This window comes from Aerococcus sp. 150760013-2 (genome assembly GCF_053627715.1).
The window spans coordinates 1-57,671 of sequence record NZ_JBSEYI010000012.1; the positions used below are offsets into that span (position 1 = coordinate 1).

General features: G+C 36.7%; 53 protein-coding genes and 3 pseudogenes (1 of these 56 running past the window's edge). 48 read left to right on the forward strand and 8 right to left on the reverse strand.

The features are described from left to right. Nucleotides 1–581 precede the first annotated feature (581 nt). Entirely contained in the window at nucleotides 582–1,118 is a 537-nt protein-coding gene (locus tag ACUW85_RS07295; RefSeq protein ID WP_182023501.1) for a hypothetical protein, read from the forward strand. 299 nt (nucleotides 1,119–1,417) lie between these two features. Here ACUW85_RS07295 and ACUW85_RS07300 read toward each other — a convergent pair whose 3' ends face one another. Then, a complete protein-coding gene (locus ACUW85_RS07300) occupies nucleotides 1,418–1,624 on the reverse strand; it encodes a hypothetical protein (RefSeq protein ID WP_182023502.1) in 207 nt (68 codons plus the stop codon). Between the two features lie 125 nt (nucleotides 1,625–1,749). Then, on the reverse strand, nucleotides 1,750–2,313 hold the full coding sequence (locus tag ACUW85_RS07305; protein WP_149256612.1) for a TetR/AcrR family transcriptional regulator: 564 nt from the start codon (nucleotides 2,311–2,313) through the stop codon (nucleotides 1,750–1,752). A 166-nt stretch (nucleotides 2,314–2,479) separates the two neighbouring features. Here ACUW85_RS07305 and ACUW85_RS07310 point away from each other — a divergent pair. The 18 genes and pseudogenes from ACUW85_RS07310 to ACUW85_RS07395 all read left to right on the forward strand — a co-directional run. Next, nucleotides 2,480–2,677: pseudogene (locus ACUW85_RS07310) on the forward strand (FAD-dependent oxidoreductase); the annotation flags it as partial. A gap of 96 nt (nucleotides 2,678–2,773) precedes the next feature. After that, entirely contained in the window at nucleotides 2,774–3,889 is a 1,116-nt protein-coding gene (locus tag ACUW85_RS07315) for an ABC transporter permease (RefSeq protein WP_149256611.1), read from the forward strand. A 9-nt stretch (nucleotides 3,890–3,898) separates the two neighbouring features. Beyond that, a complete protein-coding gene (locus ACUW85_RS07320) occupies nucleotides 3,899–4,585 on the forward strand; it encodes an ABC transporter ATP-binding protein (RefSeq protein ID WP_182023503.1) in 687 nt (228 codons plus the stop codon). A 290-nt stretch (nucleotides 4,586–4,875) separates the two neighbouring features. After that, nucleotides 4,876–4,938, forward strand: a pseudogene (locus ACUW85_RS07325) (putative metal homeostasis protein); the annotation flags it as partial. A 265-nt stretch (nucleotides 4,939–5,203) separates the two neighbouring features. Further along, the gene (locus tag ACUW85_RS07330) at nucleotides 5,204–5,710 is read left to right on the forward strand and encodes a methylated-DNA--[protein]-cysteine S-methyltransferase (protein WP_182023504.1); all 507 of its coding nucleotides are present in this window, start codon (nucleotides 5,204–5,206) and stop codon (nucleotides 5,708–5,710) included. Nucleotides 5,711–6,613: 903 nt separating this feature from the next. Beyond that, nucleotides 6,614–7,723 carry a DegT/DnrJ/EryC1/StrS family aminotransferase gene (locus ACUW85_RS07335; protein ID WP_182023505.1) on the forward strand — a complete coding sequence of 370 codons (1,110 nt, stop codon included), beginning with the start codon at nucleotides 6,614–6,616 and terminating at the stop codon, nucleotides 7,721–7,723. Nucleotides 7,724–7,725: 2 nt separating this feature from the next. Then, nucleotides 7,726–8,328, forward strand: coding sequence for a sugar transferase (locus ACUW85_RS07340; protein WP_182023506.1), 603 nt, complete (start codon nucleotides 7,726–7,728; stop codon nucleotides 8,326–8,328). Next, nucleotides 8,328–9,788: a pyridoxal-phosphate dependent enzyme gene (locus ACUW85_RS07345; protein WP_182023507.1), complete on the forward strand. Its 1,461-nt coding sequence runs from the start codon at nucleotides 8,328–8,330 to the stop codon at nucleotides 9,786–9,788. Before ACUW85_RS07340 ends, ACUW85_RS07345 begins: the two co-directional genes overlap by 1 nt. Before the next feature lie 9 nt (nucleotides 9,789–9,797). Further along, complete coding sequence (locus tag ACUW85_RS07350; RefSeq protein ID WP_182023508.1) at nucleotides 9,798–10,766, forward strand: ATP-grasp domain-containing protein; 969 nt, start codon at nucleotides 9,798–9,800, stop codon at nucleotides 10,764–10,766. Beyond that, on the forward strand, nucleotides 10,763–11,929 hold the full coding sequence (locus ACUW85_RS07355; RefSeq protein WP_182023509.1) for a glycosyltransferase: 1,167 nt from the start codon (nucleotides 10,763–10,765) through the stop codon (nucleotides 11,927–11,929). The genes ACUW85_RS07350 and ACUW85_RS07355 overlap by 4 nt, the downstream gene beginning before the upstream one ends. Before the next feature lie 21 nt (nucleotides 11,930–11,950). Next, nucleotides 11,951–13,066 (forward strand): glycosyltransferase, encoded by a 1,116-nt coding sequence (locus ACUW85_RS07360; RefSeq protein WP_182023510.1) that lies wholly within the window; start codon nucleotides 11,951–11,953, stop codon nucleotides 13,064–13,066. Between the two features lie 45 nt (nucleotides 13,067–13,111). Further along, nucleotides 13,112–14,341, forward strand: coding sequence for an O-antigen ligase family protein (locus ACUW85_RS07365; protein WP_182023511.1), 1,230 nt, complete (start codon nucleotides 13,112–13,114; stop codon nucleotides 14,339–14,341). Further along, nucleotides 14,338–15,450 (forward strand): polysaccharide pyruvyl transferase family protein, encoded by a 1,113-nt coding sequence (locus ACUW85_RS07370; RefSeq protein ID WP_182023512.1) that lies wholly within the window; start codon nucleotides 14,338–14,340, stop codon nucleotides 15,448–15,450. Before ACUW85_RS07365 ends, ACUW85_RS07370 begins: the two co-directional genes overlap by 4 nt. Nucleotides 15,451–15,469: 19 nt before the next feature. Next, on the forward strand, nucleotides 15,470–16,882 hold the full coding sequence (locus tag ACUW85_RS07375) for a lipopolysaccharide biosynthesis protein (protein ID WP_182023513.1): 1,413 nt from the start codon (nucleotides 15,470–15,472) through the stop codon (nucleotides 16,880–16,882). A gap of 10 nt (nucleotides 16,883–16,892) precedes the next feature. After that, nucleotides 16,893–17,954, forward strand: a complete 1,062-nt coding sequence (locus ACUW85_RS07380) for a glycosyltransferase family 2 protein (RefSeq protein WP_182023514.1) — start codon at nucleotides 16,893–16,895, stop codon at nucleotides 17,952–17,954. A gap of 263 nt (nucleotides 17,955–18,217) precedes the next feature. Continuing rightward, nucleotides 18,218–18,403 (forward strand): annotated as a pseudogene (locus ACUW85_RS07385) (helix-turn-helix domain-containing protein); the annotation flags it as partial. A gap of 103 nt (nucleotides 18,404–18,506) precedes the next feature. Then, nucleotides 18,507–20,020 (forward strand): IS3 family transposase gene (locus ACUW85_RS07390; protein ID WP_182023516.1). Its coding sequence is split into 2 segments (ribosomal slippage): nucleotides 18,507–19,125 and nucleotides 19,125–20,020, totalling 1,515 coding nucleotides; the frame shifts between segments, so codons are not numbered across the junction. A 398-nt stretch (nucleotides 20,021–20,418) separates the two neighbouring features. Beyond that, the gene (locus ACUW85_RS07395) at nucleotides 20,419–20,607 is read left to right on the forward strand and encodes an IS3 family transposase (RefSeq protein ID WP_220456929.1); all 189 of its coding nucleotides are present in this window, start codon (nucleotides 20,419–20,421) and stop codon (nucleotides 20,605–20,607) included. 153 nt (nucleotides 20,608–20,760) lie between these two features. Here the strand turns inward: ACUW85_RS07395 and ACUW85_RS07400 are convergent, their stop codons facing one another. Then, nucleotides 20,761–20,940: an IS3 family transposase gene (locus ACUW85_RS07400; protein WP_396027405.1), complete on the reverse strand. Its 180-nt coding sequence runs from the start codon at nucleotides 20,938–20,940 to the stop codon at nucleotides 20,761–20,763. 12 nt (nucleotides 20,941–20,952) lie between these two features. Continuing rightward, nucleotides 20,953–21,258: a DDE-type integrase/transposase/recombinase gene (locus ACUW85_RS07405; RefSeq protein WP_259345407.1), complete on the reverse strand. Its 306-nt coding sequence runs from the start codon at nucleotides 21,256–21,258 to the stop codon at nucleotides 20,953–20,955. Nucleotides 21,259–21,318: 60 nt separating this feature from the next. On the opposite strand from ACUW85_RS07405, the gene ACUW85_RS07410 reads away from it, so the two are divergent. From ACUW85_RS07410 to ACUW85_RS07435, 6 genes are all read left to right on the forward strand, one after another. Beyond that, entirely contained in the window at nucleotides 21,319–22,143 is an 825-nt protein-coding gene (locus ACUW85_RS07410) for an ABC transporter permease subunit (RefSeq protein ID WP_182023517.1), read from the forward strand. Nucleotides 22,144–22,157: 14 nt separating this feature from the next. Next, nucleotides 22,158–23,096: a substrate-binding domain-containing protein gene (locus tag ACUW85_RS07415; RefSeq protein WP_182023518.1), complete on the forward strand. Its 939-nt coding sequence runs from the start codon at nucleotides 22,158–22,160 to the stop codon at nucleotides 23,094–23,096. A gap of 215 nt (nucleotides 23,097–23,311) precedes the next feature. Then, complete coding sequence (locus tag ACUW85_RS07420) at nucleotides 23,312–23,455, forward strand: hypothetical protein (RefSeq protein WP_396027404.1); 144 nt, start codon at nucleotides 23,312–23,314, stop codon at nucleotides 23,453–23,455. Nucleotides 23,456–24,076: 621 nt separating this feature from the next. Then, on the forward strand, nucleotides 24,077–24,604 hold the full coding sequence (locus ACUW85_RS07425) for an NAD-dependent epimerase/dehydratase family protein (RefSeq protein ID WP_182023520.1): 528 nt from the start codon (nucleotides 24,077–24,079) through the stop codon (nucleotides 24,602–24,604). A gap of 78 nt (nucleotides 24,605–24,682) precedes the next feature. After that, nucleotides 24,683–25,264, forward strand: a complete 582-nt coding sequence (locus ACUW85_RS07430) for a YdcF family protein (protein WP_182023521.1) — start codon at nucleotides 24,683–24,685, stop codon at nucleotides 25,262–25,264. A 360-nt stretch (nucleotides 25,265–25,624) separates the two neighbouring features. After that, the gene (locus tag ACUW85_RS07435; protein WP_182023552.1) at nucleotides 25,625–26,452 is read left to right on the forward strand and encodes an exodeoxyribonuclease III; all 828 of its coding nucleotides are present in this window, start codon (nucleotides 25,625–25,627) and stop codon (nucleotides 26,450–26,452) included. Nucleotides 26,453–26,536: 84 nt separating this feature from the next. Here ACUW85_RS07435 and ACUW85_RS07440 read toward each other — a convergent pair whose 3' ends face one another. Next, the gene (locus ACUW85_RS07440) at nucleotides 26,537–27,364 is read right to left on the reverse strand and encodes a hypothetical protein (protein WP_182023522.1); all 828 of its coding nucleotides are present in this window, start codon (nucleotides 27,362–27,364) and stop codon (nucleotides 26,537–26,539) included. A 296-nt stretch (nucleotides 27,365–27,660) separates the two neighbouring features. Here ACUW85_RS07440 and ACUW85_RS07445 point away from each other — a divergent pair, with 296 nt between their 5' ends. Next, nucleotides 27,661–28,200 (forward strand): hypothetical protein, encoded by a 540-nt coding sequence (locus ACUW85_RS07445; RefSeq protein ID WP_069286462.1) that lies wholly within the window; start codon nucleotides 27,661–27,663, stop codon nucleotides 28,198–28,200. A gap of 8 nt (nucleotides 28,201–28,208) precedes the next feature. After that, nucleotides 28,209–28,787, forward strand: coding sequence for an N-acetylmuramoyl-L-alanine amidase (locus ACUW85_RS07450; protein WP_182023523.1), 579 nt, complete (start codon nucleotides 28,209–28,211; stop codon nucleotides 28,785–28,787). Nucleotides 28,788–28,918: 131 nt separating this feature from the next. Here the strand turns inward: ACUW85_RS07450 and ACUW85_RS07455 are convergent, their stop codons facing one another. After that, nucleotides 28,919–29,740, reverse strand: coding sequence for a MetQ/NlpA family ABC transporter substrate-binding protein (locus tag ACUW85_RS07455; RefSeq protein WP_259345408.1), 822 nt, complete (start codon nucleotides 29,738–29,740; stop codon nucleotides 28,919–28,921). A gap of 215 nt (nucleotides 29,741–29,955) precedes the next feature. Here ACUW85_RS07455 and ACUW85_RS07460 point away from each other — a divergent pair, with 215 nt between their 5' ends. From ACUW85_RS07460 to ftsY, 8 genes are all read left to right on the forward strand, one after another. Beyond that, nucleotides 29,956–30,963 (forward strand): MsnO8 family LLM class oxidoreductase, encoded by a 1,008-nt coding sequence (locus tag ACUW85_RS07460; protein ID WP_182023525.1) that lies wholly within the window; start codon nucleotides 29,956–29,958, stop codon nucleotides 30,961–30,963. Nucleotides 30,964–31,074: 111 nt separating this feature from the next. Then, complete coding sequence (gene recG, locus ACUW85_RS07465; RefSeq protein WP_182023553.1) at nucleotides 31,075–33,126, forward strand: ATP-dependent DNA helicase RecG; 2,052 nt, start codon at nucleotides 31,075–31,077, stop codon at nucleotides 33,124–33,126. A gap of 169 nt (nucleotides 33,127–33,295) precedes the next feature. Then, nucleotides 33,296–34,318: a phosphate acyltransferase PlsX gene (plsX, locus tag ACUW85_RS07470; RefSeq protein ID WP_182023526.1), complete on the forward strand. Its 1,023-nt coding sequence runs from the start codon at nucleotides 33,296–33,298 to the stop codon at nucleotides 34,316–34,318. A gap of 102 nt (nucleotides 34,319–34,420) precedes the next feature. Continuing rightward, nucleotides 34,421–34,660, forward strand: a complete 240-nt coding sequence (locus tag ACUW85_RS07475) for an acyl carrier protein (protein ID WP_004262367.1) — start codon at nucleotides 34,421–34,423, stop codon at nucleotides 34,658–34,660. A gap of 80 nt (nucleotides 34,661–34,740) precedes the next feature. Continuing rightward, nucleotides 34,741–35,436, forward strand: a complete 696-nt coding sequence (gene rnc / locus ACUW85_RS07480; RefSeq protein WP_182023527.1) for a ribonuclease III — start codon at nucleotides 34,741–34,743, stop codon at nucleotides 35,434–35,436. A gap of 20 nt (nucleotides 35,437–35,456) precedes the next feature. After that, on the forward strand, nucleotides 35,457–39,032 hold the full coding sequence (gene smc, locus ACUW85_RS07485) for a chromosome segregation protein SMC (RefSeq protein WP_182023528.1): 3,576 nt from the start codon (nucleotides 35,457–35,459) through the stop codon (nucleotides 39,030–39,032). 84 nt (nucleotides 39,033–39,116) lie between these two features. After that, nucleotides 39,117–39,938 (forward strand): Cof-type HAD-IIB family hydrolase, encoded by an 822-nt coding sequence (locus tag ACUW85_RS07490; RefSeq protein WP_182023529.1) that lies wholly within the window; start codon nucleotides 39,117–39,119, stop codon nucleotides 39,936–39,938. A gap of 465 nt (nucleotides 39,939–40,403) precedes the next feature. Continuing rightward, a complete protein-coding gene (gene ftsY, locus ACUW85_RS07495) occupies nucleotides 40,404–41,429 on the forward strand; it encodes a signal recognition particle-docking protein FtsY (protein ID WP_154837541.1) in 1,026 nt (341 codons plus the stop codon). A 263-nt stretch (nucleotides 41,430–41,692) separates the two neighbouring features. Here the strand turns inward: ftsY and ACUW85_RS07500 are convergent, their stop codons facing one another. Next, a complete protein-coding gene (locus tag ACUW85_RS07500) occupies nucleotides 41,693–42,178 on the reverse strand; it encodes an LURP-one-related/scramblase family protein (protein ID WP_182023530.1) in 486 nt (161 codons plus the stop codon). 336 nt (nucleotides 42,179–42,514) lie between these two features. Here ACUW85_RS07500 and serC point away from each other — a divergent pair, with 336 nt between their 5' ends. The 11 genes from serC (at nucleotide 42,515) to ACUW85_RS07555 (ending at nucleotide 54,101) form a co-directional block, all read left to right on the forward strand. Continuing rightward, entirely contained in the window at nucleotides 42,515–43,597 is a 1,083-nt protein-coding gene (gene serC / locus ACUW85_RS07505) for a 3-phosphoserine/phosphohydroxythreonine transaminase (RefSeq protein WP_182023531.1), read from the forward strand. Nucleotides 43,598–43,702: 105 nt separating this feature from the next. Next, nucleotides 43,703–44,923 (forward strand): 3-phosphoglycerate dehydrogenase family protein, encoded by a 1,221-nt coding sequence (locus ACUW85_RS07510; RefSeq protein WP_048729474.1) that lies wholly within the window; start codon nucleotides 43,703–43,705, stop codon nucleotides 44,921–44,923. Nucleotides 44,924–45,055: 132 nt separating this feature from the next. Further along, the gene (locus tag ACUW85_RS07515) at nucleotides 45,056–45,940 is read left to right on the forward strand and encodes an ROK family protein (RefSeq protein WP_182023532.1); all 885 of its coding nucleotides are present in this window, start codon (nucleotides 45,056–45,058) and stop codon (nucleotides 45,938–45,940) included. A 268-nt stretch (nucleotides 45,941–46,208) separates the two neighbouring features. Beyond that, nucleotides 46,209–48,992, forward strand: a complete 2,784-nt coding sequence (locus ACUW85_RS07520; RefSeq protein WP_182023533.1) for a cation-translocating P-type ATPase — start codon at nucleotides 46,209–46,211, stop codon at nucleotides 48,990–48,992. 213 nt (nucleotides 48,993–49,205) lie between these two features. Next, entirely contained in the window at nucleotides 49,206–49,568 is a 363-nt protein-coding gene (locus ACUW85_RS07525; protein WP_048729479.1) for a putative DNA-binding protein, read from the forward strand. 60 nt (nucleotides 49,569–49,628) lie between these two features. Next, entirely contained in the window at nucleotides 49,629–51,083 is a 1,455-nt protein-coding gene (gene ffh, locus ACUW85_RS07530) for a signal recognition particle protein (RefSeq protein ID WP_149358084.1), read from the forward strand. Nucleotides 51,084–51,233: 150 nt separating this feature from the next. After that, entirely contained in the window at nucleotides 51,234–51,521 is a 288-nt protein-coding gene (gene rpsP, locus ACUW85_RS07535; RefSeq protein ID WP_149256257.1) for a 30S ribosomal protein S16, read from the forward strand. A gap of 20 nt (nucleotides 51,522–51,541) precedes the next feature. After that, nucleotides 51,542–51,787, forward strand: a complete 246-nt coding sequence (locus tag ACUW85_RS07540) for a KH domain-containing protein (protein ID WP_182023554.1) — start codon at nucleotides 51,542–51,544, stop codon at nucleotides 51,785–51,787. Nucleotides 51,788–52,233: 446 nt separating this feature from the next. Beyond that, complete coding sequence (rimM, locus tag ACUW85_RS07545; protein WP_182023534.1) at nucleotides 52,234–52,809, forward strand: ribosome maturation factor RimM; 576 nt, start codon at nucleotides 52,234–52,236, stop codon at nucleotides 52,807–52,809. Further along, nucleotides 52,809–53,546, forward strand: a complete 738-nt coding sequence (gene trmD / locus ACUW85_RS07550) for a tRNA (guanosine(37)-N1)-methyltransferase TrmD (protein ID WP_048729487.1) — start codon at nucleotides 52,809–52,811, stop codon at nucleotides 53,544–53,546. Before rimM ends, trmD begins: the two co-directional genes overlap by 1 nt. A gap of 117 nt (nucleotides 53,547–53,663) precedes the next feature. Next, nucleotides 53,664–54,101, forward strand: coding sequence for a DUF2188 domain-containing protein (locus ACUW85_RS07555; RefSeq protein WP_182023535.1), 438 nt, complete (start codon nucleotides 53,664–53,666; stop codon nucleotides 54,099–54,101). A gap of 69 nt (nucleotides 54,102–54,170) precedes the next feature. Here the strand turns inward: ACUW85_RS07555 and ACUW85_RS07560 are convergent, their stop codons facing one another. Beyond that, complete coding sequence (locus ACUW85_RS07560; protein WP_182023536.1) at nucleotides 54,171–55,679, reverse strand: pyruvate kinase; 1,509 nt, start codon at nucleotides 55,677–55,679, stop codon at nucleotides 54,171–54,173. A gap of 347 nt (nucleotides 55,680–56,026) precedes the next feature. On the opposite strand from ACUW85_RS07560, the gene rplS reads away from it, so the two are divergent. After that, entirely contained in the window at nucleotides 56,027–56,383 is a 357-nt protein-coding gene (rplS, locus tag ACUW85_RS07565) for a 50S ribosomal protein L19 (RefSeq protein WP_004262406.1), read from the forward strand. Nucleotides 56,384–56,494: 111 nt separating this feature from the next. Then, nucleotides 56,495–57,671, forward strand: partial view of a ClC family H(+)/Cl(-) exchange transporter gene (locus ACUW85_RS07570; protein ID WP_182023537.1) — the 5' portion only. 92 nt of this gene lie beyond the right edge of the window; the window shows 1,177 of its 1,269 coding nt (coding positions 1–1,177); its start codon is at nucleotides 56,495–56,497; its stop codon lies beyond the right edge, outside the window.

The following is a 57,671-nucleotide window of genomic DNA, read 5'->3' on the forward strand; positions in this document are numbered from 1 at the left end:
TTGAAATAAGGATATCATGTCCTTCTTTTTGCGTACACAAAAATAGTGCCGATGAGACTCAATTGAATCTCACCAACACTATTTATTATAGAACCATAAAAGAGAGGGTAAAGATTTGAAATCAAAATCTTTACCCTCTTTTTTATGAGACAGTCTAAGCAAGGCTACTAATGGGCTATTGCAGGGCTATATGTAGGCTCTGTGATAAGTAGACATGTAGATATGCAAATTGGATTTTTAAAAAATTAATTTTGGATAAAGATAATGCTGGTAGTTTTGATGATTTTTTTGCATGAGCGAAGCGAATGCTTAATTTTCGATAGAAAATTTCACATATAAAATGCCCCCTGACGTTTAAGTCTAAGGGGGCTTTTTCGCACACCCTATCGTCTCTTTACGGGACGCATAGGGTATAAGTACGCCCTTGGATATATAAATAAAAGCTAGCTCAAAATTTAGATAGCTTTTTTCTTTCATATGGTCTATTTATTTTTCTTTCGAAGCCGTATCGTCGATGTAATTAACGAATATATTGTATTATGGTAGAGTTAAAAGATTACTTATTTCAAAAGGAGAATTGGATGATAAATATTATACAAGCAGTTGGTTCAATCGGGACATTCATCATGGCAATGTTATATCTCATTTCGGTAATGATACAAATCAAACAAATTAAAATGTCTTTTATCCCATACTTGGCTTTCGATCAAATTCTTATGGAACAAGAAGGAAAAAGTTTAAAATTAAGAAATCTAACTGAAGCTGATTCTGACTATGTAAATACTGCTTTTAAACTACAAAATTTAGGCAGGGGAACTGCTAAATATATAGATATAAAAGTCTATTTAAATGAAAACGAAGTTATACAAGAAAAACACCTTAATGTTTTACCTATTGATAAATATTATTTAATACCCATTGGTAAAAAAGTGCTTGAAGAATTTCAAAATACAGCTAAAAACAATGGTTATGAAACCACTATGCATATTAATATAAGCTACTATAATCAACTCTCCAAAAAGCAAATTAAAATTATGTACCGAGTAAATATTGAAGAATTCGCTAATTTGGATGATAAAAATTTATATGAACTGACATTTGATCCTATTGATGCTTAAATATGTAAATTTTGATGCGTAAAATTGATATTTGTTCATACATGTTTAATATATTATAAGATTCCCAATAAGCTCATATTTGCATTCTAAGACGGTTTAAATATATTTGCGTATACTTCTTTTATGTGTTTTATCATTTCGTCGGCAAATGCGGTAAAATTTGCGAAATAAAATATCTCAAGGGCGAACGTAGGGAGTGCATGCAAGGTCTTATACAGGCATATAGAGGCTTATACACAATAAAAAGAGCCCAGCAGTATAATCTGCTAAGCTCCATAGTGTAGTTATTATTGTTGATGCTACAGGTCCTGCTCCTGCTTTTCTTTGTCTTTAGCAGAACGCCCTGCATTGAACTCCTTAACTGCTCCTATGATCAAGCATACTACGACATAGGCTAAGAATATATACCATGTACCCATAAAGAACGGTTTAAAATAAAACCATAGCATGAAAGAAACAATAACAAATGTAAACACACTTAGAGCGGTTGTAATGATTGATAACATTAAAATGACCTCCTTGTATGCACCACTGCCCAACTACCTATTGAACTAATCTAAAACCTCTCAGAACAATCTCTTTTTTTGACCCGGTAGTCGGGAGGTTTTCTCGGAAGAAACAACTTATTCTATTAGATAATCCCGTGCAGAAATAAATCAATCATTTCCTCTAAAGCAATCGTTTTGCTGATTGTGTGTTTAGAAGAAATATAAGGGGCCAGTGTAACAAAGAAATATGTAGCAATTTTTTCTCCAGTGAGCTGATGTTTTAATTGCTTTTCGTAATCATCAAATAATAAAATGAATGGCCGTTTATAACTTTCTTGAAAGATTTGGTATAGGATGCGTCTACTTTCAATGGAAATGTCTGCTTGCATATCTTGCATCATAGTATAGATATCCATGTCTTGGTTATCTTGTAGATAATAAGACATTTGTAATAGTTTACCAGTTAGATCAAGTTGGTCATTTTCAACAATCGCCAATAGGTCAGTGTATACTTCCCCACCTATTTCATCTAAAACCCCAAGATAAAGACTTTCCTTGTTTTTAAAATGATAATATAAGTTTGGTTGTGTAATCCCAACTTCTTTCGCAATCATTCTAGTAGAGGTAGCCTTATAACCACTTGACATAAACATATTTCGTGCAACTTCAATAATACGACTTCTGCTTGAAGAATCTTTTAAGGACATGATGAGATGAACTCCTCTCTATTTAATATTATAGCTTGATTCCACAAAAAAGCCATGCATAAATCTCCTATACTTGATAAGTCATACCGTAAGTGGTAATCTGTTGTTAATAAAACTTATCAACTGATAAAATAATAAAATGGATCTATAAAAGGGGACCAATAACATGACAGCTAAAGAAAGAATCGCAATCATTGGGGCAGGGATAGGTGGTTTATCTGCAGCTATCCGCTTGCAGCATGCAGGGTACCAAGTTGAAATCTTTGAGAAAGAATCGTTACCGGGCGGTAAGATGAACCAGATGGCAGTAGATGGCTATACCTTTGATGTAGGTCCAACGATTGTCATGTGGCCAGAAGCATATTATGGACACTAGTCATCACATCTGACTTACATTAGTAATTGAATTTTTGACGATGAATAATTAGATTCAACAGATAGAGAGAGGAAGCAAGTAAGAATGTTTTTAGCCATTAAAGAAATATTATATGCAAAGAAAAAGTATAGTTTGGTTGTTGGGGTCATGTTTTTGATTGCTTTTTTGGTTTTTTTCTTAATTAGTTTGGCTTATGGCCTAGCGATGGAGAATCGAATGGGGATTGACCAGTGGCAGGCTGACCAAATCATCTTGACAGAAGAAGCAGATGGGACAATAAGTCGTTCTAATATTAATGAAGAAGATTATGATACCATTGATGCTGATAATAAGGCTTCATTACTACAGATGCCAACCAATATGAATTCAGATAATATCGAAAGCGATGAACAACTATCTATTTTCCTATTTGGTATTAATTTTGATGACTTTATTGCACCTGAAGTGACTGAAGGCCGTCAGGTGAACGCTGATAATGAAGCTTTAATTGATGATAGTCTAACTGAACAATATGGCCTAGGAATAGGGGCTACTGTAACAATTGAAGGACAAGCGTTTGAAGTTGTGGGATTAACGACAAATACGAAATACAGTATCGCGCCGATGGTTCATATCACACAAAATGCTTTTAGAAACATCCAAAATGCTTCATTGAATACATCGAATAAATCAGATAATAGCCAAATGCCTGAAGGTGAATTAGGGCAAGAAGCGGATAATCAAATGATTAATGCTATTATCGTACGCGGTGAAGCAACAGACCTACCAGACGATTTGGCAGTATGGTCAACGGCAGATTTTATCAATAATTTACCAGGATATAGCGCCCAGTTACTCACATTTATTTTCATGATTGGCTTTTTAATTTTAATTGCAGCAGTTGTGATTGGTATTTTTATTTACGTACTCACTATTCAAAAAATTGACGTATTCGGCGTGATGAAAGCTCAAGGTATTTCAACAGGCACAATTGGTCGTTCTGTGGTTGTGCAAACCTTTATCCTTACATTAATAGGTCTAGTATTAGGCGTTGCGGTGACCATTTTGAGCATTTATTTCCTACCTGCTCAGGTGCCAACCCAAATCAATTGGCCGTTCTTTATAGCAGTTGGCGGTTTGATTTTACTTTGTTCATTAATTGGTGCTTTATTCTCAGTGAAAACAATAGTGAACGTCGATCCAGCAAGAGCAATCGCCTAGGAGGTCATTATGAGTGTATTAACAATTGAAAATGTACAGAAAAAATTTAAAGATGGGGATACAGAAATTATGGCCCTTGAAGAAACGTCATTTACAGCAGAGAAAGGTGAATTTATTGCTATTATCGGGCCATCTGGTTCAGGAAAAAGTACCTTTTTAAGTATTGCTGCCGGCTTACAGGAACCAACACAAGGTAGGGTCATGATTAATGACAAACCCTTTAGTGAAAAGAAAGAAAAAGAGCGGGCGCGCATTCGTTTTGAAGAAGTAGGATTTATCCTACAAGCGTCAAACCTTATTCCATTCCTAAAAGTATCTGATCAATTGAAATTAGTCGATAAACTATCTAAAAAAGAGAAAAGTCCATTAGATTTATTGCAATTACTCGGTATTGAAAAATTAAAAAATAAATTTCCAGAGCAAATCTCTGGGGGTGAAAAGCAGCGTGTAGCAATTGCGCGCGCTCTCTACAATAACCCTTCAATCATCTTTGCTGACGAACCAACAGCCAGCCTAGATTCTAAACGTGCGATGGATGTGGTGGATATCTTGGCCAAAATGACCAAACAAGAAAATAAAACGACCATCATGGTTACTCATGATCTTCGTTTAATAGACCAACGCGATAAAGTCTATGAAATGAATGATGGTGTCTTAACCTTAAGAGAAAATACAGATAGGACTAAGGATGTATAGATGGTTTAAAATGAAAGCTTGATTAGATAGATAAAGGGAAAGACGATAAATCAAGTAGTGGTAAAAGAACATTTTCTAGTCCTTGTTTTCTCTTACCAGGTCATATCTTTAGCTGTCTTATAGTAATCTATTAGAAGAGGAGACAAACATCTTATATTTGCTCTCCTTTTTTAATTTTTTCTTAACCTAGGTGACAGACATATTGGCAGCAAGTAAAATAAATGCATAATCTTAAACCGTAATCATGACGATTTAAGATGGTTGGAATAAAATATCTAGGAGGCAGAAGGATGGCAGAAAAAATGGATCTAGCTAGTGCACGGCGCCGGATGAAAAGTCCCAATCGTAAAACCTGACAACGAGCGCAAAAGGTATTGAAGGCTATAAAGAAATAAAAATGAAAGAGTTGATTGATATCATGTGTCAATTAACTCTTTTGCTTTCTTATTCGGCCGAAGCCATTTCTTGCTTAAATTTTTGATAGTGTATCTATAATGAAATGACAAAATTCATAAACGGTAAAGCCCATCAACCTGCTATATATACCAGTAAAGAATTACTCGCCAACAACTAGGACTCTGTTATAATATAAATCATCATATTTAAAGGAGTTCTCTCATGTTATATAAATACTCTTATCAATCTGAATTAGGCAAGATCACATTATTAGCGAATGATCATGGATTATTAGGCACATGGTTTGAAAAGCAAGCAAATTATGGTGGGAGGTTTGACCTTGATAATGTTCAATCGGTTACACACCATCAATCAACCATTATCGATCAAGCAATTAAATGGTTGGACGCATACTTTAAAAAGCAACCATTTGAAACAGTCGATTTTCAATTAATGCCCCAAGGGACAGCCTTTCAGCAAGATGTCTGGTCGGAGTTACAAAAAATCCCTTTTGGAGAAATGATTACCATAGATCAATTAGTAGAAAGAATAAAAGCCCGTCAAACAAAAGGACAAGGAACAGCTAATGAGATGATTGGAGCTATCAATAGCAATCCCATAGCTATCATAATTCCAAGCCACCGCGTCTTGGTATCAAGCAATCAAGCAGGTGATCAGCTGGCCGCAAATCATTTAGGACAAGTACTTAGAGAATTTGAAAGAAGCTAATCCAATAAAGCATCAAAACCATTAGAGGAATAGGTTTGATGCTTTTTAGTATGGTACCTAAGGAATATTTCGGGAAAATAGATGATATGGTTCGTATATATGACAGTCTGCTCAAATAGTTCAGAATTTGTGATAATATGTTATTATTTGAGTCATGATTGAATTGTTAATTAAAAAGTTACTAACGGTTAATTACGTAAGACATTACATAGAAATCACGCTAGTGAGTCAATACCTTCTAAGACGCTCGCCTATTTCTCGGCTCATTAATATGGACATGAGGTTCAAAAACGTCATATCAGGTCTACCTCCTTATAGTCTCGTCCCTGAACGTTTATTTAAAAACTATGTATTCTAAATTGGAGTTATCTTCATTCATATTATGAGAACTTTAGAAGAATTTAATAATTATCTAGAAAAAATGAAAATTGTGCCTAAAACGTAATGTTTCTTTGCTATAATAATGAAGAATTATCCAAAATAGACTGGAGGATGGGAAATTATACCTCACTTGATGGAACCATTTATGGTCAAATATAACAGCTAAAATGATTTAAGAGCGGTAGAGCTGTCGTTAAGCATCTGTCTAATCGGCGGCCATTTCATTATCAAGGTGGAAGAGTAACAGAAATGATATTGTATGCTCACGTAGTTTTGGTTTATACCCATGTCAGGATTATTATGGGCAAATTCAGAGTCTAAATTTCCCTAACAAGGAAATTTTTTCATATGTACACGATTTAGCCTATATAATCGTTTCTCATATGCGATTAGCATTAGAAACTTTCCTATGTAAATGTAATCGGTATAATATTAGGACGGCAGTAAGTTATAACCCAGTTCAGAAAATATTTAAATATGTTATTAGAAATCAATTGAATTTTTAAAAGGGAGCGAATTAAAATGTCAGAAAGAATTTTACTATCTTCACCACACATGAGCGATGAAGGGTTCGAACGCGAATTTGTTAAAGAGGCATTTGATACAAATTGGATTGCACCATTAGGCCATAATGTAAATGAATTTGAAAATGAACTTTCAAAAATGGTTGGTATTGATAATGCTTTGGCTCTGGATTCTGGTACATCTGCAATTCATTTAGCTTTAAAAGCAGCTGGAGTGGGTGAAGGTGACATCGTATTTTGTCAAACTCTTACTTTCTCTGCGACTGCAAACCCAATCAGATACGAGAAGGCTATCCCAGTTTTTATTGATTCTGAACGCGATACATGGAATATGGATCCTGAACTACTAGAGCTAGCATTTGAAAAATATACACCAAAAGCAGTGGTTGTCGTACATCTTTACGGTGTATCAAGTAAAATTGATCAAATTAAAGAAATTTGTGATAAACATGGTGTTGCATTGATTGAAGATGCAGCTGAAAGTTTAGGAACTATATACAAAGGCCAATGGACAGGAACATTCGGTGACTATGGTATATATTCATTCAATGGTAACAAGATTATCACTACTTCAGGTGGCGGTATGTTAGTTTCAAATAATAAGGAAGGTATCGACAGAGCACGTTACTGGGCAACTCAAGCTAGAGAACAGGCATTACACTACGAACATAAAGATATTGGCTATAACTACCGCTTAAGTAATGTATGTGCTGGAATTGGACGAGGACAACTAAAAGTTTTAGCTGACCGTGTAGACACAAAACGAGCAATTTATAACAAATATGCCGAAGGATTTAAAGATAATGATGCAATTACAATGGTCCCGGATCATGATTATGAGACGTCAAATCATTGGTTAAGTGCATTTACCGTAGATCCACAGGTCATCACACCAATCGAAATTATTGACGCATTAGCAAAAGAGAATATTGAATCAAGACCAGTTTGGAAACCAATGCATATGCAACCTGTTTTTGAGGAATATGATTTCATTGGTGGAAACGTAGCACAATCACTTTATGAAAATGGTGTATGTCTACCATCAGATTCTAAGATGACAAACGAACAGCAGCAACGAGTAATTGAAATTATAAAAGGTGTGTTTTAATCATGATTCAAAAATTTATCAAAAGAGCCTTTGATATTGTGGCGTCGTTTGTAGCTTTAATAATTTTAAGTCCTATATTATTAGTAATTGCATTTATTATTAAAATTGATTCAACTGGAACAATTTTCTTTAAACAATTAAGGTTAGGATTGAATGGTAAAGAATTTAAAATCATAAAATTTCGTACAATGATTACTGATGCTGAAAAAATTGGGACTGGATTAAAAGTATCGGAAGAAAATGATTCTAGAATCACTAAAATCGGAAAAATTTTAAGAAAAACAAGTTTAGATGAGTTACCACAGCTCATTAATGTCTTTAAAGGGGATATGAGTTTAGTTGGTCCGCGTCCACCTGTTACTTATCACCCCTATGAAGGATTTGTAAATTATCCAGAGTGGGCAAAAAAGAGATTTATTGTTCGTCCAGGCATAACGGGATTGGCACAAGTAAAAGTCCGTAATTCTGTTAGTTGGAATGAAAGAATTAAAATTGACAACTATTATATCGATAATTTCTCCTTACTATTAGACTTACAAATTTTATTAAAGACATTGTTAAAAATATTAAAACCAGAAAGCATATATTTGGAGGATAAGCAATAATGGAAGTATCCTTAAAAAAGTTTCAGTTCAGTGATGTTCCGTTAAAAGTTAAATGGATAAATGATAATAATAATAATAAGTATTTACATTATGATTTGCCATTAGAAGTAAAGAAAACGGAAGAATGGTACTTAAAAAATCAAAGTAACGATAGTAGATTTGATGCAACTATTATGGTTGATGATTATCCAGTAGGAATTATCGGCTTGATTAATATTGATTATAAAAAATTTGAGGCTGAGTATTATATTACTATTGGTGAGAGTGCATATAAAGGTAAAAATATTGCAACTAAAGCGTCACGATTGCTGTTAAGGTATGCTTTTGATGAGATTAAACTTTCTAAGGTTTATTTGACTACTGAAGTTGGTAATATACCTATGCAAAAATTGGCTCGGAAAATGAGTATGATTAAAGAAGGGCAAATAGCGAAATATTCCATGAGAGATGGGAATTTATATGATGTATTCTACTTCAGTGTAGAAGAACAAGATTTTAAAAATAATATTATTTATCCAGAAAATATTTTAAGTGATATAGAGTTTATTGCTGAAGATCATAAGTCAAATAATATATATATAAAGAGAGATGATTTAATCCCTTTCTCTTTTGGAGGAAATAAAGCTAGAAAAGCTACGTATTTTTTTGATGAAATTTTAGCAGGTAATTTTAATGTGGTAGTGACTTATGGTAGTAAAGTATCTAATCATTGCAGAATTATTTCAAACCTCTGTTTTAAATATGGAATAAAATGTATAGTCGTTTCGCCAATTTCTGATGAAAATAGCAATTTTAACAGAGATTTAATAAATTTAAGCGGTGCAGAAGTAGTAGAATGCCGTATAGAAGAAGTTTCAGATACTATAAATAATATTATTGAAAATGAAAAACAGCATAACAACCAAAAAGTTTATTTTATACCCGGTGGTGGACATGGAAATCAAGGTACACAAGCATATGTTGACGCTTATAATGAAATTAAAATGTGGTCAAAGCAAAATAAAACAAACTTTGATTTGATTTTTTTGGCTTCAGGAACAGGTACAACACAAGCGGGATTGGCTATTGGCAAAATGAAACATCAAGATACTGAAGTCAGAGTAATTGGAGTTAGTGTGGCAAGAGATAAGAGCAGAGGCAGTCAGGCGATTATTGATAGTGTAAATGAATATCTAACTGAGTATAATATTAATGTTAGATTTGATTCTAAATCCATTGAATTTTATGATGATTATGTTGAAAGAACTTACGGAAAAACTACTGATTTAATAGATGAAACTATTAAAAATATCTATTTAAATTATGGAATTCCCCTAAGTAGCAATTATACTGGTAAAGCTTTTACAGGTATGAATAATTTTATTAGTGAGAATGATATTGCCAACAAAAATATTCTATTTATTCATACAGGTGGTATTCCACTGTTTTTTGATGATCTAAGTAGAATTCGTAATAGTTAGGAGTAATATATGAATATATTAATATTAAGCGTTGGAACTAGAAATAAAATAGTTCAGTACTTTAAAAAAGAACTTTCGAAAGAAGACTTAGTTATAGCTACTGATGCTAGTGACCTTGCACCGGCACTTTATGAGGCAGACAGACAATATATTGTTCCTAAAATTACAGCACCGGGCTATATAGATGAAATATTAAGTATATGTAAAAAAGAAAAGGTGCAAGGGGTTTTGTCTCTTATAGATCCAGAATTGAGTTTAATAGCAAAAAATGCGCATAAATTTTTAGAAATAGGGGTGATGCCAATTATTTCAGATGAAAACTTGGTTGAGCTATCCTTTGATAAATTTGAATTCTCTAATTTCGTGGAAGAATTAGGATTCAATGCAGTTAAAAGTTATATTGATGTGGAAAAATTTAAGATAGATCTAGAAGCTAATAAGATTAATTTTCCAGTATTTGTTAAACCTGTTTTAGGAAGTGCAAGTATTAACATTAATAAAGTAGAGAATATAGAACAATTAAATGATTTGTTAAATAGATATGATGATCTCTTAATTCAAGAATTAATGGATGAGGGAGAATATGGCGTGGATGTCTATGCAGACATGTATACAGGAAAAGTGTCGAGATTATTTATAAAAGAAAAATTATTAATGCGGGCGGGGGAAACTGATAAATCCGTATCAAAACATATTGATAAATTACAACAGCAGATTATCGAATTTGTAGAGAAAGCTGGCTATAAAGGCGTTATTGATATTGATGTATTTCTAAAGAATGGAGAATTCTTTATTTCTGAAGTAAATCCTAGATTTGGTGGAGGTTACCCACATGCATATGAAGTTGGAGTTAATATTCCTAAACAAATAATAAATAATTTAAATAAAATAAACAATGAATCAGACTTTGAATATCCGGCCAACGTATATATGATGAAATATAATGACGTGGTATTGAAAAAAGGAGATACAGAATGATATTTCTTTACGTTATATTCGTCTTAAGTATGTTTATAATTTTTTGGGCGATGATTGGCTATCCAGTGAGCTTAATATTCTTGAAAAAAACTTTTTTTAAAAATAAATATACAAAAAAAGATTATGATTACTTACCGACCGTTACAGTAATGATAGTTGCTCATAATGAGGAAAAAGTAATAAAAGAAAAGTTAGAAAACGTAATTATGAACGATTACCCAAGTGAACGAATTAAATATTTGATTTCCAGTGATAATAGTAATGACTTAACTAATAATATTGTTAGGGATTTTATTATATCTCATCCAATGCTAAACATGGAGTTATATGAGGCACGTGAAAGAAAAGGTAAGACTAATGCCCAAAATGAGGCACAAAAGCTGGTGAATACTGAGATTTTAATTATGACAGATGCCAATTCTTTGTTTAGAGAAAACGCAATTAGAGAACTAATTAGTACTTTTGTTAGCGAAGATATTTACTATGTATGTGGGAATTTAGTTTATGTAAATGAACACACAAGTATGAGTAGTACGTCGGAAAGTACTTATTGGAATCTAGATTTAGAGATGAGACGAATTGAAAGTAGTATACAAACAATAACCGCAGGAAATGGCTCTATTTATGCATGTAGAAATAAAGAATATATAGACTTAGATCCAATCCAATCACATGATGGTAATTTTCCTAGGTTATTTGCATTACAGGGAAAAAAAGCAAAATTTAATCCTGATGCTATTGCTTATGAAAAAGCCGGAGAGACCATAGAGGATGAATACAAGAGAAAGGTAAGAATGAATCGAGGGATACTTAGAAATATTCTTCCAAATATACAAATACTTAATGCCTTCAAATACAAATGGTATACCTATTTTTATTTAGGTCATAGAACAAGTAGATATTTATTATGGTTGTCTCAAATTTTACTTTTCAGTTTAAGTTTATTAATTGGCTTAGAAAATCAATATTTTCTGGTGATATTCGTAATGCAAATTATTTTTTATTTAATAGGTTTTTTAGATAGAAAATACCAATGGCCTTATAAGAGTACAAATTTAATATCATATTATTGTATTACGATTTTTGCTCAAATCCATGGTGTATATAATATTCTTACTGGAAAAGTCAAACCTTTTTGGGAGAAAGCAGAATCAACAAGATAAATCTAGAAAGGAGAGTTATAAGTGCATGTATTACATATAGCTCCAATTGATTTTTCAGGACATTCTGGATTATCAACCGTCATTCCAGAAATAATTGAACATCAAAATAAAAGAAACAATTTTTCCGCAACCTTATTACTAAGTAAAAAAGTAGATAAAGAAGTTATTAAAAAGCAAGAAAATTCAAAACATTTTAGGATATTAGATTATTCATACGCAAAGGAATTTCAATTAAATCGTTTATTATCTATATTAGATAGTATTGATTTAGTAATTTTTCATAGCACATATATCCCACTACATTATAAAATTTCAAAAATATTGAGGGAAAATAATATTCCTTATATTTTAGTACCACATGGGGGTATGACAAAATATGCACATAATCGAAAAAGAATTAAGAAAAAAATAGGAGATTATCTTTTTTTTAATAAGCTTATAAGATATTCAGAGCGTATTCAATATCTTTCTGAAGAAGAAGCAAAAAACTCATCTTTTTGGGACAAAAAATATTTTGTAGTCCCTAACGCTATTAGCCAGAATAGTGAATCAACATCTTTGGATACCGAAGCGAAACACCCATTTATTTTTACATCTATTTCAAGATTAGATATTGCGAATAAGGGGTTAGATATACAAATAGAAGCTATAAGTAAAATTAAAGGTTCGTTTTTAGAACATAATGCTCAAATGCATATATACGGACCAAGTATTAATGGTAGCCGTAAAAATTTAGATGATATGGTGAAAGAACTTGATTTAGGAAATATAGTATTTATTCATGATCCAGTCTATGGAGAAGAAAAAAATAAGGTACTGAAGGTAACCAGCGTTTTCACGTTACTTTCTAAATCTGAAGGACAATCTATGGGAGTTTTGGAGGCCTTGTCAATGGGGATACCTTGTTTAATTACTCCAGGAGTTAACTTGAATGCAGTAATTAAAAGATATAAATTCGGATGGTTAGTACAGGATAATTCAGATAGCGTAGCTAAAACTATGAAGAATATTTTAGAAAATAAAGTATTAGCTCCTTCACTTGGGATTAATGGAATAGAATTTGTTGATAGGTTTCATAATTGGGATCAATCTACAAATTTAGCGATTGAAAATTACAATGAAATTATTGATAGATAGAATTACGATTAAGAGTAGACATTATTGGAAAGGAAGAAAGTATGAATGGATGATTTTTCAGAATTAATCTACAAAAAAGAGCATACATTCTTAGATGATTTATTAATTTTTACTATTAGTTCATTTTTGTTTGGTATATGGTTTGTGCCATACTATACTGCTGTTTGGGGAATAGTATTATTTATTTTTGATCTATTTTATTTACTGATGAGAGGTAATCTTAAAATTAAATTAAATATCGAAAATTTATCATGGATTGGTTTTCTAATTTTTTTAGTTATTGGAGCATTTATCAGTGAAAATCAATCTGAATCATTTCAATATGTTGTAACTGTAATATTGTTTTGGCTGAATTATTTGATTTTATCAGATAATAAAAATTGGGCAGAGCAATTCATAAAAAATATGGAAGTAATATGTATTATTTTCACTTTAGGTTCAGTTATACAAATTGTTGCCCCCAACATTTTGATATCAATTAATAATTTACATTTATTTGGACAGGAACTTGTCAGAGCTACTAATTTTGTTCAATTGAATGTTTTAGTTGGCTTCACCAGTCAATCTGGAATCAATGGTTTTATAATGTCTATATTATTAATACTTATATTAATAAAATTTTTATATGGAAATGAAAAAAAGCAAAAGTACTTATATTTAACTGCATACTTGTTTGTTTTTTATCTTATATTTTTGACAGAAAAAAGAGGATTTCTAATTTTTAACATTTTAATAACGATTTACTTATTTGCTATTAACTATGAAAAAAAATACAAAATTATTTTCCCAATAATAGTTATAATAATTGCATTTTTACTAGTACTATTTAGAACAGATATTGGTAATAATATTTTGGAAAGGACAATGGTTCAAGATGATATAAGTTCCGGAAGATTTCCTATGTATAGAGCAATGTGGAATGATTTTATAAATAATCCAATTTTTGGTAATGGTACATATAGTACCATTCAAGAGTTTAGTGCTGGTCACGGTCATAATATTTATATTCAAGTATTAAGAGAAAATGGTATTTTTGGATTTCTGTTCTTTATAATGTTAATTGGTTTTACGTTTATAAAGACTCAGTTGGCATTTAAAACTTATCTGAATACTACCACTAAGATGATTCTAAGCTTATCCATAGGCTTACAATTATTATTTATATTGTGGGGAATGACCGGAAATCCTTTATATGATGTATTTGCGTTGTTTACTTATTTTATAGCTATAGCATTACCGTATGGTATAAAAACAAAAGGGAGTAATTATCTATGAAAAAAGCGAGTATTTTATCCTTTCAATTTGCAGACAACTATGGAGCTTTATTACAAATTTATGCCTTGCAATCAATCCTTGAAAAAAACAATTTAGAAGTTAATGTATTGAATTTTAGACCATATGAATTAGAACAACCTTATTCTGTGGGTATAAACTTTAAAAAATCTTTTCATCTGGACGGTGCTATTAGTACTATGAAAAGAATAATTGCGAAAACTCTGACATTCAACAGAAATTATAAAAGAAGAAAATCTTTTAATCAATTTAGACAAAATTATTTAAATTTAACAGAGGAGTCTATCTATAGTTATCAAGATTTAAATAAAAAATTGCCAAAATTTGATTATTACTTCGTTGGTAGCGATCAAGTATGGAATCCAGACTTTTTTAAATTTTCTGAAAAAGCCTATTTTCTTGATTTTGCTCCAGTTTCTAGTAAAAAAATTGCTTATGCATGCAGTATTGCTAATAGTGTGGAAGATGACAAATATAAAAAAGTATTTAAAGAGGAGTTACCAAAGTTTGATTCTATTTCCGTTCGAGAATCATCAGCTAAAGATTTATTATCCAGTTTAACTTCAGAAAATATTGAAGTAACGCTAGATCCCACACTACTCTTAAATCAAGAGGAGTGGGGGGAGGTTATTACTAGTAAAATCGAAACTGAACCGTATATTTTGGTATATGACTTGCAGAAAAGTGAAGCGATAATTAATGTGGCTAATAAATTAGCAATTGAGAAAAATCTACGAATAATTAGCTATTCGGAAAGCAAGGAATTTGTTAACCATGAATATAGTTTTTCTTCAGATGGGCCGGAAAAATTTTTAAGCTTGTTTAAAAATGCGACATTTGTAATAACATCTTCGTTTCACGGCACAGTATTCTCCGTTATTTTTGAAAAAGAGTTTTTAACTGTTCCTCATTCTAGTCGTGGTAGTAGAATGATTGATTTATTGAATTTAATAGGTTTAGAATCAAGAATAGTTTATGATGAGAATTTTCAAGTGGATAATATTAACAAAATTGAATTTGCAGAAGTATCGGGTAAGTTAGATATTTTACGAAATGATTCGATTAAATATATAGTAGAGGCAATTAAATAGAATTAGAAGAGAGACAAAAATGAATAAATATAAACGTTTAGTAGGAAATTCTTTAATATTTACCATTGGATCATTCGGGAGTCGATTGATAACTTTTCTTATGGTTCCTTTATATACACATGTATTAACAACTGCTGAGTATGGGACAGTAGATTTAATAACAACTACAGTGAATTTGCTTTTACCATTTCTAACTATAGAGTTAGGTAAAGCAGCTTTACGATTCACAATAGATAATAAAAATGAACTGGATAGAAACAAAATATTTAGTAATATTAATATGCATGCTATTTTTCTGTCCATTATATTAATTCTTATATCACCGATTATTATAAAATTAGGATTATTTGAAAGTTATGGGTTTTTATTCATTTTATTACTAATTGTAAAAATGTTTAATGAGTTATATTCTCAATACTTACGAGGGCTGGGATTAGTTCGTCAATTTGCATTAAATGGTATTCTAATGACGATAGTAACAGTTGTTTCAAATTTAATTTTACTGGTATATTTTAATTTCAAGATTAATGGATATATCTCATCAATGATAATAGCAGCTGCTTTTTCAAATGTGTTTATATTCCTATGTGTGAGTGGATACAAGAGAATTAAACACTTCAGAATAGACTTACAGTTGCAAAAAGAAATGTTAGCATTTTCTTTACCAATTGTTCCAAGTTCAGCTATGTGGTGGATTATAAATGGTTCAACAAGATATTTTGTTGCTTTTTATGTAGGAGCAAGTGCTAATGGACTATATGCCGTTGCTAGTAAAGTCCCGTCTATTATATCTTTGGTTGCCAATATTTTTACTCAAGCATGGCAATTATCATCATTTGAAGAATATGATTCAGATGATAGAAAATCATTCTATTCAAATATATTTAATTTATATTGGTTGGTACTTTTAGTGGGAGCCAGTTTTATTGTAGTAATCATAAAACCATTGATAAGTATTGTAGTAGCCGATAGTTATTTTTTAAGTTGGCAAATAGTACCATTCTTGCTGTTAGGTGTGGTTTTTGAAAGTTTGTCTGGATTTTATGGAACTATTTATCAAGCTTCTAAACAGACTAAGGGTACATTTATTACATCAGTATTTGCAGGAATATCTTCTATATTAGTTAGTATGATTTTAGTACCTTATCTAGGAGCAATTGGTGCAGGGATTAGTACCGCTTTTAGTTTTTTTGTGATGTTTTTTCTAAGGATTTTTGATACACGTAAATATGTAAAAATTGATATCAATATCCCTCAATTAATTGGATCAATAATTTGTTATTTGATACAGGTTGTATTGTTATTTATATTGACTGGACCCCAATTATATATTATTGAGTTAATTTTATTCTTCATTATAATTTTTATTAACTACAAACCTATTTTTGGATTAATAACATTATTGAAATCATTTATCTTGAGAAAATTGTAGGTGATTTATTTTGAAATTTAGTATAATAATTCCTATGTTTAATTTAGAAAATTATATAGCGATTTGTTTAAATAGCTTGCTAAATCAAACATATAAAAATTTTGAAATAATAATTGTTGATGATGGGTCAAAAGACAATAGTGTCATTGTTGCAGAAAGTTTGCTGCAAAAGAGTAATTTTTATGACTGGCGAGTAATAAAGCAGACAAATGGGGGAGTAGGAGCTGCTAGGAACAAAGGCATAGACTACGTTTCAGGTCAATTCGTAATATTTTTAGATGGAGATGATTTTGTCTCTCCTCGATTGATTGAGATACTTACGAAATATTATAATATGGAATTAAATTTTGACATTCTGTTTTATCAGTTTGAACGAGTATTTGATATTAATGAATCTCCTATTGACTTAGAAACTGGAAATAATGATTGTTTTGAGATAGTTACAAATAGCTCATCTATATTAAAAATACTAAATGATGAAATAAAAATATCAATGCCGAGTATAGCTTTTGATATAAATAAAATAAATGAGTTTAATATTCGATTTAAGGAAGATTGCATTAATGGTGAGGATAGAGAATTCATTTTCAATTATTTATTTGTAACTGAAAAGTCTATGATAATTCCTGAAACTTTATTTTTTTACGTACAAAGACCGACCTCTATCTCTAATTCTTTTAGTATTAGGCGAATTGATTCTGTTTACGCGTATATTCGTATACTAAATAATTTTAAAAAAAATAAAAATAAAATATTTACAAAAGATTTTGATCTTATTAAAAATTCTTTAGGTACACAAATATTTGCAGAATATATAGGTAATTTCAACAATTTTTTAAGATTTAAGGGGAGTACTGTTTTTTTAAATTCAAATACGATAAATACTATAGTAAAAAAAATTGAAGAAGAATATCCATTCTTAAATAACGATTTAGGTAATTTGTATAAATCAATCAGTATGACCAATTCTAAAACTAAATTCATGACAAAAATTTATAAAGTAAATTTGTTGTTATATTCGAATATAATAAATATTTTTAATAACTTTCAAAAATTAAAAAAATCTCTATAATATTTTTTTGTGCTGAATAATGATGAACAACTGATTATCATTTTTAATTCAATGGTACATTCAAAGCGGCAGGCACCTGTACCGACCCCCCAAAAAAGTAGACCAAAAATCGGTTCTCCGAATTCTGATGTGGATGAGAAATCATTCGCATCTTTTTTTACGACGAATTTACAATTTAAGGGCAACACATAAAAATTTAAAAAAAAGATCCATAGTTTTCCTTTAAAATGGATGTACTACCATCTACAGAAAGGAAGAAAACTATGAATTCATATTGTCATCTTACCCTTAATGAACGCGAAATAATATTCCTATTGCATGAGCAAGGAAAGTCTTTAGGATATATTTCTAAGCAACTAAATCGTGCAAAATCAACAATTTCAAGAGAACTAAAGCGGAATACTATTCAAGAAAAGAGTTATTCTCCATCAAAAGCACAAGAAAAGGATTAGCAAAGAAAGAGAAGAAAGTGTGGTTGTGTTTTGCAATAGAGAAGTACATAGTTGGAGGTGCGGACATAATCTTGGACAACTATAAGTCAGGAGAATGTCCATGTACTCTTACGAAGAAAGAATGAAAGCTGTAAAACTTTACATCAAATACGAACACTCTTTGGCGTCAGTCATTCATGAATTAGGCTATCCTTCTTCAAAAGCTTTATACAAATGGTTTAAGGAATATGAAGAGAATGGTGATCTTTCTAAGACTTCAAAAAGAAAACGTGAATTTACGCAAGAAGAAAAGCAGTTTGCTGTTAATCACTATATCGAATACGGTCGCAATTATTCTAGAACTGTTCGCATGTTGGGTTATCCAGATAGAAACATTCTTAGCGATTGGTGTAAAGAACTTGCACCTGAAGCTCGTAAAATCAGGCGAAGTAAGTTAACCTATTCTCAAGAGCAGAAAAAAGAGGCCGTTATCCATCTTGTGAGCCGAGAAACCTCTGTCCAAAAAATTGCTGAGCGCCTGCAGGTCACCCGTAAAACGCTCTATGATTGGAAAGAGGAGCTCATCGGAGAGGAGCTTCCACCTAATATGACGAATATGCCTGATAGCCCTCAACTAGAAGGGTTGAAAAATGAAGTTGATGTTTTAAAACAGGAAGTTTATCGACTACGAATGGAAAAAGATATCTTGGAAAAGTCTGCCGAACTTGTAAAAAAGAATGTGGCATCAATCCAAAACATCTCTCCAACAAGGAAAAAACAAGAGTGATTGATGCATTAAAAACCTTTTATCCATTGGCACTTTTACTAGAGAATTTGGATTTAGTTAAGAGTAGTTATTTTTACCACAGAAGTCAGGCTAAGCTTCCGAATAAATATGCTGATCTAAGGGTAATGCTTAAAGATATTTTTATTGAAAGTCGTCGTACGTATGGCTATCGTCGTATGCATGACGTTCTAAAAAAGCAAAATATTGTTGTTTCCGAGAAAGTTGTTAGACGGCTTATGAAGGAAGAAAAACTCATTGTTCATTCAGTAACTAAAAAGAAATATAGTTCATATGCAGGTGAAATTACTCCCGCGACACCTAACCTTATTCAACGAAATTTCAAAGCTGAAGCACCTGACAAAAAGTGGTTGACAGACATTACAGAATTTCGTATTCCCGCCGGAAAAATCTATCTATCGCCCATTATCGATTGTTTTGACGGGGCCTTAGTTAGTTGGACTATCAGTACACAACCAAATGCGGAGCTCGTTAATAGTATGTTTGATCAGGCACTTGATACACTCGCTGATAATTCAAAGCCAATCATACACTCTGATCGCGGAGCTCACTACAGATGGCCAGGTTGGATTGAAAGGATTAAAACCAACGGTTTGACACAGTCCATGTCTAAAAAAGGATGTTCACCGGATAACTCAGCTTGCGAAGGGTTTTTCGGTAGACTTAAAAATGAGTTCTTCTATGGCTTTAAATGGGACAATATTTCAATTGACGCATTCATTGAACTACTTGATGATTACCTGCATTGGTACAATAACAAAAGAATAAAATTGTCTCTAGGCGGTCTCAGTCCGATTGATTACAGAAAGAAACTAGGTTTAATTGTTTGAAAAAGTCCAAAAAAACATCCGCACCTCCCTTTTCTGTACTTTTATATTGCCATAAACAACTATAAACCGCATAAACCACAAAATGTAGCTGAAAATGTGTTAAATCGCGAATTCAAAAAAACTTATAAAGCAAATGAAGTCCTGTTAACTGATGTAACAGAATTAAAATACAATAACCACTCTAAAGCCTATTTGAGTGCAGTTTTGGATTATGGGAGAAGAAAATTATTGCGTGGAAATTAGGAATTTCCAATAAGAACCACCTCGTAGCTGAAACATTTAAGCAAATTGAAGGTCAACTGTTACCAAATAAGACCTTGATACATAATAATCGTGGTTATCAGTATACTTCCCATTGGTTCAAAGAATATATAAAGAGAAATGAGGTTATACAAGGTATGTCGAGACCAGGCTATTGTATTGATAACGGACATATGGAAAGTTTCTGGGGCATCCTTAAGGATGAGTGTTATAGAAGAAAACATTTTGAATCTTTTGAAGATTTAGAGAGCGCCATTAATACTTACATTAACTTTTATAACTCGAAACGCGTTACTATATCAATGGGATTACGGATTCCATTATAAGAAAAAGCCATGCATGAGAAATTCATACATGGCACACAAAAATTTGTTTATTTGCTTGTCTACTTGACAGGGGGCAGTTCATTTTTAAAGTCATCAGTCCTATATATTGTAGAGTGCCCCCCTACCAATAAACTGAACAAATAAAAAAGAACGTTATACTGCCCACAGAAGATGATCCCGATAAGCAGTTGGGGTCATCTTTTTTAATTTTTTCTGATAACTATGATTGTTGTAAAATTCAATATACTCTTCGACAGCATACCAAAGGTCTTGTAGTATTTCTCTTCTTTCGGATAATACTACATCTTTCATATGTCCGAAAAATGATTCTATTGGTGCATTATCCTAACAGTTTCTTCGCCTCGACATGGATTGAAATAGCCCCATATCTTTTACTTTTTCCTGGAAAACAGGATATGTATAATGAACACCTTGATCTGAGTGGATATACCTATCCATTAATGGCATATCTTTAATCACATCATTCAATTTATCCAGTGTTTCATAAACTAAGTTAATTTTTAAGCTAGTTGAGAAGTGGTGTGCAACAATCTCGCCTGTAGCACCATCTTTAACAGCTGAAAGATAAGCCCATTGTCCACTTCCATAAGGAAGGTAAGTGATGTCTGTTAGAAACACTTTATATGGCATATTATGATTAAATTGGCGATTGAGAATATTTTTCTTAGTAGCATTTCTTGAGTTGTCTTCATGATTTTACGATACGGATTGGCTGCACTTATTGGCGGTATAATCGCATTTGGGATGACCTCTGTCATCATTACAGGTGGGATTGACTTGTATGTAGGTTCGACTTTAGCCTTAAGTTCAGCAATCATGGCTGGTATGATTGTCAACGGGATTGATCCGCTGATTGCCATGACGGTTAGTTTAATCGCTGGTTTCGTTCTTGGTGCAGTGAATGGGCTATTGATTACCAAAGGGAAATTAGTACCTTTTATTGCTACTTTAGCAACCATGACTATCTACCGCGGAGCGACTTTAGTGCTGACGGAGGGTAAACCGATTACCGGATTAGATAAGACTTTTATTTTCCAATTTATGGGTAGAGGGTACTTCTTCGGTATTCCATTCCCAATCGTAATTACCCTAGTAGTATTTGCGCTTTTATTCGTGTTACTGCATAAAATGAGCTTTGGGCGTAAAACGTTTGCGATTGGAGGTAATGAGAAAGCATCATTTATTGCCGGTGTGAAGAGCAATAAAATTAAAATCTTTGTTTATAGTATTTCAGGTGTCTTAGCATTACTAGCGGGTATTATTTTAATATCTCGACTAAATTCAGCGCAACCTACTGCGGGCGAATCTTACGAGATGGATGCTATTGCTTCTGTTGTTTTAGGCGGTACTAGTATGTCTGGTGGTAAGGGACGTATTTTTGGTACCTTGATTGGTGCTTTAATTATTGGGACATTAAACAACGGTTTAAACCTTTTAGGAGTTTCAACTTTCTACCAACAAATTGTGAAGGGTATCGTTATTATCATCGCTGTATTAATTGACCGTCGTAAATAAAGGAGTTGATATAAATGAAGAAAGTAATCTTAACATTCTTGTTGCCAATACTACTACTCGTGGGTTGTGCGCCAGCTTTTTCTCTAGAAGCGCCAGGCGGTGCAGATGAGGCAGTGGTTGAAAATATGGAGCCAGCTGAAATTACTGTGGGACTGTCAGTTTCAACATTGTCTAATCCATTTTTCGTATCACTAGAAGAAGGCGTTAATACATTAGCCACTGAAAATGGGACCCAGGTCATCTCAGTTGACGCGCAAGACGATTCCGCTAAACAATCCAATGACGTGGATGATTTAATTCAACAGGGTGTTGATGTGTTATTAATCAACCCAGTAGATTCTGCGGCTATTACGCCAGCTGTTGAAGCTGCTAATAGTGCGGGTATTCCAGTAATCATGGTCGACCGGGCAACTGACGCAGGCGAGTATGTGACTTTAGTAGCTTCAGATAACGTTGCGGGTGGTCAGATGGCAGCGCAATACATTGTAGATCAAGTTGGCGAGAATGCAAGTACACTTCAATTAGAAGGTGTCCCTGGCGCTTCAGCTACGAATGAACGTGGTGAAGGGTTTATGAATGTTGCGGAGACAAGTCTGAATGTATTAGATAGTCAAACGGCTAACTTCGACCGCGCTGAAGGATTAACTGTAATGGAAAATATGCTACAAGGAAATAGCGATGTCAAAGCTGTATTTGCGCAGAATGATGAGATGGCATTAGGCGCTGTTGAAGCAATCAAAGGGGCTGGGTTATCAAATCAAATTACAGTGGTTAGTTTTGATGGGACTGAAGGTGGTATTAAAGCAGTTGAAGATGGTTCATTAGCAGCTACAATTGCGCAACAACCGGATGAAATGGGCCGTTTAGCATTACAAGCAGCCTATGACTTCTATGCAGGGCAAGAAATTCCTGAGAAAATTGATTCACCATTGGAGTTGGTAACTAAGGATTAAGAAATATCTGAATATAAAATAAAAGACAAAGCTTTTTGATGCTTTGTCTTTTATTTGTGCTCACTATGAGATAATGTCATATATTGATACAATTAAATTTTTTAAGACTAAATAGCTGGTATAAGATAGACATAAATAAGACTGTATAAATCATAGTGAATTTTTACAAATTTATTTAAATAATTTTGATTTTCAGGAAATATTTACTTCATATATTGCTCCATGCGGAAATGGTGATTACATCAAGATATCATGCACTGGTGTTATCTATTGCGAATAAAGTACCAATTCTTTCCATGATGAAGGATGGAGTAGGAGACAAAAGATACTATTACAATAAAAAGGGGGGGACTCATTGAACAAGTTTTTAATGGTTTAGATATTGATGAAACACGTTTAATGAAAAGTAATTTCATGGTTGCTTTTGAATTGGTGAAAGAAAATTTTATCGACTTACTTACTGAAAAGTAAGACCGCTATACATCACGAATGTTCCATCAAAACATAATTGTACTAAATAAATTATGTATAGATTATATTAACCCCAAATTGACAACTAATCCTTGATAAACATGAAAAATACTACCTTCTTAGCTTTATCTAATATATAATGTAAGCGGATACGAAGTATTTCTTTGGAAGAAAAAAATAATAAATAGGTACAATACGACGTTTGACTATTAATAAATGTGCATGTTTATATGCTAAATTTAGGGAGGATTTCTACATAAAATTGAAACTCATTTTTACGAATCTCTACAAGCATAATTTTTTAAAGGGTCGTTTAATAAGCGCATTTTGAAGAGGAATTATGCAAAGGATATGCAACTGTTCATATTATTTTGGCAGTATATATTTTTCTGGAAAGTATTTTTAGGGAATTTTAATAGACAAGCTATAAATATATGCTTTAACGATATGAAGATCAGTAACAGTCGGTGAGTGACATTTATTTTTATAAGGAAATTGTGGTGGAGAAAATGGATAAAGTAGCGATTATCGGTGCAACGAACGCGATTGGCCGTCAGGCGGTAGAACAATTTTCTACGGCGGGCTATGAAGTTCTCGCTGCACATTATGAAGATGTTGAAGTTCCAAACTTACCCGGTGTGAAAAATATTTTTATCCAACCAGGGGATACTGCAATTGTTGAGGATATCTTGGAGCAAGCGCGGATTGTCATATTGCCGGTGATTACGGAAATTTGTGATATACCAAAACTTATTAATTATGAGGAACGGTTATTCAATATTATTGACATCTGTGAAGATCTGCCAATTGATGAATTTTGCTATGCAGTTGCGAGTGCTGAGCATCCAGACGAAATCGATTTTGAAATGAAACAAGTACAAAAACGGCTAAAAGCATATATTGAGAATGCTGACTTAAATCAACAGCCAATTGATATGCTTAAATTTGCAGATCAATTTACCGAAATGATCCAAAGGGATGTTGCTTCGCTTGCAAGGAAACACAATAATAAGGTTATATTTGATTTTGGAAAATGATACTTTACTTTTCATCCGGTAATTCCCATGTGGTAAGATAAGACAAAAGGAAAATGCTTATCAAAATGGGGAATGCAGATGAAAGGAAATAATCTTGTTCGATTTGCGGGCTTTTTTGCCGGCATGGGTATCGCTGTTGGTTTAGTGTGTATGATTACCATCAGTAACCTCATTGTAGATGAAGAACCAAAAGTATCAGATATTATTGTAGTACCAGAAGGCGCTAGTGAGCGGGCCGGTGAAGCAGTTGATTTGCTTGAAGCGGGCTATTCACAGTCAGGAAAAATTATCGTTAGTCCACTAACCCAGTCAAACTTTGATTTTTATGTGGGGGCTGGCGCGCCAAGTGATGCTTTAATTAACGAAGCAAATGCAACGTCTACTTATACCAACGCACGAAATACGTTGAAGATGATGCAAGAAATGGGCTATGATTCAGCCATTATTACGTCATCTGACTACCATATGTTGCGGACAAAAATGATTTACGAGCGGCAAAATCGACACTATGGGTTTGACTTAACTTATGTTGCTACTTACCATGATGTTGGCGGCGAGGAAGTGACTTGGTGGCAAGCCAATCGTGAAGCAGGATTTAAAGAAATCAAGAAATTTTGGGGCTACATGTTCTTCTTATACCATTGGGTAGATGAAGACTAGTAAGCACTAGTAAGCAAGTCAAAAGTCATCCGGTGAGGGTGGCTTTTTTGACATTTTAAATGACTATAATTCAAAGCCACAGTACAACGTTAAAATGGTTTTGAATAAAGTATCATGAATTTACTTTATGAATAGTTTAAATGAGTATACGAAATGCTATGTGATGACGTGAACTTTCTGGGTAACTTAACAAATATTTATATTTTCAGAGCAATGCCTAAAAAAAAGAAATCTGACAAGTAATCCGATCTTAAATAGCCATGCTTTATAACCTCTAACTCACTCACTCTTATGTCTCATTTCGGTTATGTTTGTGATTATGCTAAAATATAGTCACAAAATGAGTAAAGGGGTTTAATGATGAAGTTAATTTCATGGAATATTGATTCTTTAAATGCAGCCTTAACTGGTGCGTCTCCGCGTGCAGAATTATCACGTGAGGTTTTAAAGATGATTCGTGAACATCAACCAGATGTGATTGCGATTCAAGAAACGAAACTATCGGCGAAGGGTCCTACGAAAAAGCACCTTGAGCTATTGGAAGCGAATGTACCAGATTATGAGATTCAGTGGGTGTCTAGTGTGGAGCCTGCCCGTAAAGGTTACGCTGGTACCATGTTCTTGTATAAGAAAGACTACACGCCAGAAGTCACTTTCCCGCAAATTGGGGCACCAACGACGATGGATTACGAAGGTCGTATGATTACACTTGAATTCCCTGATTTCTATGTAACCAATGTTTATACACCAAATGCAGGATCTGCTTTGGCACGTTTAGAAGACCGCCAAGCTTGGGACGTTCAGTATGCAAACTATTTAGCGGACTTGGATGCGAAGAAACCAGTGATTGCTTGTGGTGACTTTAATGTCGCACATACGGAAATTGACTTAGCACACCCCAAAAATAATCATTTTTCTGCTGGTTTCACTGATGAAGAACGTGCTGGCTTTACCAACTTGTTAAACCGCGGTTTCACAGATACCTTCCGTCATATTCATGGCGACGTTGAAGGTGTTTATACTTGGTGGGCACAACGAGTGAAAACAAGTAAAATCAATAACTCAGGATGGCGCATTGATTATTGGTTGGTGAGTGACCGGATTGCAGACAAAGTGCAAAAATCCGAGGTACTAGATTCTGGCACGCGTCAAGATCATACGCCAATTTTGTTAGAAATTGATATCTAGTTAAGGAAGATAATCAATCATGAGGCTGGGCTAATGGTAGCTCAGCCTTTTTAGTTTACCGTTATCCCTGTACAGCGTTTAAACCTATTCTTTAACGCCTTTTTGGATTTTCCGTATCTTCTTTTGTGCGTTTTTGCCAGCGATTTTCTTTAATTTCTCTTGACCAAAAACATAGTAGAGAATATTGGCGAAAAGTTGGTACATACTATCTAGCTGGCCAAAGTCTAGATATGCTTTAATGGGTTGATAGGCAGATTCGCTGACCATAAATTGTTGATTGTCAAGTGTATCCTCATCAGCTTGATTACTTAATGATTGATGATGAGTGAAGTGGTTGAACTGACTATAAAAAGCCATTTGATTAAAGAATCGTAAGTGTTGTTGGCGGAAGGTGGCATAAAAATCCATTTTTTCTCTTAAATATTTATTTTTTAGATTGATTCTATATTTGAAGTGGTTGTCTACTTCAATCCAGGTATCCTTCTTGCACTGGGCGTCCGCATAGTAGACTCGTATATTATGTAAGGCCAGGATGTGATTGATCTCCTTCTCATCATGAAAGCGTTGGAAGGCAAATTTTCCAAGGGTAATCGGTAACCGCTTATTACTATCCAGAATATGCGTGTGTGCTTGATTGAAATAAGTCGCCGGGAAGCCGTATTGGTCATGCCAAGCTTTCAAGAGTGACATGGTGTCTAGGTGACTAATGCCAAAGGATTGGTCGGTGAAAAGAATAATTGTCTTAAAAGGGAGTTTGAATGCCGACACATTATAGAGGAGGGACATGTTTTGAAGCAGTTGATTGAAGTGACGGGGATTTCCAGTGATGGCTTTTTCGATGATGGTGTTGAGATGGTCTTGCCAATGGAATTTTTCTGGGACTGTTTCAAGTTTGCTGTTATCTATGCGCATGTTCTACCACCTTTATACTTTTTGTTATCTTATTTATAACATTGTATTTATTTTAATGAAACCAATTAATTGCTAGGACTTGAAAATAGATTGTTTTATATTGAATAAGTGATAATTTGACGGAAATTAGCCGTTTTGATTCAATGTTTTTATCTTTTAACTGATAATTCTAGCAAAAAATACTAGCCAGACATCCTAGTATGAGCTTGCCTTTTTCCGAGTATTAAACGTATTTTAAGTTACCTGCAGGTGATGAAAAGATACTTTAAGCTCGTTTAGGGGAGGAAATTGCTTTTATGTTTGATCAATATCAGTATCCGGAGTTGTTGGACCAGTATCATGGTGTGATTGTGCATGTCTTAAATCGGTATCATGTGGATGTGTATAAGTCTTATTACGATGATATTTACCAGTTGGCGCAGATTGCTTTATATCAAGCAGCGGAGGATTTTGATGGGGATTCGCTAAGTGAGGCTGACCGTTACCGGTTTGTGGCTTATGTGAAGCGGGTGATAACTTGGCGGGTGTTGGATGAATTGCGTAAGCACACACGTCAGGGTGGTCAGGAGTTTTCAACAGCGGATGAATGGGTATTTGAGGCTGGTTTAGGTGAGGGGCCGAGGATTGAGCTAACAGCGGATATTGAGCATTTCTTAGCTGAGGCAGCGAAAATATTACAACATCGTGATTTAGACTTTCTATACCAAGTGATTGCTTGTCAGGGGAAGACCAAGTTATTACTTGAAATTTACCCAATTTCTCGCCAAGCTATTTACAATAAGAAACGCAATTTGATGGACAAACTACAATCTATTCGCCATTTGTTGGTGGGTTAGGAGACAAGATGAAATCAACAACATTTAAAGAATATAAAGGCCTTTTAATTGCATTTGGACATGGAAATGGGGACCCAGGTGCCGTATCTGGGCAATTTACTGAGGCAGAAATGGTACGGAAGTTAAAACCCTATATTGAAAAATGGGCTAAAGCAGCTGGCATCAAAGTGGCTTTCTATATGGACAATCTTTACCAACATGCAACAGATATGAAGACCTATGCGGATTGGGTGGTTGTTGAAGTACATATGGATGCGGCCGCTAAACCGCAGAAGGGTGGGCATGTGATTATTCATGCTGACTATGTGACAGATGCCATAGATGATAACTTGATTGCAGTAATTCAAAAGCATTTTGGCTTAGTCACTAGAAATGGTTTAGGCTTATCAAAAAGAGGGGACTTGTTGAATTGTAACAATGCCCGTCGTTGGGGAATTAATTACCGCTTGTTGGAATTATTTTTCCTGGCAGATGCAACTGACCGTAATTATTACTTGGCTAATCTAGACTTAGTGGCTAAAAATATGGTGGAAGCTGTTGTCGGTGTTCAAATTGCTGATGATAAAGTTTGTCAGTGTACGCGCTAGCTAGGGTCACTGTGTCATAGCGATATGTGAAAGACCTAAAATTACTTCAATGTGTATATAAGAAAAGCCAGCGTGGTTGGGGATGAACCCTTACCACGATGGCTTTTTTGTCTTTTGTATAGGTCTATAATCTATTGATTTTCTTCAGGGATAATCCAAAACTCTGTACCAATTTCTTCGTTACGGTCAAGAACTGCTTGGTTGAAGTCTTCTGATTGGTAAATAGCTTTGACATCTTCCACCCAAGCTTGATCCATTTTATCAGCAGTCGTAATAGCTTCAAGTAGTAAGCCTTCGATTGGTTGTTCTGTGACTAAACGAGAATCTAAGTCCATACCCGCGTCATAAGCGATTGAACCAGCAACTAAGGCATAGGAAACGTCTTGGATTGCGGGTGGGATAGCAGCACCTTGCATTTCGATAATTTCAATACCTACATGATTTTCTTCGATATCGTCAGCAGTCACTTTGGCTGGTTCAACGTCTGGATTTAACGTAATCCACCCAAGGTCTTCCATGAGTAGTAAACCACGCATCATGGTAACTGTACCATTACCGATAGCAATGGTATCACCTGCTTCAACAGCATCAAGACTGTCTTTTTGCCCCGGATAGATAGCTGCCGGTACAGTTGGGATACGGACAATTTGTTGAAAGCTAGCACCCAGAGTATCGTTATAGCTTTCAGTGTTCAAACGGTTACCGTCTACATTGATATCCGCTTCACCCTCATCAACAGCAATCATTGCTTGGCGTAATTCAGAAAACTGAATTTCTTCAACGGTGTAGCCTTGTTCTTCTAATCTTGGGGCCACTTCTTCCATAAATAGAATAGAATAGGGGCCAGGTGATGTGGCCACTTTGATGGTTTGTGTATCTTCCGTCTGCTTTCCGCAAGCAGCGACCACCAAAGTGATTAAAGCCAGTCCAAGATAACGCAAATTTTTTTTCATTTTTCTACCTCCCAAAGGTGTTTTATTCATCCACTTAAACTTATCATAAATTGTTGGGAATAAGGACACAGTATGCTTGGGACGGGTTATTGGATATCGATCATTATTGACAGTTTTGGATTTAACTTCATTTTTTGTAAAAGTAATTGAACAGTTTATTCTATTTCTACATATGGTAAAATAAGGTTATTGAAATCAGTAAGAGGAGTGACAAAATGACTTTAGGGATAGGTATTTTAGATTTTATACCTCGGGATAAAAATACATCGGTATTAGAGTCCTTTGAGCAGTCAATAGAACTAGCTAAATTGGCGGATGAAAAGGGCTTAGACCGATACTGGCTAACAGAACACCACTCAACGCCAGCTGTCTTATCATCAACTCCACAGTTATTATTAGCCCGTTACGGTGCAGCAACAAAGCAGATTAAGTTGGGTACGGGTGCGGTGATTATCAATAATTCCACTCCTTATCAAATTGCAGAGAACTATATGGTGCTTGAAGCCATGTATCCTGGACGTGTTGAAGCAGGTGTTGGCCATTCTATGCCAAAAGAAGTTACCCGTCAGGAAACATTGGGGATGCAGATTAACCGTGGACTAGATTATGAAAAGACGATTTCACAAATTGCAGGTTTACTTTATGATGATCTAGCAACTGAAGATGAGATGCATGGGCTACGTGTAATGCCTACTTATTTTGACGGCGTGACGCCACTTTATACTATGCTAGGTTCACGCCGTAATGCGAAGTTTATTGCGGAGAAAGGTTTAGGAATGGTATTCGGTTTATTCTTCTCAGGAGATTTGGCTGAATGTATTGAAACAATCAAGATTTATAGAAAACACTTCAAACCTTCTAAAGGGATGCCAAAACCTTCAGTATTCATCGCCCTTTATGCAGTGACTTCTACAAAGCGCAATATGAAGGAAGTACTAAACTATGCCTTAAATGATTGGATAGATGCACTAGAAGATGACAAACGTGCTTATTTAGAGTTGATGGAAGTGTCTGAAGCAAGAGATTTTGTTACAACTGTTGATCCGGATGCAGAAGATAGGCATGCGTCTAAAAAAGTATACGGCACACCTAAACAAGTGGAAATGCAGTTGCGCCGTTTGAAAGAAGAAACCAATGCAGATGGTTTCTTAATTGCCAACCATTTATCCGGATTTGCGAATCGACGTGCTTTGATTGAAATCTTGAGCCAGGTCAATATTTAAAGGTCAAAACGCTAATGATCTTAATAATAAGGTGAATTTAATGGAAGAAGCCTGGTTTAACCGGGTTTCTTTCATTATAGCTAGCTACTTTTATGGAAAGGGGGGATTATGATGGCACGAGCTTTATCCGATTCAGTGACAGTTTTGAAAGGTGTTGGCGCAAAAAAAGCGGCATTATTAGAAAGGGTTGGGATTTCAACGGTTGAAGATTTACTTTACCATTTCCCTTTCCGTTACGAAGATGTGTCTGTAAAATCGGCCGGTGAATTAATGGATAATACCAAAGCTTCAGTAAAAGGTGTGGTAGTGACGGAACCCGTTGTCCAATACTTTGGGCGCAATCGTAACCGTTTGACCTTTCGCTTAGCTATGGACCATGAGGTATTGCAGGTTATCTTCTTTAACCAGCCTTACTTAAAAAAGAATATTCAGGTCAACCAAGAAATTGTTGTTTATGGGAAATTTGAAGCGGCTAAACAACAAATTGTAGGCATCAAACTATTCTCCAACCACCAAGATGAGGAGAGTGGTGATAATGATTTTGAAGCAATTTATCATCTAACTCAGGGTCTATCAACTAAATCGCTGACCGATTTAATCAAACTAGCCATCGATTTATACGGGGACCTAGTTGTGGAATTATTGCCCGAAGCTTTGCGGGAAAAATACCAACTCATGCCGCATAAGTTAGCCATCCAGCAAATTCATTTTCCAGATAGTCAAGAAAACAACCGACAAGCACGTAGGCAATTGAAATACCAAGAACTCTTCTTGTACGCCTTGAAATTACAATGGCGCAAATTACAACAACGCCGAATTGCCAATGGTGCTCAAATACTTTATGATAACGACCATCTTCGTGACTTTATCCAGACTATTCCTTTTGAATTGACGGCTGGCCAAAAGGCTGTGGTCAATGAGATTTGCGCAGATTTACGGCAACCCTTCCAGATGAACCGCCTTCTTCAAGGAGATGTTGGATCCGGGAAGACGGTAGTAGCTATGATTTGCTTAGTGGCAACGATTGATGCAGGTTTTCAAGGCGCTATGATGGTACCAACTGAAATTTTAGCTGACCAACATTATGCCTCCATTTCAGGATTCTTTGAAAAAACGGATTACAAAGTGGCTTTACTGACGGGGTCGACGAAAACTAAAGCACGGCGGGAAATTTTAGCCGATTTGGTAAACGGGGACATTGACCTTTTAATTGGGACACATGCCTTGATTCAAGATGATGTGAAATTCGCTGACTTAGGGATGGTTGTGATTGATGAACAGCACCGGTTTGGGGTTAACCAACGGTCTAAATTAGTGGCAAAAGGTGAATTTAAAGCGCCTAATGTCCTGTATATGACCGCAACGCCAATCCCTCGTACATTGGAGATTACAATGATGGGGGATATGGACGTTTCTAAGTTAACGGAAATGCCTTCGGGTCGGATTCCGATTGAAACATCATGGGTTCGCCATAACCGACAAGCCCAAGTTGATGAACAGATTTGGCGAGAAGTGAGGAAAGGCCGACAAGTTTATATTATCTGTCCTTTAATCGGTGAATCAGAAGCTTTAGAAGCACAAAATGCTGAACATATTTATGAAACTTATGTGGCGCAATTTGGCAGTCAGTTTTCAGTTGGTTTATTGCACGGACAAATGAGTGCGGATGAAAAAGACCAAGTCATGGAAGCCTTTAAGAAGAATGATATTCAAATACTGGTGTCAACAACGGTGATAGAAGTAGGGGTTAACGTACCAAACGCGACTTATATGGTGATTCTAGATGCTGACCGGTTTGGTTTAGCCCAGCTCCATCAGTTAAGAGGACGGGTAGGCCGTGGTGACCATGCATCATATTGTGTTTTAGTAGCTGATCCAAGAACAGATAACGGGAAACAGCGGATGAATATCATGGTTGAATCGACGGATGGTTTTTACCTTAGCCAGCAAGATTTAGAATTACGTGGTGCCGGTGATTACTTTGGCACCCGTCAGTCTGGTCTACCAGAATTTAAGGTGGCTGATCCAATTGAAGATGGTGTCATTTTAGAAGTGGCTCGTGAAGACGCCATCCAATTTATTCCTTACTTTGAAGGCCATTTAAATGAATTCACTGATTTAGCCGAATGGCTTGACCAGCAAGTGACAACAATCAACGCTTAGGATTATTGATGCAATAAAAATTTAGGCAAAAATAAAGACAATTAGGGCCAAGGTGGTGTAAGTTTTCAAGCTGAAATCCTTTTTCCCTTATAGGCTACAAGTGGCTTTGGGGTATGATATAATAAGAGCAGATTTTTGAATTTATTGAATGTAGAAAGTAGGCATAGGAATGAGAATTGCAGTAGATGCAATGGGTGGCGATAACGCGCCTAAAGAAATCGTCTTGGGTGGCTTAAAAGCTGCAGCTGAACGTAAAGACGTCACCATCATATTTTATGGAGATGAAGATGCGATCAAAGCAGAAATTGAAGGGTCTACACCTGAAAACGTGGAGATTGTTCACGCAGCAGATAAGATTTTATCTGAAGATGACCCAGTAAGAGCTGTACGTACAAAACGTGAATCATCTATGGTGATGGCAGCGCGTGCAGTACGAAACGGTGAAGCAGATGCCTTGATTTCAGCCGGTAACACAGGCGCCTTATTAACAGCAGGCTTACTAGTGGTCGGCCGGATGAAAGGTGTTGAGCGTCCAGCCTTAATGGCAGCTCTACCAAACTTAGCCAATATCGGGGACTCAGTATTATTAATAGACTGTGGTGCCAATGCGGAATCAAAAGCGTCATATTTAAATCAATATGCAGTCATGGCAACAGCCTATGCCCGTGCAGTCTTGAAAAAAACTGCACCTTCAGTTGGTTTATTAAATAACGGTACTGAAGACAATAAAGGGAATGACTTAACGAAAGAAGCCTTTGGTTTATTAAAAGCCAATGATCAGATTCATTTCACTGGTAATGTCGAATCTCGTGAAATTTTAAACGGGGTAGCAGACATTGTCGTAGCCGATGGATTTACTGGAAATGCCGTATTAAAATCAGTGGAAGGAACGGCAGCTGCTGTAATGAAATTGGTTAAAAATGCGATTATGGACGGTGGCGTTAGCGCTAAACTTGGTGGTTTACTAATCAAAGGGTCATTAAAAGATATGATGACTAAAATTGATTTAGACCAAGCAGGCGGCGGTATTTTATTTGGTGTAAAAGCACCAGTATTAAAAGCACATGGTTCTTCAAATGCGACCAGTGTCTTTCATACAATTTTACAAGCAGCGACAATTGTAGATGCAGGTATTATTGAGGAATTGGCCACAACATTTGAAAAAGAAATGGCTGCTAAGAAGGCAGAATAAATTTGCTGAAAGTGGGGTTAGCTTGACCTAGTTTCCCCCTTTTTCAAAAAATAAAAGGTTTTAGTTGATGTGTAACATAGGATTTTATTTAGGAGGATTTTCATGGCAGAGAGTACAACTTTTGAACAAGTAGCGGCTTTAATTGTGGAACGTTTCGGTGTGGAGGCTTCTAGTGTGACGCCTGAGATGTCGTTTACGGACGATTTGGGTGCGGATTCGTTGGATGTTGTGGAATTGGTGATGGAATTGGAAGATAATTTCGGTATCCAGATTTCTGATGATGATGTTGAAGAAATTAAAACTGTTGCGGATATTGTGAAGTATATCGATAGCCATAAGTAGGCTTATGATTCGATGTTTGAGGAGGCTGGCAGTTGGTTGTCCAGCCTTATTTTATTGAAAATAAATAAGGAGGAATTTTCATGGATTTGTCAGGTGTGAAGGCTTTATTGGCTGATCGGTTTGGTTTGGAAATACAAGATGAAACGCATTATATTGAGGCGTTTACCCATTCTTCATATGTGAATGAGAACCAAAAGCTAGCTTTACAGGATAATGAGCGGATTGAATTTTTAGGGGATGCGGTTTTAGAGTTAGTGGTATCTAATTATTTATACCGTAATTATCCCGAGATGGATGAGGGACGGATGTCGTCTTTACGTGCTTTAATTGTTCGCGAGGAGTCATTGGCTAAACGTTGTGTTGAGTGTGGTTTTGACCAGTTTGTACGTTTGGGTAAGGGTGAGGAAGCAAGTAATGGACGCAAGCGCCCATCTTTATTATGCGATTTATTTGAGTCGGTTCTAGGTGCGATTTATCTTGATCTTGGGTTAGATGCGATAGAGCATTTGATGTCCCTAACCATTTATCCTAAGATCAAGAATGGTGATTTTACACGTTTATCTGATGCGAAAACGGCCTTACAGGAAGAGTTACAAAAAGAGGGTGCGATTCAGTTGGCCTATGAACTTGAAAGTGAATCTGGTCCAGCGCACAGTAAAGAGTTTCATGTGGCAGTTCGTTTATATGATGAAATCATTGGACGAGGTGTGGGCCATTCTAAGAAAGCGGCAGAGCAAGCTGCTGCGGCCAATGCTTTAGAATTGTTGAAAAAATAGTAGGAGAAAGGAATTAGCCTGTGTACCTAAAAACAGTTGAAATAGTCGGCTTTAAGAGTTTTGCGGATAAGACGACAATCGAATTTGATAATGGGTTTACAGCTATTGTAGGACCAAACGGCTCAGGGAAGTCGAACATTACAGAGGCCATTAAGTGGGTTTTGGGGGAGCAATCTGCCAAGTCCTTGCGTGGGTCAAAGATGTCTGACGTCATTTTTGCAGGTGCTGAAGACCGCCGAAAGGGGCAGTACGCACAAGTAACCCTCACTTTTGATAACAGTGACCGCGCCTTGAATTTTGAAACGGATGAAGTGGCTGTTAGCCGGCGTTATACAGCGGCTGGGGACTCTGAATATATGATTAACCGCCGTCCTTGCCGCTTGCGTGATATCACCGAATTAATGATGGATACTGGGATCGGTCGGGATTCTTTCTCCATTATCTCCCAAGGTAAAGTGGAACAGATTTTCACCCAGAAGCCAGAGGATAGACGGGCGATTTTCGAGGAAGCTGCTGGGGTTATGAAGTACAAGTCACGTAAGCATGAAGCTGAACGGAAGTTGAAACATACTGAAGAGAACTTGCACCGAATTTATGATATTTTATCTGAACTTGCTGACCGGATTGAGCCCTTAGAAGAACAGAAGAATGCAGCTTTACGTTATAAAGCATCAAAGGCAGAATTGTCTGACATTGAGATTGCATTAACGGCAGTTCAGATTGAAACCTTGAACGAACAATGGCAAGTAGCCAAGAATGATATCTTAGCTTACGGTCAGGATATTCATAACCGTCGAGCTGCTTTAACTAAAACACAAGCCTCGCTTACGGATTATAAAGACAAGGCTAGTCAGGCAGATGCATCCGTTAACGAGTTGCATGAGCAATATGTTGATTTGGTGAAAAATGCTGAGCAATTACAAGCTAAAATTCAAGTCCACCACCAAAAAGTCCTTTTCAAGGAAAATAACCAAGCCAGCCAAGCTGAGAATCTTGATAGTTTGAAGGCTGCGGTAAAAGACTTTAAAGCTTCCATTATCCAATTAAAAGCCCAATTAGGGGATATGGAAAAGGATATTGCTGAAAAAACAACTGATCGCGATAGTTTACTGTCTGCGCTTGAAGACCTGACGGATGATTCTGAAGCAGCAGTTCAAGCTAAGAGAGCCGAATATATTACAGCGCTACAAAAACAGTCCAGTCTACAAAATGACTTAAGCCAGCTTGAGAAGGATATAGCGAATGAAGTCGCCTCAGTTGAAAAAAACCAGTCTGAGCGAACAGCTAAAGAAACTACTTTAGCTGAATTGAAAGATCAACTCGAAAAGGCTGAAGCGGATAAGGTAAGTTTTAGTCAAGAAATAGAGTCTTTGCTTAACCAATATCAAATGAAAGATCGAGAAGTTAAAGCCAAGCAAGAAGAAACTTACCAAGCTAATCAAGAAATGAACCAAGCGAATCAACGGCTAATGCAGGCTACTGCCCGTAAAGAGTCGCTAGAAGATTTGGACCGCGACCATGCTGGTTTCTACCAGGGGGTTAAGGCAGCTTTAGACCTATCAGATAAATTTCAGGGTGTCCACGGGGCAGTTGCCCAATTGCTCCGCGTGCCAGATACTTATACTGGAGCCGTTGAAACCGCACTTGCTGGCGCTATGCAAAATATCGTTACAGAAAATGGTCAGGTAGCCAGTCAATTAATTGGTGAATTGAAACGTCAACGGGCAGGGCGGGCAACTTTCCTCCCACTTGATGTGATTAAAGGCCGGTCAGTAAATCCCAATGACTTGAATAAAATTCAGTCAATGCCTGGATTTATCGGCGTGATGGTTGATTTAGTAGACTTTGATAGTCAATACCAACAAATTATGGCCAATTTAATGGGTAATGTCATTGTCGCTGATAATCTTGATAATGCCCGTGCGATTGCTAAAGCCCTGTATTCTCGCTACCGGATTGTGACCCTTGAATCAGATGTGATTAACGCTGGTGGGTCAATGACTGGTGGGGCAACGAAACGGAATAACAATGCTGGTTTATTGTCCCGGAAAACTGATATCGATCATTTAAGTCAGGAAATCAAGACCTTGACCGCAACCGTAACCAACTTGCAAGAAGAGATGCACCAAGCGTCGCAAGTATCTGAAGAGATGGTGAAAGACCTTGAAACAATCAAAGCACAAGGTGATGAAGCACGCTTTAGTGAACGGACTTTATCGAGTCAAATTGACCAGTTAACGCGGCAAATTGCTGATTTAACTGAAGCTTTAAAAACTGGTGAAGGCCTGCAAGCTTCTGCTTCAAAAACGAAGGCGAAACAAGAAAAAACCAAAGCGAAGTTAGAAGCGGACTTAAAAGTTGTTGACGATCAAGTAGATCAATTGAAAAATCTGATTGAGGATATGAACTTGTCCGCTACTGATAAGGCTGAAAAAAGGGCGCAATTACAAGGGCAATTGCAGGCTGCTGAAACAGATTTAGCGGTCTTTAAATCGCAATACACTCAAGTTGAAAGTCAATTAGCAGGTCAAGAAGCTGAATTAGCAGCAAAAGAAAATCAGGTAAGCCAAGTAGAAGTGGAACTTAAATTGATGCGGGAAGCTATTTTATCCAATTCTGAAACTTCTGGCACCTTGGAAGCTGACTATCAAGCAGCTGTGAAAGCACAGAAAGATTGTGAAGCTCAATTAAAAGCGGTCCGAAAAGTCCGCAATGAGGCGCAGAATAAGGCTGATGCCTTAGACAAAGAAGTCCAAGAAATGAATACACATCTCCAAGACTTGCTTGAAAAGCAAGCTAAGGTGGAGGCAACAGCTTCTCGATATGAAGTATCGATTGATAACCATTTAACCCACCTTCGGGAAGAATACGGTCTGACCTTTGAACGGGCAAGAGCGACGTCAGAATTAACCATGTCTATGGAATCAGCATCCTTAAAAGTTCGTCAGTTGAAAAAAGAAATTGAACAAATTGGACCGGTTAATTTAGCAGCCATTGATGAGTTTGAAGAAGTAAATCAACGGTTTACCTTTATGCAAAAGCAACGAGATGACGTATTGGCTGCCAAAGAAAAACTCTATCAAACAATTTCTGAAATGGATGAAGAGGTGGCTGAACGATTTGAACAAGCCTTTATTGCTATTCGGGATGCTTTTGAAGATATCTTTCCTAAATTATTTGGTGGAGGTCGGGCGAGTCTTAAATTGACGAGGCCGGATAATCTGTTAGAATCAGGAATTGACATTGAAGCTCAACCGCCGGGGAAACGGCTGCAACACCTATCCTTATTATCAGGTGGGGAGAAAGCTTTAACTGCAATTGCCTTATTGTTTGCGATTCTAGATGTGAAAACTGTACCTTTTTCTATTTTAGATGAGGTGGAAGCGGCGCTTGATGAAGCCAATGTAGCTCGTTATGGTCGGTTCTTACGTGAATTTGCAGATAAGACGCAATTTATTGTCATTACCCACCGTAAGGGGACAATGGAGTCAGCAAATATATTATATGGCGTAACCATGCAGGATTCTGGTGTGTCTAAATTGGCAGCCGTTCGTTTAGAAGAATTTGATGAGAAATTACTAGAATCATCAAATTAAAGAGGATTTAGTCGTTTTTCATGGGGGAATGTGTCAAAATGTAGGTAATGTAGAAAATATATTGAACAGAAATATGAGGGCATTATGATTGAATTGATTGCAATTGATTTAGATGGCACTTTGTTACGGAATGATAAGACGATTAGTGAGGGTAACCGTGAAATGATCCGCAAGGCGATTGATAACGGTGTGGATGTCGCCATTTGTACTGGGCGACCACTTGAAGCAATTCAAAATTTCTTGGATACTTTAGCAACCAATACGGCGGATCATTATTCTATCACCTATAACGGCGGGTTAGTTATTCAAAATAAAACCGGCAAAGTAGCTAGCCAAGTAACCATGTCTATGGCGGATGCTAAACGGTTATATGAAGTGATGGCGTCTTTAGAATTGCCACTTGAAGCAGTATTGATTGACGCAGTTTACCAATTCCCATTCCCAGAAAATCATCCAGGTCTTTATCAACAAACAATGAATTTCTTACCATTCAAACAATTTCATATGGACAATTTAGATCCAGAAACAGCTATTTTTAAAGTAGTCGTGAATACAGAAACAGACCATTTAATACGTATGATTGATCAAATTCCAAACTGGGTATATGAAGATTTCGAAGTGATGCGTAGCCATCCTTTCCAATTAGAAATCATGCCTAAAGGAATTGATAAGGGAACTGGTGTGAGTCATTTAGCCGATATTTTAGAATTAACTAAAGACCAAGTGATGGTAATTGGTGACGAGGAGAATGACTTAGCTATGCTTAAGTGGGCAGGCACATCTGTGGTGATGGAAAATGGTCGACCAGATGTAAAAGCGTTCGCAGATTATATCACAGATTCTAATGAAAATGACGGGGTTGCTAAAGCAATTGACCATTTCGTTTTCTTTGAAACAGATAATTAATAGTTATAATAACTATTTTAAATTTCTAAAATTGTAGGTAAGCTGTAGGCTTTCACTACTTCTAGCATTGCCTTAAATACAGTGGGACCGGAATTAGCCGAGGTCTAATTCCTTGTCTGACGATTCATTCTGTAAGGAATAAATTCCAAACAGAATGATATGGGTCAGTCATCCTTTTTCACTGCGAAGGCATGCTAGGATAGTTCCAACCTTATGTTGAACAAGACTGACACTATTTAATACAAGAAGTAGTCAGTACAATAAATTTAAAATTTGTATCATAATGTCAACTTTATCAAATGGCATTTGGTTCTTGAAAATCTGTTTCAATTGTTTTCCATGGATAATATTTTAAAAGTATTCTGGTTGATTATTTTATAATATAGAGTAGGTTCGTTGATATATTACTTGACCTATAGTTTTATGATTACACACGAGATTTTATTTTAGTAAAGGAGTGATACGATGGGATTATTTGACCGTATTAAACGCGCGTTTACGGGTGAGGATGAGATTGTTGAGCAACAGCGTCAATCTGAATCGCCTAGTCAAGAGCAGATTGTCTTTGAAAAGTACGATAAGGGTGTTGAAAAGACACGTCGTTCTTTCTCTGACCGTATGAATGAATTATTTGCTGGTTTCCGTCAAGTGGATGATGAATTTTTTGATGATTTAGAGGAGACTTTCATTTCTTCTGATGTTGGTTTTGACATGACACTTGCCTTATCTGATGCAGTGCGTGAGGAAATACAACGTCGCGGTGCTAGTACTGGGGAGCAAGTAAAAGATGTCATCATTGAAAAAATGGTGGAGATTTACGACAAAGGTGGCGAGCCGAATGTTGAAATCAATGAAAACCCAGATGGCCCAACAGTTGTTTTATTTGTTGGGGTGAACGGTGTCGGGAAAACAACTACCATTGGGAAAATGGCTTACCAATTAAAACAAGATGGTAAAAAAGTCTTGCTTGCTGCAGGGGATACGTTCCGTGCGGGTGCGATTGAACAATTAGAAGAATGGGCACGCCGTATTGATGTACCAATCGTGACTGGTAAAGCGCAAGGAGACCCAGCTTCTGTGGCTTTTGACGCTGCTAAAACTGCGCGTGAAGGTGTCTACGACTACTTATTAGTAGATACAGCTGGACGACTACAAACTAAAATTAATCTAATGAACGAATTAGATAAAATGAAACGTATCTTGACACGGGAATTACCTGGATCACCCCATGAAATATTATTGGTACTCGATGCAACAACGGGGCAAAATGCCTTAGTACAAGCTAAAGAGTTTGATAAGACTGTAGATATTGACGGTATTGTCTTAACGAAACTTGATGGGACTGCCAAGGGTGGCGTGATTTTTGCAATTCGTTATGAGATGGATATTCCCGTTAAATTTATCGGACTTGGTGAAAAAGTCGATGACCTGCAAGTGTTTGATGCAGAGAAATTCATTTACCAATTAATTAAAGATGTTGTAGAAGTTTAACTTTAATAGATAGCAATAGACTAACTTAAGCCATAGATGAATGGTCAAGTTAGTCTATTTTTTAATGAATCGTTGCATTTAATTTGACAATTGAAGCCATAAAAAATAGGCCTGGAATGAGAGCAGGTCTGTTTGTATTGAAGAAAAAAATTAAGCTGTTGAGCTAAAGTGAACGGATGTACTGAAAATTGTTGGGGTGTATTTTCAGTACACCTCTGTTATAGCGATTTCAGCTTAGGAATAGGTCATCAGTTTTACGTTTCTCAACCAGATTGTTGCTTGTCTCGGATAGTATCAATCGCAAGAATAATCGCGAGGACAATAATGGGGTCTACTTGAGTATCATCAATCGTAATTTCAAACGTATCTGACCAAGATAGCATTTTTGCTTTAACCTCCGCAATTGTCTGATTTTTTTCATCTGTAATGACATATTGCCAACCTAAAAAGTCTCCTTGAATTGTCCATCCAATATCTTCAATGGTCATTTTGGTTTTAAATAAGGTCATTTTTTGTTGGATAGTAGCTATATAATCATTGCCTTTGTAGACCTTTAGGTGGGTTAAAAAGCGAAAAGGCGATTCTTTAACATAAGCCAGTTCCACATTTGTTAGGGCATCATAAATCCGTAATTGGCGACCAACTGAAAATAATTTGCTAGATACACGAAATAGGGGTGTTTGATTGTGGTCGTAAATATTAAAATCCTGCTTCAACGAAAATAACTTTTGCTTCATATACAATTTCATGTTCCCATCCCCTTACACATCTTTTTATAAAATGATAACTTATAAAATTTAGAAAGGACAATATATGTACTAATTGGTTAGAAATCAGTATCTTTTCTATTTTTTAATTTACGAACTTTAATATAATTGATTTGTGAAATACGGGTTTATTAACGTACAAAACTCTTAAAATTAAAGATTATATTCTGTTTTTATATGCACAAAGTGTTATTCGGATAAAAAATGAGAGAAAAATAAGTTGAGATTAGGGTAGATTAAAATTAGATGAAAGCATATAATAGTGGTGACGATGTGAAGTCGTTCAAAATATGTAAACCAATAGATGGAGGAAATTAAATGACAACTGTTTATAATTTCTCAGCCGGTCCGGCAGTATTGCCCAAGGCTGTATTAGAACAAGCACAAGCGGAACTTTTAAATTACAACGGTACAGAAATGTCCGTGATGGAATTGAGTCACCGCTCTTCCTCCTTCGTTGATATTATCGAACGAGCTGAACAACTACTACGCGATTTGATGCACATTCCTGAACACTATAAAGTTTTATTCTTACAGGGCGGTGCAACACAGCAATTCACAATGGTACCAGCAAACCTTGCGAAAGGACAAAAGACTCAATATGTGAATACTGGTTCATGGGCTACAAAAGCTATTAAAGCAGCCGAAAATTTAGATGATGTGTCGGTTGATGTCATTGCATCTTCTAAGGCAAAGGGGTTCACAGCAGTTCCAGAAATTACTGCTGAAGCTGTTGATCCAGAAGCTGCTTACTTACATATCACAACTAACGAAACAATTGGTGGTGTTACATTCCGTGATGTTCCTACTTTTGATGAGGTGACTTTAGTAGCGGATATGTCATCTAATATTTTAGCGAATGACTATAAAGTAGAAGATTTCGGTTTAATTTATGCGGGTGCTCAAAAGAACTTGGGACCTTCAGGGGTTACAATTGTTATTGTACGTGAAGATTTACTGAAAGAAGATAAAGCCTTACCAGACTTCTTCTCTTATGCAACACAAGCAGACAAAGGTTCTATGATTAATACACCACCAACATTTGCAGTTTATATGGTTGGATTGGTATTAGAATGGGTAGCAGCACAAGGCGGACAAGAAGCAATGTATGCGAATGCTAAAGAACGTGCGAACTTATTGTATGACTACATTGATCAATCTGATTTATTTGTAAATCATGTAAAAGTAGAAAACCGTTCATTAACCAATATACCATTCTTAACGAATGATCCTGAATTAGATAAGAAATTTATCGCTGAAGCGGATGCTGCTGGATTCAAACAATTAAAAGGTCACCGTTCAGTGGGTGGTATGCGCGCTAGTTTATATAATGCTTTCCCATTAGAAGGGGTTAAAGCACTAGTAGCATTTATGAAAGCATTTGAAGAAGAAAATAAATAGTCTGTCAACGACTTAAATAGTCGGCTTACAATGTAATGAGCGTAATCAACCGACATGTAACCGGATGTTGTGCCCGCTTTGAAGTATGGAGGAATTATTTAACAAATGGAATTAAAAGATAAAGTTTATCAATTAACGACTTATAATGCGATCGCTGCTGAGGGTATGGAACGTTTCGAACGAGCAAAATATGCCATTAATGAAAATGATGATCCAGATGCATTGATTTTGCGTTCAAAAAATCTGCATGATATGACATTTAACGATTCATTAAAAGCGATTGCGCGAGCTGGTGCGGGTACAAATAATATCCCAACTCAACGTGCTACTGAGGCGGGGATTGTTGTCTTCAACACCCCTGGTGCGAATGCGAATGCGGTTAAAGAGTTAGTGCTAGCTAATTTATTATTATCTGTTCGTCCTATTTTACAAGGACATGAATGGATACAAAATTACAAGTTTGGTCCAGATGATGATGTTGAAGCGATTGTTGAAGCGAACAAGAAACAATTTGCTGGAAATGAATTAGAAGGTAAGAAACTAGGTATTATCGGTTTAGGTGCTATTGGTGCTATGATCGCTAACGATGCTTACCGTTTAGGGATTGAAGTGTATGGTTATGACCCATATGTGTCTGTGGATACTGCCTGGAGTATTTCGCGTCGTGTTAACCGTGTGATGGAATTAGATGATTTATTAAAAATCTGTGATTTTATTACTGTTCACGTACCTTTAATGGACTCAACTCGTGGTATGATTGGCGAACGTGAGTTGGCTATGATGAAAGAAGATGTGCAATTATATAACTTTGCTCGTGGTCCGATTGTAGATAAAGAAGCAGTTTTAAAAGCTGTTAATGACAACCGTATTGGTGGTTATACTACGGACTTTGCGGATGCAGATTTATTACACAATGAAAAAATCCGTGTGTTACCACATTTAGGTGCCTCTACTGAGGAAGCAGAAATCAATTGTGCCCGTATGGCAGCTGGAAACTTAAAACGCTTTTTACAGACAGGGGATATTGTAAATTCAGTTAACTTCCCATCTGTACAAATGAGCTTTAATTCACCAGTTCGTATCACAATTATTAATCGTAACATTCCAAACATGATTGGTAAGATTTCAACTTTCGTGGCGGAACAAGGAATGAATATTGCGAATATGGTGAACCGTGGTCGTGGTGACTTTGCATATACATTGGTTGATTTAGAGGAATTAGATTATGAGAAAGTTGAGCGTTTAGTCGCAAGATTAGAAGAGATCCCAGATATTGTTCGTGTACGTGCAATTGAGCATCCCGGTCAATTCTTTGAAGAAGTTTAAGTTATCGGGTAGATTTTATAGCTAAAACAAATTTGTAGAGAGGCGGTCACAAAAGTGTCGGCCTCTCTTTTTATAATAGTAGCAAGTATTGTATAATATGGGAAAAGATTACAACAATGGAGGCAATTAATCATGACAAGAGATTTATTATATGGTGGTATAGAGGCTGGTGGCACGAAGTTTATCTGTGCGGTAGCTGACGAAGACTTAAATATTATTGACCAAGTGCGTATTGATACAACAGTTCCAGAAGAAACCATGGGTGAAGTAAAAACTTTCTTTGATCAATATGAAGTGGCAAGTTTTGGTATTTCATCTTTTGGCCCAATCGACATCAATCATGACTCGCCAACTTATGGTTATATCACCTCAACGCCAAAATTGCCTTGGCAAAATTATGATTTTGTTGGGCAAATGAAAGCGTGGTTTGGTGATAAACCGATTGCTTGGACAACGGATGTAAATGGCGCATCACTTGCTGAAAACACGATGGGTGCTGCAAAAGGTGCTAACTCTTGCCTTTATTTAACCATTGGGACTGGTGTTGGTGGTGGTTTCTCTATGAACGGGGAAATTTACCATGCACATAGTCATCCGGAAATGGGCCATATTAAAGTTGCTCAAGACCCTCATGACCACTTTGAAGGGGCTTGTCCATTCCATGGTAATTGTATTGAAGGACTTGTGTCAGGACCTGCCATTGAAAAACGGACAGGTATTAAAGGTGCTGACTTACCTTCAGATCATGAAGTTTGGGACTATGTGGCAAATTATTTAGGGCAAGCGATTGCAAATTATACTTTAACTTTAGCGCCGGAACGCGTCGTACTAGGTGGTGGCGTGATGCATCAAGATCAATTATTGGATAAGATTCGTACACAAGTAGAAAAAGCGCTTGCTAATTATGTTAAATTGCCAGCAATGACAGATTATATCCAGTTACCTAAGCTAGGTGACAATGCTGGGATTACTGGTTCACTGCTATTAGCGAAACGTGCTTTAAAAGATGTACAATAGGCAGATGATTGAAAGATAGCGGTCCTAATTTTATAGGTATAGGTTCTTGAATAGGATGAGCTAGAAAGTAGTTCCGCTAATGAAGTCAGATATATATAAGGTTGGAAGTCATCTTCCAGCCTTTTTTTGGTAGGAAGCATTTATGATTGAGATTAGCTATGGCTAAAAATGTCGTTTTCGCAAGTTGAATCATTTTTAATGGATAAAATATTATGTTAACATAATATGTAAATAGAGCTGAACGTTCTATTAAAGAAAGGATGAGGCGATGAGCAAAAACATTTATCAAAAAAAGTTACAAGAGGTCATTGATGAATTAGAAACATCGAAGACTGAAGGATTGAGTGACCAGGAAGTTTCTGAACGTTTAGAAACTTATGGGGAAAATAAGTTACAAGAATCGGATAGTAAGTCTAAGTGGGAGATCCTATTAGATAATTTAAATAACATTATCGTTTATTTACTAGCCGTCGCAGCCATAATTTCAATTGCAATGGGTGATTGGATTGAAGCTATAGCCGTGATGCTGGCCGTTCTCATTTCGGTGCTGACTGGATATTTTGTAGAAACTAAAGCCCAAAAGTCTGTGGAAGCCTTGCAAAATATGGTCAATACTAGTGTACATGTGATCCGAAACGGAGAAGAGATTGAAATTGATTCTTCTCAGTTAGTCCCAGGAGACGTGATGGTTCTTGGTGAAGGAGACGCGATTGCTGCAGATGGTCGTTTGCTTACAAGCAACAACTTTGCAGTCATGGAAGCGTCATTGACCGGTGAATCTGAAGCTGTGGACAAGGACCCAGATGCGACTTACGACGAAGAAGAGTCAATTGGTGACCGGTTAAATATGGTCTTTTCAGGTACTGCAGTGACGCGTGGTAAGGCGCAAGTTATTGTAACTGGTACTGGAATGGAAACTGAAGTTGGTCGTATTTCTGAAATGATGACGGGTGAAAAGGACATGCAAACCCCGTTAGACAAAGAGGTTGACCAATTAGGTAAAGCCTTGATTGTCGTAGCTTTCATAGCAGCAGCTTTAGTAGTTGCTATTGGTTTATTCAACGGCAACCCGCCAAGCGAAATCTTACATATTGCAGTAATCCTTGCGGTAGCAGCAATCCCTGAAGCTATGCCAGCTGTTCAAACCATTACCTTATCAAATGGTATGCAGACAATGGCTAAACACCAGGCCTTGGTTAAAACACTTTCTGCAGTTGAAACCTTAGGTGCTACGTCGATCATAGCGTCAGATAAGACGGGTACATTAACAGAAAATCAAATGATGGTTGAAAGTATCATTATTAAAAATGATGCCCAATATGAAGTTTCAGGTTCAGGCTATACACCTGAAGGCGATATTACAAAAGATGCGGAAAAAGTAACTTTCGATATTGATTCAATTGAAGATGTTGACGATTTAAGCGACAACAAGGCTGTCTTATTGAAATTGATTACGGACGGTTACTTGTCATCTGATGCCCGTTTAATCGAACGTGATCAACTAGATGATGAAGAAGCAGCTGAATTAGAAGACGAAGATAATCAAGACCCATATACCATTAAAGGTGACCCAACAGATGGTGCCTTAACGGTATTAGGCCATAAAGTCGGTCTATCACCACAGTGGGAAAAAGACAATGACTACAAACTTGTCCAAGAAATTCCATTTGATTCTGAGAAGAAATATATGGCAGCACTTTACCAATTTCCAAATAACATCCACCGCCTAATCGTAAAAGGTGCTATGGATGTGGTCCTAGATTTAGTGGCAACTGAAAACGGTGAAGAAGATTTCTGGCAAGAGAAGAATGACGACCTGACAGCAGACGGTAACCGTGTAATTGCCTTGGCTTCATATACCCTTAAAGACCAAGGGGACGCGGATAAAGTCGCTGACGACATGGAAGCTTGGTTGGACAACAATACAGACAAGCTAACCATGGACGGATTATTCGGTATCATTGACCCGCCACGTCAAGACGTGAAAGATGCTATTGCCCAAACACAAGCGGCCGGTATCCAGGTGAAAATGATTACAGGAGATCACCCAAGAACCGCATCTGTTATTGCCCGCGATATTGGGATTGAAAACCATGAAAATACCATGACTGGTAAAGAATTGGATGCGATCCATGAGGAAAAAGACTTTATCGACAAAATTCGCGATGTGGCCGTATTTGCCCGCGTATCACCAGAAAACAAGTTACAAATTGTTCGTGCCTTCCAAGATTCAGGGGACGTTGTGGCGATGACAGGTGACGGGGTTAACGATGCGCCGGCCTTAAACGGTGCTGATATCGGTGTCGCTATGGGTATTCGTGGTACTGAGGTTGCTAAAGAAGCTTCTGACATGATTTTAACCGATGATGCTTTTGGTACGATTGTGGACGCGGTTCGTGAAGGACGTATCATTTTTGAAAATATCAAAAAATACATTTCCTTCTTATTCGCATGTAACATGGTAGAGATTGTGGCAATCCTAACGACGATTGTCTTTATGTTACCAATGCCAATTCAACCACTACACATCTTATTCTTAAACCTATTAGTAGATATTGGTCCAGCGATTGCTTTAGCCTATGAAAAAGCAGAAGCAAATGTTATGGAACATCCACCAAGAAATCCGGAATCTGGTTTAGTCAATAAGACATTCTTAAGTCGGATTATCATCTCAGGTGTGATCATTGGTCTAGGTGCCTTCGGGGTATTCTACCTATTCCATAATATCTTTGGTATGAGCTTAACTTATGCACAAACTGCGACATTTACTTACATGGCAATTGCGCAATTGTTCCATATCTTAAACGTTCGTCGTTTATCAGGATTTGGACTTGATAAGACCTTCTTCCAAAACAAACTACTATTAGCCGCAATGGCCTTCTCAGTAGTCCTACAATTATTGGTTGTTTATGTACCGTTCTTAAACAATGTCTTTGGTACAGAACCATTAACACTAACGACATGGGGTATTATCCTTGCAATCGTGTTAGTGATTACGGGGCTCGTATATGTAGTGAAAAAATTAGCTGGATTGAAAGATCCAGAAGCTTAATAATTAAGGCAAGCACGTAATCGGGGGGCTAAATTTAGCCTCCGATTTTTTTTATATTGTGAATAAAGTATATCAAATACTTGAAGTTGATAACCGATAAAAACGACTAAAGGACTTGGGTCATATCGTTGATTCAATAAGTTTGATAGTGTATACTAAACACTTGTAAAGGAAAACTGCTTGACAAATTTTAGACAGATAGAAGAGGCTTAGATGGAGATTCAAAAAACAAATGAAATGAATACCCTATTGATTTTTTATGGGGATTTATTAACTGAAAAGCAACGTGTTTATATTGAACTGTACTATGCTGAAGATTTTTCTTTAGGGGAAATCGCAGAACATTTTGATGTGTCTAGACAAGCAGTTTATGACAACATTCGACGGACAGAAAAAAGTTTGTTGAAATATGAAAATCATTTGCACTTGGCGCGTGATTATTATGCGCGTGAAGCGGTAGGGGAAAAGATGGCTGCCTATGTAGCGAAAAAATACCCAGATGATACGCAACTAGCAGACTATATGAAGCAATTAATTGCGATCGATAACCGTGATGAAGTAAGTGAAGAATTTTAACAAATAAGCATCCGAATTGAATGCTTAAGATGAATGAATAAATAAGGAGTGTTACCAAGAATGGCTTTCGAAAGTTTATCGGATAGGCTACAAGGCGCTGTCCAAACGATGGGTAAGAAGGGTAAAATTACCGAGGGCGATTTAAAAGAAATGATGCGTGAAGTGCGTCTGGCTTTACTAGAAGCTGACGTGAACTTTAAAGTCGTGAAAGATTTTGTGAAACGTGTCAATGAACGTGCGCTAAACAGTGAGGTATTGCAATCACTATCGCCAGCGCAACAAGTCGTGAAGATTGTTAACGACGAATTAACTGACCTAATGGGTGGAGAACACGAAGATATTCAATTCGCAACCACACCACCAACCGTGATTATGATGGCGGGGCTTCAAGGTGCCGGGAAAACGACTACCGTTGGTAAGTTAGCGGCCTTCTTGAAGAAAAATGACCACAAGAAACCATTATTAGTAGCCGGTGATATTTACCGTCCAGCTGCTATCAACCAATTACAAACAATTGGTCAGCAATTAGACTTACCAGTCTTTACTTTAGGTGACCAAGTAAGTCCAGTTGAGATTGCGACTCAAGCGATTGAACATGCTAAAATGAATGGCCATGACCTAGTCTTCATCGATACGGCCGGTCGTCTACAAATTGACGAACGGTTAATGACTGAGTTAAAAGATATAAAAGCAGCCGTTAATCCGGATGAAATCTTATTAACTGTTGACTCGATGACTGGTCAAGAAGCAGCCAACGTTGCTAAGGCCTTTGACGAAGAGTTGGATATCACAGGGGTTGTCTTAACGAAATTAGATGGTGACACCCGTGGTGGTGCGGCCTTATCTATCGTTTCTGTAACTGGTAAACCGATTAAATTTACGGGTACTGGTGAAAAATTAAACGAGATTGAGCGCTTCTACCCAGACCGTATGTCTAACCGAATTTTAGGTATGGGGGATATGTTAACCCTTATCGAGAAAGCCCAAGCTGAGTTTGATGAAAATGAAGCAGAAGCGATGGCAGCTAAGATGCGCGAAAATACCTACGACTTCAATGATTTCATTAAAAACATGGACCAGATGAACAAGATGGGTTCTATGAAAGATATCTTGAAGATGATTCCAGGTATGAATAAAATGGGTAACTTGGACGACTTGAATGTTGATCCAAAACAAATGGCGCAAACCAAAGCCATGATTCAATCTATGACCCCGTATGAGCGTGAAAATCCAGATTCTATCAACCAATCACGCCGCCGTCGTATCGCCAAAGGGTCAGCGACTACACTGCAAGAAGTGAACCGTTTAATTAAACAATTTAACGAGTCACGTAAAATCATGTCAGCTATGTCTAACGGCAACATGGGTGCTCTTCAAAACATGATGGGTGGCCTAGGTGGCGGTGGCTTCGGTGGATTTGGAGGCGGTGGCAACCGTAACCAGAATCGCGTCGCTGAATTACAAGCCAAACAAATGGCCCGCAAGCTGAAAAAAGCTAAGAAAAAAGGGAAATAAACCTTTTTTCGACCTCAGGGAAAAATAAATTTGCCCTGTAAAGAGAAAATACTTTACAAGCTGACAAAAACTTGTTATCATGTTTACTTGTGATGAGCTTTTAAGGCTTTAAATATATAAAAACACTTAATTTTTAGGAGGAACTTACTCATGGCAGTAAAAATTCGTTTAAAACGTATGGGATCTAAACGTAACCCATTCTACCGTATCGTTGCAGCAGACGCACGTGCACCACGTGATGGTCGTATCATTGAAAAAATTGGTACTTACAACCCAACAACTCAACCAGAAACTATCGAGTTAGATGAAGCGTTAGCTTTAAAATGGTTAAAAGATGGTGCGCAACCAACTGATACAGTTCGTGACATTTTATCTCGTCAAGGCGTTATGAAAAAACACCACGAAAACAAATTAGAAGCTAAAGCAGCTAACAAATAAGCGTAAACACTATGAATGATATGCCAAATATTGAAGATTTATTGCTAACAATTGTGAAACCATTGGTGAATCATCCTGATGAAATCCAATTGCACATTGTTGATGGAGATGAATTTTTAGAATACCATTTGTTGCTACATCCTGATGATGTAGGCCGGGTGATTGGCAAGGGTGGCCGCGTTGCAAATGCAATCCGTACAATTATCTATTCAGTCCGAGTAGAAGGACCAAAGAGAATTCGCTTGGTAATTGATAAAGAAGATTAAACAGGGTGTAAGAGTCGACGTTCAGAAAGAAAACGTTGGAAGATTAGAGCAGTAGCTGACGAAGTCAGTTACAATCTAATCTGAAACGCAGTTCTTTCTTGGAGACTCGAACCCGACTAAACAGGGTGCGATAGGTGAGCTCAACTTCACAATGTGTGATAGTGGAGCTCACCTTTTAATTGGGTTTAGACAAAGTTTGTAACAAAGTAATCCGCTTTTTAAGGGCGTAGACAGAAATGTCTGCGTCTTTTTTGTATGCTTTTATTGTAGCCATTAACTGCACTGTCTTGGTTTTTACGGTGTATTCATGTAAAATAAGACTGACGTTTGACCATGATGGTTTGTTTATATGGCTATCGTGGTTGCTAAAATGTGAGGCGTGTCCTTTTTATCACAAGAGGTTTGATACTAGAGGATAGGCACGTAAAGAAGGGAAGGCAATAGATATGGTGAAGATTGAGGGCATGGCTGAAGAGCAGTATTATTTGGTCGGGAAAATCGTGAATACGCAGGCCTTACGCGGTGAAGTGCGTGTGATGGCGACAACTGATTTCCCGGAAGAACGCTTTAAAATTGGCGCGACTTTGGCAATTTTTAACGACGATAAATTGGTTGAAATGGTTGAGGTGGATGGTCACCGCCTACATAAGAATTTCAATCTCCTACATTTTAAAGGTAAGGATAATATTAATGATGTAGAAAAATTCAAAGGATTTGATTTGAAGGTTGCGGGCACTGAGCGCGAGGCGGACGAATTGGATGAGAATGAATTTTATTATGATGACATTATTGGCCTAGAAGTCTATACGACTGATGAGATTTATCTAGGCAAGGTGCGTGAGATTACGTCACTACCGTCTAATGATGTGTGGGCTATTCAGCGTCCAAATAAAGGGAAAGATATTTTGATTCCTTATATTGAAGATATTGTGTTAGAGATTGATTTGGATGATAACCGAGTTGTGATTGACCCGATGGATGGTCTGATTGATGATGTGGACGCGGAAAAGGGTGACGCCTAATGCAGATTGATGTATTAAGCCTTTTTCCAGAGATGTTTGAAGGTCCAATGAACACGTCAATTATTGGGAAGGCCCAGGAAAAAGGGGTGGCCAATATTGATGTGACGGACTTTCGTAAGTTTGCAGTAAACAAACACGGGCATGTGGACGATTATCCTTATGGCGGTGGTGCTGGGATGTTGCTACGGGTGGATCCGATTAATGATGCCTTAGAAGAAATTGAGGGTAAACATCCTGATACTAAAAAACGGGTGATTTTGATGGATCCAGCTGGCGAAACTTTTACGCAGAAACATGCGGAATCATTTGCTGAAGATGACCATTTAATTTTTATTTGTGGCCACTACGAAGGCTACGACGAGCGGATTCGGTCATATGTGACCGATGAAATTTCGGTTGGAGACTATGTACTTACTGGTGGCGAATTAGGGGCTATGATTGTGATTGACGCTACTGTCCGCTTGCTTGAAGATGCGGTGGGTAACGAGGAATCGATTACGGGTGACTCCTTCTCGACTGGTTTGTTAGAGTATCCACAATATACTCGCCCAGCTGAATACAAAGGAATGACTGTGCCGGATGTGTTGATGTCTGGTAACCATGCTAAGATTGCTGACTGGAAGGGGAAAGAATCATTACGCCGGACCTATGAACGTCGGCCAGATATGTTAGAAAATTACCCATTAACCGACCAACAGGCTAAATGGTTAGAAGAAATTAAAGCAGAAACTGAGTAGGACTGTTAAGAGTGGTCCATTGTGTGGTCCTCAGTTTCAAACTAACTTCAACATGGGTTTCTTTTTTATTTGTTCACTATTCTTGATACAATATGAGTTAAGAATGGAGATGATGTTATGCCATGGAATATGCAAGATTATCCTAACAACTTAAAAAACTTTGATGAGGTTGAACGAAAGAAGATCATTGAGATCATGAATGCTATGGAAGCTTCAGGTTACAAAGAGGAAGATTTAATACCAATTGCAATCCAACAAGGTAAAGAATGGTATCAGAATGCTTCTGATAAAGAGATTTCGGAAGTTAAACAGGCAACCAATCCCAAAAAGAGCGATAAGCATGATACTGAATCGGCCAATCCTGATTTGATGGATGAGGACGTTCAAGTGAAGTTTGATCATGAGCATGCACAATGGCAGGTGATTACCGTGAAGGCAAAACGCGCTGCGGATACTTTTGATTTAAAAGAGGATGCTATGAATCGGGCTAAGGAAATTGCTGATAACAAAGGAACAAAAGTAATTGCTTATACCAAGGATGGTAAGCGACAATAACAATCAAAATGCTGTAGTTAGACATTATAAAACACCTACCTTTAGGTTATTAGAGGTAGGTGTTTATTTTTATTCGAAAATGGTATTGGCTACGTTCAATTGTTTCATTAAGGCAGTCTTTTTGAATTGGTGTTCATCAATGTCTTCTAAAATTGACCGTAAGAGGTTGATCCCTTCGAGGATATGTTCACCTTTATTTAACATGACACATTCAGCTCGTGACCCCATAGACACATCTGAAATTTCAGCCCTGGAAGGTACACCTGATTTTACCAAGGATTCAAGGACCTGGGTGGCCCAAATTACAGGGATTTGTGCAGCCTCGCAGAACCAAAGAATTTCTTCTTGGACAACAGATAGTCGTAGATAGCCGACTTCTACAGCTAAGTCTCCTCTAGCGATCATAATGCCTGTTGGTCGGTAGCGGTTTGCTTCGATAATGATATTGATGAGGTTCTCAAAACCAGAAACGGTTTCTAGTTTGATAGTTGCCAATTTATCTTGGTCCTCGGTTACTTTTTCTGCCATTACCTGATTGATATGACGAACGTCGTCTAAGTCGTGGACAAAGGAGAAGCCGATAACATCAGCAGCTTCTTTAGAAAAAGCCAAATCATCGATATCTTTATCGGTTAATACAGGGATATTTAACTCACGATCAGGGAAGTTGATGCCTTTCGTGGCTTTCACTTTCTTACCGTTTGATGCCATTTGGGTGATGCGAATTTTTACCCCTTCAGGATAAGTTTTTTGGACTTTACCTATAATTTTACCATCATCAAGTGACACCGCCTCATCAACCTTTAAATCTTGAATAATTTCTGGGATTGGACAGGATAAGACAATTTCACAATCATAAAAATCTTTTAATACCGTATCGCTTGTGAGGAAAAAACTATCTCCCTCATAAAGCTTGGGGTTTTGTAGGGTAGTATAGATGGCTTGAATTCGTACTTTAGGACCAGCAATGTCGGTAAAAATTTTAATATCGCGCTCGTATTTCTTGCCAGCTTGATGAATATTTTCAACCATTTTCCGCCAAGTAGATACATCATCATGGGCACAGTTAATACGGGCTACGTCTAAACCAGCCTTTACCATTTGATCAACTAGGTCTTGGTCAGTGGCGGCTTCATTGGGCATGGTGACCATGATGCGTGAATAGCGGTTGTTAGCTCCTTGGCCAAAGAAATCTTTGGTGAGTTGGTCAAGTGTAGACCCGTGCCCTTGACTGGTTTTCGTCATATGTTCAGGAATGTCAACTGCAGGCATGTCCGCACTTTTGGCGAGATGATAAGCGACTAAATCAAGGGTAGCTAATACATGGCCTTCGAGACGACCGAGTGAAGAAAGACCAAGATTTCCCAGTTTTAATTGTAGGCTGCGGATATCTCGGCGACGAAGGGCAACATAATAGGCAAAATTTAAGGCTGCTTCTTTAAAATCTTCACGGAGGGTGGAAGGATCCCAGGATGCATAAATTTGTTGGCCATCCTTATAGACGTTTTTACGTAAATCGGATACTTCTAAATATAAATCTTTATAGATATTATTTATTTGTGTTTTATCGTTTGTCATCACTTTGTCTCCTTTAGCACTGATTTGTAACCGTTTCCTATTCACCTATCATTGTATCGTGAACACGAGTAACTGACAAATATTTGTTTGTGTGATTGGGATGATTTATTGAAACGATTCCTATTAAGGATACTTAGTCTGAAGATGTTACTTTAGAATAAAGCAGACGAGTGATCGCAAACCCTTATATAGGACTCCCACTATTTATAACAAGAAACTTTCAACTTTCTATTTACAATAAGTGATAAATTTGATATACTATTAAAGGTGTTGTTTCAACACATACTTTATGATATTCCGCTGTGGCAAAACTGCCATATGAGTGTTGTTGGAAGGAGAGAATCTAAATGAGTAATTTAATTGATCAAATCACTTCAGAACAACTACGTAACGATGTACCTGACTTCCGTCCTGGTGACACTGTTCGTGTACACGCGAAAGTTGTTGAGGGTGAACGTGAACGTATCCAGTTATTTGACGGTGTTGTTATCCAACGTCGTGGTGCTGGTATCAGCGAAACTTATACAGTTCGTAAAATTTCTAACGGTGTTGGTGTTGAACGTACTTTCCCAGTACATACGCCACGCGTAGCTAAAATTGAAGTATTACGTGAAGGTAAAGTTCGTCGTGCTAAATTGTTCTACTTACGTGACTTACATGGTAAGGCTGCACGTATTCCAGAACGTCGCCGTAAACAAAAATAATGCTACCACAGTAGCTATACAGAGAATCCCAATCGAGCTTTTTCTTGGTTGGGATTTTTTTATTTAGATATATTTAAAGAGTCAAACTTGTCAAAGAGGGGTATGATATTGATGCATGAAGGACGATTGAATTATCGTTTGGGTTTATTGAGTATTATTTCTGGTGTTTTAGTTGGGATAGTTGTCTCCCTATTTAGAATTGCAATTCCGTTTCTGATGGGGTTAGTAGAGCGTCTCTTAAATTGGGGACAAGTTTCAATCGGCCATAGTTTCTTATTTATACTGGCATTTGGGGTGCTTGGTTGTTTAGTGGCTTGGACGGTACAAAGAGAGCCTATGATTGGTGGATCAGGTATTCCACAAATTGCAGGGAAACTTGGTGGTAAATTAAATTTTTCTTGGCCGTCTGTTTTGTTTTATAAAATAACTGGCGGTTTACTAGCGATTGGGTCAGGACTCACACTAGGACGGGAGGGTCCTTCAGTACAAATTGGGGCAGCAATCGGTCAAGGGGTAGCAGAAGTAAGCAAATCTTCTAAAGCGTCTACGAAATACTTGATTGTTGGCGCAGCAGGTGCCGGTTTAGCCACTGCTTTTAATGCGCCAGTATCCGGTATTATTTTCTGCTTAGAGGAATTATTGAAGAAGGTTACCCGTCGTGGATTTTTGTCTGCCACTTTAACGATAATTACAGCATCTTTAGTATCGATAGCACTGATTGGAGATGATGCTGCTATCACTATTCCTCAAGCTTTACATGTAGAAATGACTACTTACCCGTATCTACTTATTTTAGGGATCTTGTTAGGTTTATCAGGTGTACTTTTTAATAAAGTTATCTTATGGTCTAAAGCTATATATAGTAAATGGACTGCACCTACTTTTTGGAAAATGGTTTTTCCTTTCCTTATCACAGCCGTGGTATTGCTGTTTGATGCGCGGTTAATTGGCTCAGGTGAACAATTGATTTTATTACCATTTTTGGATAATCCTAGCGTGATGACATTGGTTTATTTATTCATATCAAAAATGGTGTTACTTGGTGTGGCTTTCGGGTCAGGAATTCCAGGGGGGATCTTTTTCCCATTATTATCTCTTGGGGCTTTAGTAGGGAATATTTACGCGAGTGGATTGTATGCTTTTGGTCTAGTGGATGCATACACGATTACGGTCTTTACTGTCATTGCGATGGCAGCGCATTTTGCAGCGATTGTCCGCGCACCATTAACGGGTATTTTTCTAATATTAGAAATGACAGGGGGCTCTATCCAGTATTTACTCCCTATTG

What these genes read in the sequence shown, in the direction of transcription:
- ACUW85_RS07450 (WP_182023523.1), top strand. Translation starts at nt 28,209, where the DNA reads ATGAAATCAACAACATTTAAAGAATATAAAGGCCTTTTAATTGCATTT.
- ACUW85_RS07430 (WP_182023521.1), top strand. Translation starts at nt 24,683, where the DNA reads ATGAAAGGAAATAATCTTGTTCGATTTGCGGGCTTTTTTGCCGGCATG.
- ACUW85_RS07555 (WP_182023535.1), top strand. Translation starts at nt 53,664, where the DNA reads ATGCCATGGAATATGCAAGATTATCCTAACAACTTAAAAAACTTTGAT.
- ACUW85_RS07560 (WP_182023536.1), bottom strand. Translation starts at nt 55,679, where the DNA reads ATGACAAACGATAAAACACAAATAAATAATATCTATAAAGATTTATAT.
- ftsY (WP_154837541.1), top strand. Translation starts at nt 40,404, where the DNA reads ATGGGATTATTTGACCGTATTAAACGCGCGTTTACGGGTGAGGATGAG.
- ACUW85_RS07435 (WP_182023552.1), top strand. Translation starts at nt 25,625, where the DNA reads ATGAAGTTAATTTCATGGAATATTGATTCTTTAAATGCAGCCTTAACT.
- trmD (WP_048729487.1), top strand. Translation starts at nt 52,809, where the DNA reads ATGCAGATTGATGTATTAAGCCTTTTTCCAGAGATGTTTGAAGGTCCA.
- ACUW85_RS07345 (WP_182023507.1), top strand. Translation starts at nt 8,328, where the DNA reads ATGGAAGTATCCTTAAAAAAGTTTCAGTTCAGTGATGTTCCGTTAAAA.
- serC (WP_182023531.1), top strand. Translation starts at nt 42,515, where the DNA reads ATGACAACTGTTTATAATTTCTCAGCCGGTCCGGCAGTATTGCCCAAG.
- ACUW85_RS07335 (WP_182023505.1), top strand. Translation starts at nt 6,614, where the DNA reads ATGTCAGAAAGAATTTTACTATCTTCACCACACATGAGCGATGAAGGG.
- ACUW85_RS07300 (WP_182023502.1), bottom strand. Translation starts at nt 1,624, where the DNA reads ATGTTATCAATCATTACAACCGCTCTAAGTGTGTTTACATTTGTTATT.
- ACUW85_RS07460 (WP_182023525.1), top strand. Translation starts at nt 29,956, where the DNA reads ATGACTTTAGGGATAGGTATTTTAGATTTTATACCTCGGGATAAAAAT.
- ACUW85_RS07295 (WP_182023501.1), top strand. Translation starts at nt 582, where the DNA reads ATGATAAATATTATACAAGCAGTTGGTTCAATCGGGACATTCATCATG.
- recG (WP_182023553.1), top strand. Translation starts at nt 31,075, where the DNA reads ATGGCACGAGCTTTATCCGATTCAGTGACAGTTTTGAAAGGTGTTGGC.
- rpsP (WP_149256257.1), top strand. Translation starts at nt 51,234, where the DNA reads ATGGCAGTAAAAATTCGTTTAAAACGTATGGGATCTAAACGTAACCCA.
- ACUW85_RS07375 (WP_182023513.1), top strand. Translation starts at nt 15,470, where the DNA reads ATGAATAAATATAAACGTTTAGTAGGAAATTCTTTAATATTTACCATT.
- ACUW85_RS07320 (WP_182023503.1), top strand. Translation starts at nt 3,899, where the DNA reads ATGAGTGTATTAACAATTGAAAATGTACAGAAAAAATTTAAAGATGGG.
- ACUW85_RS07340 (WP_182023506.1), top strand. Translation starts at nt 7,726, where the DNA reads ATGATTCAAAAATTTATCAAAAGAGCCTTTGATATTGTGGCGTCGTTT.
- rnc (WP_182023527.1), top strand. Translation starts at nt 34,741, where the DNA reads ATGGATTTGTCAGGTGTGAAGGCTTTATTGGCTGATCGGTTTGGTTTG.
- ACUW85_RS07355 (WP_182023509.1), top strand. Translation starts at nt 10,763, where the DNA reads ATGATATTTCTTTACGTTATATTCGTCTTAAGTATGTTTATAATTTTT.
- ACUW85_RS07365 (WP_182023511.1), top strand. Translation starts at nt 13,112, where the DNA reads ATGGATGATTTTTCAGAATTAATCTACAAAAAAGAGCATACATTCTTA.
- ACUW85_RS07305 (WP_149256612.1), bottom strand. Translation starts at nt 2,313, where the DNA reads ATGTCCTTAAAAGATTCTTCAAGCAGAAGTCGTATTATTGAAGTTGCA.
- ACUW85_RS07370 (WP_182023512.1), top strand. Translation starts at nt 14,338, where the DNA reads ATGAAAAAAGCGAGTATTTTATCCTTTCAATTTGCAGACAACTATGGA.
- plsX (WP_182023526.1), top strand. Translation starts at nt 33,296, where the DNA reads ATGAGAATTGCAGTAGATGCAATGGGTGGCGATAACGCGCCTAAAGAA.
- ACUW85_RS07350 (WP_182023508.1), top strand. Translation starts at nt 9,798, where the DNA reads ATGAATATATTAATATTAAGCGTTGGAACTAGAAATAAAATAGTTCAG.
- ACUW85_RS07500 (WP_182023530.1), bottom strand. Translation starts at nt 42,178, where the DNA reads ATGAAATTGTATATGAAGCAAAAGTTATTTTCGTTGAAGCAGGATTTT.
- ACUW85_RS07415 (WP_182023518.1), top strand. Translation starts at nt 22,158, where the DNA reads ATGAAGAAAGTAATCTTAACATTCTTGTTGCCAATACTACTACTCGTG.
- ACUW85_RS07315 (WP_149256611.1), top strand. Translation starts at nt 2,774, where the DNA reads ATGTTTTTAGCCATTAAAGAAATATTATATGCAAAGAAAAAGTATAGT.
- ACUW85_RS07440 (WP_182023522.1), bottom strand. Translation starts at nt 27,364, where the DNA reads ATGCGCATAGATAACAGCAAACTTGAAACAGTCCCAGAAAAATTCCAT.
- ACUW85_RS07395 (WP_220456929.1), top strand. Translation starts at nt 20,419, where the DNA reads ATGTCGAGACCAGGCTATTGTATTGATAACGGACATATGGAAAGTTTC.
- rimM (WP_182023534.1), top strand. Translation starts at nt 52,234, where the DNA reads ATGGTGAAGATTGAGGGCATGGCTGAAGAGCAGTATTATTTGGTCGGG.
- ACUW85_RS07405 (WP_259345407.1), bottom strand. Translation starts at nt 21,258, where the DNA reads ATGCCATATAAAGTGTTTCTAACAGACATCACTTACCTTCCTTATGGA.
- ACUW85_RS07445 (WP_069286462.1), top strand. Translation starts at nt 27,661, where the DNA reads ATGTTTGATCAATATCAGTATCCGGAGTTGTTGGACCAGTATCATGGT.
- ACUW85_RS07510 (WP_048729474.1), top strand. Translation starts at nt 43,703, where the DNA reads ATGGAATTAAAAGATAAAGTTTATCAATTAACGACTTATAATGCGATC.
- ACUW85_RS07455 (WP_259345408.1), bottom strand. Translation starts at nt 29,740, where the DNA reads ATGAAAAAAAATTTGCGTTATCTTGGACTGGCTTTAATCACTTTGGTG.
- rplS (WP_004262406.1), top strand. Translation starts at nt 56,027, where the DNA reads ATGAGTAATTTAATTGATCAAATCACTTCAGAACAACTACGTAACGAT.
- ACUW85_RS07475 (WP_004262367.1), top strand. Translation starts at nt 34,421, where the DNA reads ATGGCAGAGAGTACAACTTTTGAACAAGTAGCGGCTTTAATTGTGGAA.
- ACUW85_RS07425 (WP_182023520.1), top strand. Translation starts at nt 24,077, where the DNA reads ATGGATAAAGTAGCGATTATCGGTGCAACGAACGCGATTGGCCGTCAG.
- ACUW85_RS07410 (WP_182023517.1), top strand. Translation starts at nt 21,319, where the DNA reads ATGATTTTACGATACGGATTGGCTGCACTTATTGGCGGTATAATCGCA.
- ffh (WP_149358084.1), top strand. Translation starts at nt 49,629, where the DNA reads ATGGCTTTCGAAAGTTTATCGGATAGGCTACAAGGCGCTGTCCAAACG.
- ACUW85_RS07525 (WP_048729479.1), top strand. Translation starts at nt 49,206, where the DNA reads ATGGAGATTCAAAAAACAAATGAAATGAATACCCTATTGATTTTTTAT.
- ACUW85_RS07330 (WP_182023504.1), top strand. Translation starts at nt 5,204, where the DNA reads ATGTTATATAAATACTCTTATCAATCTGAATTAGGCAAGATCACATTA.
- ACUW85_RS07520 (WP_182023533.1), top strand. Translation starts at nt 46,209, where the DNA reads ATGAGCAAAAACATTTATCAAAAAAAGTTACAAGAGGTCATTGATGAA.
- ACUW85_RS07540 (WP_182023554.1), top strand. Translation starts at nt 51,542, where the DNA reads ATGCCAAATATTGAAGATTTATTGCTAACAATTGTGAAACCATTGGTG.
- ACUW85_RS07490 (WP_182023529.1), top strand. Translation starts at nt 39,117, where the DNA reads ATGATTGAATTGATTGCAATTGATTTAGATGGCACTTTGTTACGGAAT.
- ACUW85_RS07515 (WP_182023532.1), top strand. Translation starts at nt 45,056, where the DNA reads ATGACAAGAGATTTATTATATGGTGGTATAGAGGCTGGTGGCACGAAG.